This is a genomic window from Flavobacterium sp. (assembly GCF_052437795.1).
Classification (GTDB): domain Bacteria; phylum Bacteroidota; class Bacteroidia; order Flavobacteriales; family Flavobacteriaceae; genus Flavobacterium.
Window position 1 is genome coordinate 1 of the sequence record NZ_JBQVPA010000005.1, and the last position, 57,671, is coordinate 57,671.

The 57,671-nt window shown below is 45.3% G+C and carries 54 protein-coding genes (1 of these 54 running past the window's edge); 23 read left to right on the top strand and 31 right to left on the bottom strand.

Translation table 11 applies throughout. From position 1 onward, the window contains the following. From ACT6R0_RS15420 to ACT6R0_RS15455, 8 genes are all read right to left on the bottom strand, one after another. A partial coding sequence (locus tag ACT6R0_RS15420; protein WP_444658709.1) for a PKD domain-containing protein occupies nt 1-2,555 on the bottom strand: 2,555 nt, incomplete at its 3' end. Nucleotides 2,556-2,684: 129 nt separating this feature from the next. After that, on the bottom strand, nt 2,685-5,771 hold the full coding sequence (locus ACT6R0_RS15425; protein WP_444654525.1) for an Ig-like domain-containing protein: 3,087 nt from the start codon (nt 5,769-5,771) through the stop codon (nt 2,685-2,687). 316 nt (nt 5,772-6,087) lie between these two features. Continuing rightward, complete coding sequence (locus ACT6R0_RS15430; protein WP_444654527.1) at nt 6,088-7,542, bottom strand: tetratricopeptide repeat protein; 1,455 nt, start codon at nt 7,540-7,542, stop codon at nt 6,088-6,090. Between the two features lie 305 nt (nt 7,543-7,847). Next, entirely contained in the window at nt 7,848-8,165 is a 318-nt protein-coding gene (locus ACT6R0_RS15435; RefSeq protein ID WP_444654529.1) for a GNAT family N-acetyltransferase, read from the bottom strand. Between the two features lie 16 nt (nt 8,166-8,181). Next, on the bottom strand, nt 8,182-8,376 hold the full coding sequence (locus ACT6R0_RS15440; RefSeq protein ID WP_444654531.1) for a hypothetical protein: 195 nt from the start codon (nt 8,374-8,376) through the stop codon (nt 8,182-8,184). 17 nt (nt 8,377-8,393) lie between these two features. Next, nucleotides 8,394-8,606 (bottom strand): (4Fe-4S)-binding protein, encoded by a 213-nt coding sequence (locus ACT6R0_RS15445; RefSeq protein ID WP_444654533.1) that lies wholly within the window; start codon nt 8,604-8,606, stop codon nt 8,394-8,396. 11 nt (nt 8,607-8,617) lie between these two features. Continuing rightward, complete coding sequence (locus ACT6R0_RS15450) at nt 8,618-8,902, bottom strand: GNAT family N-acetyltransferase (protein WP_444654535.1); 285 nt, start codon at nt 8,900-8,902, stop codon at nt 8,618-8,620. 12 nt (nt 8,903-8,914) lie between these two features. After that, on the bottom strand, nt 8,915-9,946 hold the full coding sequence (locus ACT6R0_RS15455) for an LLM class flavin-dependent oxidoreductase (protein ID WP_444654537.1): 1,032 nt from the start codon (nt 9,944-9,946) through the stop codon (nt 8,915-8,917). Between the two features lie 233 nt (nt 9,947-10,179). On the opposite strand from ACT6R0_RS15455, the gene ACT6R0_RS15460 reads away from it, so the two are divergent. After that, nucleotides 10,180-10,764: a Crp/Fnr family transcriptional regulator gene (locus tag ACT6R0_RS15460; protein ID WP_444654538.1), complete on the top strand. Its 585-nt coding sequence runs from the start codon at nt 10,180-10,182 to the stop codon at nt 10,762-10,764. Between the two features lie 30 nt (nt 10,765-10,794). On the opposite strand, the gene ACT6R0_RS15465 is transcribed toward ACT6R0_RS15460, so the two are convergent. Then, nucleotides 10,795-12,651, bottom strand: a complete 1,857-nt coding sequence (locus ACT6R0_RS15465; RefSeq protein WP_444654540.1) for a PAS domain S-box protein — start codon at nt 12,649-12,651, stop codon at nt 10,795-10,797. A gap of 293 nt (nt 12,652-12,944) precedes the next feature. On the opposite strand from ACT6R0_RS15465, the gene ACT6R0_RS15470 reads away from it, so the two are divergent. Continuing rightward, entirely contained in the window at nt 12,945-14,300 is a 1,356-nt protein-coding gene (locus tag ACT6R0_RS15470; protein WP_444654541.1) for a sigma-54-dependent transcriptional regulator, read from the top strand. A 73-nt stretch (nt 14,301-14,373) separates the two neighbouring features. Here the strand turns inward: ACT6R0_RS15470 and ACT6R0_RS15475 are convergent, their stop codons facing one another. From ACT6R0_RS15475 to ACT6R0_RS15485, 3 genes are all read right to left on the bottom strand, one after another. Continuing rightward, nucleotides 14,374-14,916: a pyridoxamine 5'-phosphate oxidase family protein gene (locus ACT6R0_RS15475; RefSeq protein ID WP_444654542.1), complete on the bottom strand. Its 543-nt coding sequence runs from the start codon at nt 14,914-14,916 to the stop codon at nt 14,374-14,376. Between the two features lie 17 nt (nt 14,917-14,933). Then, nucleotides 14,934-15,320 (bottom strand): STAS/SEC14 domain-containing protein, encoded by a 387-nt coding sequence (locus ACT6R0_RS15480; protein WP_444654543.1) that lies wholly within the window; start codon nt 15,318-15,320, stop codon nt 14,934-14,936. Nucleotides 15,321-15,598: 278 nt separating this feature from the next. Then, entirely contained in the window at nt 15,599-16,096 is a 498-nt protein-coding gene (locus ACT6R0_RS15485; RefSeq protein WP_444654544.1) for a GNAT family N-acetyltransferase, read from the bottom strand. A gap of 135 nt (nt 16,097-16,231) precedes the next feature. Here ACT6R0_RS15485 and ACT6R0_RS15490 point away from each other — a divergent pair, with 135 nt between their 5' ends. Continuing rightward, nucleotides 16,232-17,527: a hypothetical protein gene (locus ACT6R0_RS15490; RefSeq protein WP_444654545.1), complete on the top strand. Its 1,296-nt coding sequence runs from the start codon at nt 16,232-16,234 to the stop codon at nt 17,525-17,527. A 53-nt stretch (nt 17,528-17,580) separates the two neighbouring features. Here the strand turns inward: ACT6R0_RS15490 and ACT6R0_RS15495 are convergent, their stop codons facing one another. After that, a complete protein-coding gene (locus tag ACT6R0_RS15495) occupies nt 17,581-18,273 on the bottom strand; it encodes a DUF421 domain-containing protein (RefSeq protein WP_444654546.1) in 693 nt (230 codons plus the stop codon). Nucleotides 18,274-18,431: 158 nt separating this feature from the next. On the opposite strand from ACT6R0_RS15495, the gene ACT6R0_RS15500 reads away from it, so the two are divergent. The 8 genes from ACT6R0_RS15500 (at nt 18,432) to ACT6R0_RS15535 (ending at nt 25,403) form a co-directional block, all read left to right on the top strand. Next, nucleotides 18,432-18,980, top strand: a complete 549-nt coding sequence (locus tag ACT6R0_RS15500) for a type 1 glutamine amidotransferase domain-containing protein (RefSeq protein WP_444654547.1) — start codon at nt 18,432-18,434, stop codon at nt 18,978-18,980. A gap of 109 nt (nt 18,981-19,089) precedes the next feature. Next, nucleotides 19,090-19,857, top strand: a complete 768-nt coding sequence (locus ACT6R0_RS15505) for a dienelactone hydrolase family protein (protein ID WP_444654548.1) — start codon at nt 19,090-19,092, stop codon at nt 19,855-19,857. 133 nt (nt 19,858-19,990) lie between these two features. Continuing rightward, nucleotides 19,991-21,019, top strand: coding sequence for a M28 family metallopeptidase (locus ACT6R0_RS15510; RefSeq protein WP_444654549.1), 1,029 nt, complete (start codon nt 19,991-19,993; stop codon nt 21,017-21,019). A gap of 136 nt (nt 21,020-21,155) precedes the next feature. After that, entirely contained in the window at nt 21,156-22,106 is a 951-nt protein-coding gene (locus ACT6R0_RS15515; RefSeq protein ID WP_444654551.1) for an isopenicillin N synthase family dioxygenase, read from the top strand. A gap of 179 nt (nt 22,107-22,285) precedes the next feature. Next, nucleotides 22,286-22,636 (top strand): translation initiation factor, encoded by a 351-nt coding sequence (locus ACT6R0_RS15520; protein ID WP_444654552.1) that lies wholly within the window; start codon nt 22,286-22,288, stop codon nt 22,634-22,636. A gap of 90 nt (nt 22,637-22,726) precedes the next feature. Further along, nucleotides 22,727-23,599: a nucleoside phosphorylase gene (locus ACT6R0_RS15525; RefSeq protein WP_444654553.1), complete on the top strand. Its 873-nt coding sequence runs from the start codon at nt 22,727-22,729 to the stop codon at nt 23,597-23,599. Next, nucleotides 23,599-24,444: a substrate-binding domain-containing protein gene (locus ACT6R0_RS15530; protein ID WP_444654555.1), complete on the top strand. Its 846-nt coding sequence runs from the start codon at nt 23,599-23,601 to the stop codon at nt 24,442-24,444. Before ACT6R0_RS15525 ends, ACT6R0_RS15530 begins: the two co-directional genes overlap by 1 nt. Nucleotides 24,445-24,470: 26 nt before the next feature. Next, nucleotides 24,471-25,403, top strand: coding sequence for a transglutaminase domain-containing protein (locus ACT6R0_RS15535; protein ID WP_444654557.1), 933 nt, complete (start codon nt 24,471-24,473; stop codon nt 25,401-25,403). A 9-nt stretch (nt 25,404-25,412) separates the two neighbouring features. Here ACT6R0_RS15535 and ACT6R0_RS15540 read toward each other — a convergent pair whose 3' ends face one another. From ACT6R0_RS15540 to ACT6R0_RS15550, 3 genes are all read right to left on the bottom strand, one after another. Next, complete coding sequence (locus tag ACT6R0_RS15540) at nt 25,413-27,752, bottom strand: hypothetical protein (protein WP_444654558.1); 2,340 nt, start codon at nt 27,750-27,752, stop codon at nt 25,413-25,415. Then, on the bottom strand, nt 27,706-28,818 hold the full coding sequence (locus ACT6R0_RS15545) for a hypothetical protein (RefSeq protein WP_444654559.1): 1,113 nt from the start codon (nt 28,816-28,818) through the stop codon (nt 27,706-27,708). The genes ACT6R0_RS15540 and ACT6R0_RS15545 overlap by 47 nt, the downstream gene beginning before the upstream one ends. 149 nt (nt 28,819-28,967) lie before the next feature. Further along, nucleotides 28,968-29,633 carry a uracil-DNA glycosylase gene (locus ACT6R0_RS15550; RefSeq protein WP_444654560.1) on the bottom strand — a complete coding sequence of 222 codons (666 nt, stop codon included), beginning with the start codon at nt 29,631-29,633 and terminating at the stop codon, nt 28,968-28,970. Nucleotides 29,634-29,767: 134 nt separating this feature from the next. On the opposite strand from ACT6R0_RS15550, the gene ACT6R0_RS15555 reads away from it, so the two are divergent. Next, nucleotides 29,768-31,936 carry an endonuclease MutS2 gene (locus ACT6R0_RS15555; RefSeq protein ID WP_444654561.1) on the top strand — a complete coding sequence of 723 codons (2,169 nt, stop codon included), beginning with the start codon at nt 29,768-29,770 and terminating at the stop codon, nt 31,934-31,936. A 1-nt stretch (nt 31,937) separates the two neighbouring features. After that, on the top strand, nt 31,938-32,351 hold the full coding sequence (locus tag ACT6R0_RS15560; RefSeq protein ID WP_444654562.1) for a thiol-disulfide oxidoreductase DCC family protein: 414 nt from the start codon (nt 31,938-31,940) through the stop codon (nt 32,349-32,351). 102 nt (nt 32,352-32,453) lie between these two features. On the opposite strand, the gene ACT6R0_RS15565 is transcribed toward ACT6R0_RS15560, so the two are convergent. The 3 genes from ACT6R0_RS15565 to aroC form a co-directional block, all read right to left on the bottom strand. After that, nucleotides 32,454-34,049, bottom strand: coding sequence for a T9SS type A sorting domain-containing protein (locus ACT6R0_RS15565; protein ID WP_444654564.1), 1,596 nt, complete (start codon nt 34,047-34,049; stop codon nt 32,454-32,456). A 122-nt stretch (nt 34,050-34,171) separates the two neighbouring features. Further along, nucleotides 34,172-35,116 (bottom strand): choice-of-anchor J domain-containing protein, encoded by a 945-nt coding sequence (locus ACT6R0_RS15570; protein ID WP_444654565.1) that lies wholly within the window; start codon nt 35,114-35,116, stop codon nt 34,172-34,174. 164 nt (nt 35,117-35,280) lie between these two features. Continuing rightward, nucleotides 35,281-36,327 (bottom strand): chorismate synthase, encoded by a 1,047-nt coding sequence (gene aroC / locus ACT6R0_RS15575; protein WP_444654566.1) that lies wholly within the window; start codon nt 36,325-36,327, stop codon nt 35,281-35,283. Between the two features lie 212 nt (nt 36,328-36,539). On the opposite strand from aroC, the gene ACT6R0_RS15580 reads away from it, so the two are divergent. The 3 genes from ACT6R0_RS15580 to ACT6R0_RS15590 all read left to right on the top strand — a co-directional run bounded on the left by ACT6R0_RS15580 (nt 36,540) and on the right by ACT6R0_RS15590 (nt 38,851). Continuing rightward, nucleotides 36,540-37,319 carry a hypothetical protein gene (locus ACT6R0_RS15580; protein ID WP_444654570.1) on the top strand — a complete coding sequence of 260 codons (780 nt, stop codon included), beginning with the start codon at nt 36,540-36,542 and terminating at the stop codon, nt 37,317-37,319. Nucleotides 37,320-37,495: 176 nt separating this feature from the next. Continuing rightward, nucleotides 37,496-37,990, top strand: coding sequence for a hypothetical protein (locus ACT6R0_RS15585; RefSeq protein ID WP_444654572.1), 495 nt, complete (start codon nt 37,496-37,498; stop codon nt 37,988-37,990). Nucleotides 37,991-38,110: 120 nt separating this feature from the next. Beyond that, nucleotides 38,111-38,851 (top strand): hypothetical protein, encoded by a 741-nt coding sequence (locus ACT6R0_RS15590; protein ID WP_444654573.1) that lies wholly within the window; start codon nt 38,111-38,113, stop codon nt 38,849-38,851. Nucleotides 38,852-38,887: 36 nt separating this feature from the next. On the opposite strand, the gene ettA is transcribed toward ACT6R0_RS15590, so the two are convergent. From ettA to holA, 3 genes are read right to left on the bottom strand one after another with little or no spacing between them, the layout of a single operon-like run. Next, nucleotides 38,888-40,579 (bottom strand): energy-dependent translational throttle protein EttA, encoded by a 1,692-nt coding sequence (gene ettA, locus ACT6R0_RS15595; protein ID WP_444654575.1) that lies wholly within the window; start codon nt 40,577-40,579, stop codon nt 38,888-38,890. Nucleotides 40,580-40,613: 34 nt separating this feature from the next. Further along, nucleotides 40,614-40,796: a CAL67264 family membrane protein gene (locus ACT6R0_RS15600; RefSeq protein WP_265175848.1), complete on the bottom strand. Its 183-nt coding sequence runs from the start codon at nt 40,794-40,796 to the stop codon at nt 40,614-40,616. Between the two features lie 42 nt (nt 40,797-40,838). Further along, nucleotides 40,839-41,843 carry a DNA polymerase III subunit delta gene (holA, locus tag ACT6R0_RS15605; RefSeq protein WP_444654577.1) on the bottom strand — a complete coding sequence of 335 codons (1,005 nt, stop codon included), beginning with the start codon at nt 41,841-41,843 and terminating at the stop codon, nt 40,839-40,841. 52 nt (nt 41,844-41,895) lie between these two features. Here holA and ACT6R0_RS15610 point away from each other — a divergent pair, with 52 nt between their 5' ends. The 3 genes from ACT6R0_RS15610 (at nt 41,896) to ACT6R0_RS15620 (ending at nt 44,246) form a co-directional block, all read left to right on the top strand. Continuing rightward, complete coding sequence (locus tag ACT6R0_RS15610; RefSeq protein WP_444654578.1) at nt 41,896-42,348, top strand: type I restriction enzyme HsdR N-terminal domain-containing protein; 453 nt, start codon at nt 41,896-41,898, stop codon at nt 42,346-42,348. Continuing rightward, the gene (locus ACT6R0_RS15615; RefSeq protein WP_444654580.1) at nt 42,345-43,352 is read left to right on the top strand and encodes a glycosyltransferase family 2 protein; all 1,008 of its coding nucleotides are present in this window, start codon (nt 42,345-42,347) and stop codon (nt 43,350-43,352) included. The genes ACT6R0_RS15610 and ACT6R0_RS15615 overlap by 4 nt, the downstream gene beginning before the upstream one ends. 63 nt (nt 43,353-43,415) lie before the next feature. Beyond that, nucleotides 43,416-44,246 carry an OmpA/MotB family protein gene (locus ACT6R0_RS15620; protein ID WP_444654582.1) on the top strand — a complete coding sequence of 277 codons (831 nt, stop codon included), beginning with the start codon at nt 43,416-43,418 and terminating at the stop codon, nt 44,244-44,246. A gap of 270 nt (nt 44,247-44,516) precedes the next feature. Here ACT6R0_RS15620 and ACT6R0_RS15625 read toward each other — a convergent pair whose 3' ends face one another. Both ACT6R0_RS15625 and ACT6R0_RS15630 read right to left on the bottom strand, forming a co-directional pair. Then, complete coding sequence (locus tag ACT6R0_RS15625; RefSeq protein ID WP_444654584.1) at nt 44,517-44,987, bottom strand: hypothetical protein; 471 nt, start codon at nt 44,985-44,987, stop codon at nt 44,517-44,519. Between the two features lie 567 nt (nt 44,988-45,554). Then, nucleotides 45,555-46,046 (bottom strand): DNA-deoxyinosine glycosylase, encoded by a 492-nt coding sequence (locus ACT6R0_RS15630; RefSeq protein WP_444654585.1) that lies wholly within the window; start codon nt 46,044-46,046, stop codon nt 45,555-45,557. A gap of 183 nt (nt 46,047-46,229) precedes the next feature. Here ACT6R0_RS15630 and ACT6R0_RS15635 point away from each other — a divergent pair, with 183 nt between their 5' ends. Continuing rightward, entirely contained in the window at nt 46,230-46,907 is a 678-nt protein-coding gene (locus ACT6R0_RS15635; RefSeq protein WP_444654587.1) for a YciE/YciF ferroxidase family protein, read from the top strand. A gap of 46 nt (nt 46,908-46,953) precedes the next feature. Here ACT6R0_RS15635 and ACT6R0_RS15640 read toward each other — a convergent pair whose 3' ends face one another. Next, the gene (locus ACT6R0_RS15640; protein WP_444656318.1) at nt 46,954-47,775 is read right to left on the bottom strand and encodes a hypothetical protein; all 822 of its coding nucleotides are present in this window, start codon (nt 47,773-47,775) and stop codon (nt 46,954-46,956) included. A gap of 278 nt (nt 47,776-48,053) precedes the next feature. Between ACT6R0_RS15640 and ku the strand changes: the two genes are divergently transcribed. From ku to ACT6R0_RS15655, 3 genes are all read left to right on the top strand, one after another. Beyond that, the gene (gene ku, locus ACT6R0_RS15645) at nt 48,054-48,839 is read left to right on the top strand and encodes a non-homologous end joining protein Ku (protein ID WP_444654589.1); all 786 of its coding nucleotides are present in this window, start codon (nt 48,054-48,056) and stop codon (nt 48,837-48,839) included. 47 nt (nt 48,840-48,886) lie between these two features. After that, nucleotides 48,887-51,514, top strand: coding sequence for a DNA ligase D (gene ligD, locus ACT6R0_RS15650; RefSeq protein ID WP_444654590.1), 2,628 nt, complete (start codon nt 48,887-48,889; stop codon nt 51,512-51,514). 85 nt (nt 51,515-51,599) lie between these two features. Next, nucleotides 51,600-52,793: a S41 family peptidase gene (locus ACT6R0_RS15655; protein ID WP_444654591.1), complete on the top strand. Its 1,194-nt coding sequence runs from the start codon at nt 51,600-51,602 to the stop codon at nt 52,791-52,793. Between the two features lie 240 nt (nt 52,794-53,033). Here the strand turns inward: ACT6R0_RS15655 and sucD are convergent, their stop codons facing one another. From sucD to ACT6R0_RS15685, 6 genes are all read right to left on the bottom strand, one after another. Beyond that, nucleotides 53,034-53,906, bottom strand: coding sequence for a succinate--CoA ligase subunit alpha (sucD, locus tag ACT6R0_RS15660; RefSeq protein WP_444654593.1), 873 nt, complete (start codon nt 53,904-53,906; stop codon nt 53,034-53,036). Between the two features lie 114 nt (nt 53,907-54,020). Then, nucleotides 54,021-54,383 carry a nuclear transport factor 2 family protein gene (locus ACT6R0_RS15665; RefSeq protein WP_444654594.1) on the bottom strand — a complete coding sequence of 121 codons (363 nt, stop codon included), beginning with the start codon at nt 54,381-54,383 and terminating at the stop codon, nt 54,021-54,023. 2 nt (nt 54,384-54,385) lie between these two features. After that, nucleotides 54,386-55,315: a UDP-3-O-(3-hydroxymyristoyl)glucosamine N-acyltransferase gene (locus tag ACT6R0_RS15670; RefSeq protein ID WP_444654595.1), complete on the bottom strand. Its 930-nt coding sequence runs from the start codon at nt 55,313-55,315 to the stop codon at nt 54,386-54,388. Between the two features lie 127 nt (nt 55,316-55,442). Then, entirely contained in the window at nt 55,443-56,009 is a 567-nt protein-coding gene (gene efp / locus ACT6R0_RS15675) for an elongation factor P (protein ID WP_444654597.1), read from the bottom strand. A 100-nt stretch (nt 56,010-56,109) separates the two neighbouring features. Beyond that, entirely contained in the window at nt 56,110-56,901 is a 792-nt protein-coding gene (lpxA, locus tag ACT6R0_RS15680) for an acyl-ACP--UDP-N-acetylglucosamine O-acyltransferase (RefSeq protein WP_444654599.1), read from the bottom strand. A gap of 11 nt (nt 56,902-56,912) precedes the next feature. Further along, on the bottom strand, nt 56,913-57,671 hold the 3' portion of the coding sequence (locus tag ACT6R0_RS15685) for a bifunctional UDP-3-O-[3-hydroxymyristoyl] N-acetylglucosamine deacetylase/3-hydroxyacyl-ACP dehydratase (protein ID WP_444654600.1). The gene runs 630 nt beyond the window's last position; 759 of the gene's 1,389 nt are visible here — the last part of the coding sequence; the start codon falls outside the window, past its right edge — the gene reads right to left on this strand; it ends in the stop codon at nt 56,913-56,915.

Sequence of the window (57,671 nt, forward strand, 5' to 3'; positions counted from 1 at the left end):
TTATTGAAGTCACACTCTTCTATCGGGGCAAGGTCAGGGGCTATCGGTGCAGGAAGCACTTCGAGATCGGCAGTAGTAATAACAACACACTCGGTGTTCACGTTCTCCACCCTGGCATAGATAGTAGTATTAGGAGAGAGGTATGGCGTAGGAAGATAGTTGTTATCTGTCGGGTTTTGTGCCGCATCAAGCGTTGCGAAATAAGCCACAGTATAACCTGAAGCACCATTAGTGACAACAGTATCTATCTGGTCAAGGTCAAAAAGACCCTGCCCCGGCTCTTCCTCACAGGCATAGAAAGGTTCCATGTCTGTATTCACCACAGGAAGTGGGTTTACAACAAGTTCAAATGACGTAATATTTTGGCAGCCAAAACCATTAGCTACCCGTACCCAGATCGTGGTGTTGCCGCTTTCGTATGCCGTTGGCGCATCAATGTCCTCTTCACCCTCTTCGGCATGGGATTGCGAGGTATAATAGGTTATAATTGCTCCAATAGATGTTGTTATCTCATCATTTTTTAAAGTAAGGTCGAAAACCTCAATGCCATCGCCTGCAGCATTGACATCGCACAGCAAATAATCTGTGATGGCATGGCTTACAATCAGCAACGGGCTTACCTCAAGGCCCAGCTCACCAGTGCTGATGCAGTCCGGCGCTGCAGCCTCATAGGCTTTAAAAATAATGGTGTCACTGTAGGGCGTTACATTGGCATAAGCCGTAGCGCCTACGATCGGAAAATTATTATTAAGGTCTGTAAAGTCTTTGTAAAAGGTCACCTGCATGTCTGTATTATCCCCGATGATCTGCGGAATGGCTTCGGTAAGGTCGAATTCGGCAATGCCTGTCCCCTCCTGCTCTTCACAAGCCAAAAGGTTATCAGGATCGCCTGTAACCGGTAAGGGATGCACGATCAGGTCGAACGACGTTGTGTCAAAACAACCTGTAGTATTATTTGTTACACGAACATAGATTGTTTGCGGGCTGGCCGTATTGGTAAGATCAAACGGCTGCGTACCTTCGTTATTGATTGCTTCTTCTTCTGTCAAGTGGTAGGTTACAGTATATTCATCAGGATCCTGTACACCTAAAATAGCTGCCTTCTGCAAATCGAGGTTAAACTCCGAAAAGCCGTCATTTGGCAGCACATCGCACACTACCATATTGGTAGGTTCGTTGGCTACAGGCAGCGGCAGTATGATAACGGTAGTGCTAACCGTGATAATATTCAACCCGATGGTTATTTCCAATGTCACGGTGTAGGTTCCGGCCTCAGCATAGGTGTGTACGGGCGCTTCGTCTGTAGAAATTGTGCCATCGCCAAAATCGTATTTTACCGTCCAGTCCGGGAGTACGCCACCATTAAAGCAATAGGTGAAATTTATCGGGTCTTCCGCACAAAACGTCTGTACATCCTTTGAGCCGTTTATAAAAAGGCTGGCATTATAAAATGGCTGGGGAAAAGCAGGTAATCCAATGGCGTGGCTTTGCCCGTTCAAAAACAGTCCGAACGCATTGAAGCCAGGCGCATCAAAATTATTGGGATCATTAATTACGGCAAGATAATAGGCACTGTTCAAGCGTGCGTAGTATATCTTTCCGTCGAGGCCGGTTTGCAATGCCCCGCTAACACCATTGCCGGTAGTATACATTATAACTTCTGAACCGGGTATCGATGCCGCCGTAAGGTCATAGCGGACCAATCCACTATATGTGGCATAAAGCACGTTGCTGTCAGGCGAAAATTCCACACCATAGTAAAGCCGCCCGCCAGGAGTGTCCGGAGCAGATAGCACCGCTCCACCCGAAATACTTCCGTCATTACTATTAAGATCGTATAAGATCAAACTGCCTGTATAATCTTTTTTAAATGCCGCTGCAAGCTTGTTTCCATCGGGGGATACTTTAATATATCCCTGGATGCCATCTTCATCTGAAAATGGCGCTGCTTCGCTTACTATAGGGTTATCAATATCCAGCCCGTCCGCGGTTAGTGAAAATGTATAAAATTTATTCTTGTAATATGTAATGATCCAATAGCCCGAACAGTCAGCTTTTGCAACTGCCGCTAATTTTTCAGAAACGCCCTGGAGTCCGCCCAGGGGCACAGGAATATTTTTTTGGGCCGGCAGTACCTCTCCTTCCGTACCCAATGCCATATCTACCACAGTGTACCTCAAGCCATATTTCGGACTCATTTCGACAGCGTCCGTTGTAAAAATATAAAACAGTTGCGAAGGCCCCGGACCGGGTACAATTAGGGCCGACTGGGAACTGGAACTTTTACCGTATAACCCTTCACCATTCGGCATGACACCATGGCTTTGAGTATAGACCGTAACACCATCAGTATAAAACTTAAGTTCGCCAAATTCGTCTGATATTGATGAACTGCCTTCCGCCGTAGATAATGCGCCGCCGGGTACAGGGACCGGGGAACCTGATGAAAAATCCACTCCCGCATTAGCACCAAAATACCAATGTGCGGTATTCATCTGGGCTTGTAAGCCCAAGACCGGAAAGATCAGTAGTACTATAAAAAATATTCTTTTCATTTAGTTTTTGGGATCATGTCATTCGCCATAATTATCTTACTGCCTTACGTATTGAAAACGTAATGTATCATCCAACGAAAGCGCTAAAAAATCTACCGGCCGAATTACCGGCCGGCAGGTCCCTGCTTTTTATTTACTTGCCCTGTTGATGTAGATCCAGCCTGTTAGCTGTTTTCCATCGGTCCTGCTTATTGAATAAAAATAAGTTCCGGTAGGCAGCTCATTTCCATTCCTGTCCTGGCCCTGCCATTCCTTTACATAGTTCGAGGCGCCATATACTTCCTGCCCGTAACGGTTGAAGATAGCAAGCTCCCTAACCCCCATTCCTGTCAGGTCGAAATACTGGTTGTACTCATCCCCGTTAGGAGATATTCCCCTTTGTATATCGGCACAGGGATCAATGGTGACCTGTGTTTCAAAGCGGCCGTACAGCAGGCACGAATCTTCATCGTTCACTTCATATACTACAACATAATTGCCCGGCTGGCTGGTGCGTATATTTATTTCTCCCGTTTCGCCATCCAGAGCCAAACCTGCCGCTGCGCTAAATGTTCCTCCCTGGGTGAACCCCGGAGCGAATACAGGTATTGGATCAGCAGCAGTAAAGCAATATGTCGCTTCACCATAACTAAATTCGACCACAGGGGTTGTATTATCATTTACTGTCACTGTGTAGGGTACTTTAGCGGACTCGCAATGCGTTTGCGGATTGTATGCCGCCACCCAGTAAGATGCCGATGCGGACAGTTCCTGTGTAGTATAGTCCGCACCGGTGGCAATTGGTTGCGTTGCCGTTTCACTATCAAACCAAACTACAAGGTTGCTGCCTGTCGCAGCAGCCGAAAGCACCGCCGTATTGCCCGCGCAAATGGTAACGCTTGTATCTCCGGCACTTATTACCGGAAGTGGTTCTACCGTAACGTTGGCCTGCACCCTTGCCGTACTACATCCCTGTGCCGACACTGCTTCCACCCAATAGCTTGTGGAGGCAGAAAGCGATGGGGTGGTAAAGTCGGTGCCTGTGAAAAGTATCGTTGTATCGTTCTGCGTGCTATACCAGTTTATAGTGTTGCCTGCCGAAGCTGCCGTGATAGTAGCTGCAGCGCCCTCACACACGTTAGCGCTTTGTACAGTTATTACCGGCACTGTGTTTACAGTTACCGTAACCTCTGTCCTGGCCGATGAGCATCCTTCAGCCGATAGGGCCTCTACCCAGTAGCTGGTCGTAGCAGCAAGCACCGGTGTTGTGAATGCCGCGCCTGTAAAAAGGGGTGTAGTATCTGTGGCAGCAGCATACCAATTGATGGTGTTGCCTGCCGAAGCCGCTGTGATCGCAGCTGCCGTGCTGCCGCATACAGCCGTATCCTGTACTGTTACCTCAGGCAAAGCATTCACGGTAACAGTGATCTCTGTCCGTGCAGAAACGCAACCTTCAGGCGTTATGGCCAATACCCAGTAAGAGGTGTCCGCGGTAAGCGCCGGGGTGGTAAATTCAGTGCCGGAGGCGATAGGGGTTGCAGCACTGGCGCTAATATACCACTCAATATCGTTACCTGCTGTTGTAGCTGCTGTAAGCGTTGCTGTCGCATTTTCACAAATGCTAAGGGCAGTAGCAGCAACCGTTAGTGCAGGTAATGGGTTTACCGTGACAGTGACCTCAGTCCTCCCGGCAGTACATCCTGTGGGAGAAACGGCTTCTACCCAATACGACCCTCCGGCGGTTACGGCAGGAAGGACAAACTCGGATCCCGTGAACAGTATCGTCGGGCTTGCCTGCGATGCATACCAGTTGATCGTATTGCCTGCTGAAGCCGCCGTTAACATAAGTTCGTTCCCTGCACAAACTGTATAAGCGGTATCAATGGCCATAACAGGAACTTCGCAATCAGGCCCTAATTTTACGACCCAGTAATCAAAACCTCCATTATTGCCTGTTATATCGCCATCAACAGACCTGCTGCTCCCAATGGTTATAAATCCACTGTCCGGCGTAAGCGTAAAGTTCCATAAATTATCATTGGAGGTCCCGCCCATCGTTTTTGTCCAGATGATGTTCCCTGTTGCCTGGTCTAATTTCATCAGGAACTCATCAGTGCTTCCCTGTGATGTTATAACATCTCCATTGTTCGATGAAAATATGGCTTGCACAAAACTGCCACCGATCGCATAATTACCATCAGGCATTACTTCAACTGCAACAGCATTTGATGCGCGCCCATACGTTTTCTCCCATAGTATCTCTCCGGCAGTATCCAATTTCAATATCCAGGGCGACATAACATTGTCCGGATCCGGATGTGATGATACATCCCCGTCGCCCGAATAGGTCATTCCTGTTACCACATAGTTGCCAGCGGCATCTTCTACGATACAATAGCCTTCTTCAATATTGCTCCCTCCGTACGTTCTCGCCCACTCAAAAGCCCCCGATGTACTAATTTTAAGTACCCAAAGCCTGCTGACATTATAAAATCCGGGGAAGATCTCATCTTCTGGCGTTACAGCAGAATTATCTGCATTGGTCCATCCCGTACTGATATAACCACCATCTGAAGTTTGTGTAATACTGTACAGGTTTGAGTATTTGTATTCACCCTCCCCATAAGCATTGGCCCATTCTATATTTCCAAGTACATCTATTTTAGCTATCGTGGTATTAAAGATCAGTGTATTATAATCCGAACTGGTGTAGGTCATTATAAAACCACCTTCATTCGTTTCCTTAATGTCAGAAAAATATTCATCTGCATCGGTCCCGTAATTTTGCTCCCATTCAATATCACCCGAATTGTCTATCTTTACGATCCAGACATCAGTTCCACCAGAATTTGCCGATACATCTGTGTCATAAGACATACTGACCCCTCCAAGTATGTAACCACCATCAGAAGTTTGATGTATCCGCGAAGTTTCGATCCTCAAGCCGCCTGCCGCGTCATAATCGGTGCCGCCATAAGTCCTTTCCCATTCCAGCGTACCGTCGGCGTCTAATTTTGCGACCCAGTAATCGGCAGAGCCATAGTGGGTGGTCACGTTCCCTGTACCGGCAAATACATTTCCGTACACTATGTAGCCTCCATCTGCTGTAGCGGCAACGCCTGCTGCAGTATCATTAGATTCGCTCCCTAAAGATCTTTCCCATTGTATTTGCGGGATCATTTGGGCATTGGCGCATAGTGCTGTACAAAATAGTAATAAAGTAAATATTTTTTTCATTGGCTTAATGGTTTAATAATGTTCATAGTTTTGATCAGGTCTAGCATTTGCCAAATCTAATATGAAATCACACGATCAGCCGAATATTTAGGGGTACAACAGGTGCATAACGAAGTAAATTTAACCTTCACAACACATACATAACGTAGGTTGAAAAACAGTTAAAAACTTATTAATTAATGTTTTATAAAGTTAACCTTGAAATGTGTTATATTTTTTTGACAGAAAAATGTAAAAATCACAAAAAAGGCAAAGGATCTAGATGTTAAAGAAGAAGGATGCACACTCATTATTCCGTCCTTAATTAAGATCGAAGCTACAGCTGGTTAAAAAAATAATACAGCTCAACATCGGCAGGAATAGTTAGCCTTTTCCTGATGCGGTTCTTTTTATTTTTTACGGTAGCAGGCTCAATGTTTTGCACCTGCGCGATCTCCTTGGTAGAAAGTTTAAGTTTAAGGAAAGCGCAAAACTTTATTTCAGACTCTACAAGCTTTGGGTTTATTTCAAGCAGCTTTTCATAAAACCCGGGGAACTGGTCATGGAAGGCTATGATAAATGCCTGGTCATCAGTGCGTGCCAGTTCGGCAAGGCGTTTGTAGGCATCGATATCCTGCACCTTCGCCGGCTGGTTTACCCGGAGATAAGCCTCATCTGCCCGTTCCTGTTTTTCCAGGAGCCTGTTCCTAAGATAGAGCCTCAGTATGATGCCAAGGCTTATGAGCAGCATTATGGCCGACGCTATGCCCACATATACAGTATAATTCTTTTCTTCCAGCAGCTTGTCATCTATTATTTTATGAAGGGACCTGTTTTTATTTTGCTCTTCCTCTAAAAGGCTGCTTTGCGACTTTTCGAGATAATGGTTCGCCTGCTCCAGGCTGTCGGTAGCTTTGTATATTTCGTAAAGATTGACATAGATCGAATTAATGCTCTCACGGCTCGGGTTGAAATAGGATATCTTGCTCTCAGCTGTTTTATAGTGGCTTATTGCTTCTGCATACTGCTTTTTCTCCTTGTTAATATAACCCAGGATCATGCTTGTATTAAAGTGTATAATATCTGTACTATCCTTCTCCTGGCTTAGCTTAATGGCCTGGTGTACAAAATTTTCGGCAGAATCAATATCGACCCTTGAATAGATCTCCCCGAGATTTGAGTAATTGATACGAAGCAAAAGTCTTTTATATTCAGAATCTTCGAGCTGTTTGATGTCCTCATTTGCCTTCAGGATCATTTTTGCAGCCTCACGCGGTTTATTTAGTTCCCTATAGGCACTGCCCGCCGCAGAATAGGCATTTGTCCGGAGGATGCAGTCATCATGCTTGCTTGCTTTGTATCCTGCTTTCCCCATGTCTTCCATAACAGCCTCAAATTCCTCCAATGCCTTTTTTGGGAGGCCACTGTTCAGGTATATATTGGAGAAATGGTTATGGGCGGTAGCTGTAAAATGCAGGTCTTTATATTCTTCGGCCTTTAGCTGGAGCTTTTTTGTCGCGTCAATGGCTTTTTTTAGGTCGTTATTGGTCAGGTACCAGCAACGGCGGGATAATAATAGTAACTCGCTTCGCTTATCACCTTCTTTTTTCGCCCTGTCGAGCAGATCATCAATATCATAAAAAGCTTTATCGGGATCTTTCATCAACAGGCCGTGGTTTTCAACTACAAGCTGCTCAAGGGTTTTAGCCCCAATGCCATTACTTTGTGAAAGCCCGAAAAAAGAAGTAAAAAATATATAGATGAATATGACGATCCTATGTGCCCTTATCATTGTAAACCTTGTAAAAACATTAGCTTTTGGCAAAGTTATACTATTTCCCGACATTTCAATATAAATTGATTTTTAACTATCATGTTGCTTATAACTAGTAGTTTTTTCAAGTTATATATTATGTGCTTTGATCGATAAGAACTTCCGACGATCAGGAGGCCAGCGTTGTTTCTGCACGGCGATGACAGATAGTATTGCAAACCTCAGTTCGCTCATCATCCCATCGGTAATGTCGTTCAAATAACTTTTGATGAATTGACGAGCGTCCCTTTCAGGTGTCGTATGACTTCGTGGCTATTTGAATTTTAGAGGTTGTCGTAGCCTTTAAATTTCCTGCTCACAATACGCTTCCAATCCGGGTGCTTTTTTATGTACGCAAATACGAACGGGCAAAACGGGAGCAGTTCCATCTCGTTGTCTTCAAGGTAGTGCAGCGTCTTTTCTACCACCGCACCCGCGGCTCCTGTCCCTTCCAGTTCCAGGTCGGCTTCAGTATGCACCAACGCTACCTGGTTGCCGAACTCCCCATAATTGATGAACGCATAACTGCCGTTCATCTCAATTTCAAAACGCTTCTTTTCTGCATTCTTTACCAAAGATATGCTTTCAAATATTGGCTTCATTTTTTCGCTTATAAGATCATAATTCTTTCATCAGGTCAATAAGGTCAAGCTTATTGCTATACATTTCTACTGAGCCGTCTGCGCTCCCTGGCCACTCCTCCATGGGCTTGTCCCAATACAGCTCCACCCCGTTATCGTCGGGATCATGAAGGTAAAGGGCTAACGAAACCCCGTGGCCGGCGAATCCTGTAAAAGGATATTCTTTATCCATTTGTGTCAATTAACAAATTATGATCCGCGATAACTCAAAGCTCCTGAAGGGCACGCGTCTATCTGGGCTTTTAGCTCGTCTACAGAGGCATTATTGCAATTGACCCATGGGGTTGCCTTTGGGTCGTATACTTTGGGAAGCGTCTTTACGCATATGCCCGCATGTATGCATTTTTTGGGCTCCCAAATTACGGTAAGGTTGTCCTTTTGGTATTCTTTAATAGTTGCCATTATCGCAGGGTTTATAATTTCAATACGTCTTTTATGTCTTCCGACCTTTTGAACATCGCTGCCGCGAACGGGCACAGGGGTATGATCTTCAAATTTTTATCCCTTGCCATATCAACTAGCTTATAGAGTAATTGCCTCCCTATGTCCTTGCCTTTATGTTCTGCGCCTACCTCGGTATGGTCAATTATTATCAGGTGCTCACCTGCGACAGAGTAGGTCATTGCCCCTGCCCTTTTATCATTCTCCAGCGCCAAGGCATAACCTTTGGCACCGCTTTCCTTCAATACTATGTCCATGATCTTTATCCTTTAAAGAGTACTTGATGACTTTTGTACAAGCGGGATCACTTTCGTGCCTATCAGTTCTATGGCCTGCAGCAGTTGGCTATGCGTTAACCCGGCATTATCCATCTGGAAGGCAAACCTGTCCACACCGCCCAAAGCCTCGCTGTGCCTCAGCAATTTTTCAGCTACCTCCTCCGGTCCGCCTACTACCAGCACGCCACGGGGTGCGATCAATGCATCGAATTTTGCACGGGTTACCGGCGGCCATCCGCGCTCTTTGCCCAGTTTTGTCCACAATTCGGCATACCCGGGGTAATAATAGGCAATTGCCTGTTGGGTGGTTTGTGCTACATAACCGGGCGAGTGCAGCCCTACTTTCAGCTGTTCCGGCGAAAAACCGGCCACACGCCCCGCTTCCCTGTACAGGTCAACAAGAGGTCGAAAACGTTCCGTTTCGCCACCTATTACAGCTACCATCAGCGGCAGCCCTAACGAGCCCGCGCGAACGAACGATTCAGGCGTACCGCCAACCCCCAGCCATACCGGCAGCTTTTCCTGCAATGCCCTGGGGTACACCGGCTGGTTGTCCATTGGCGGCCTGAACCGGCCTGACCATGTCGTATATTCGTTATCCCTTACCTGTAGCAGCAACTGCAGCTTTTCTGCGAACAGCGCGTCATAATCCTTGAGGTTAAACCCAAAAAGCGGGTAGGCTTCTACAGATGATCCACGGCCCACAGTGATTTCGGCACGCCCTTTCGATATCAGGTCGAGCGTGGCAAAGCTTTGGTACACGCGCACGGGGTCATCGGTACTCAGCACTTTTACCGCGCTTCCCAGGCGTATCCGTTTGGTGCGTGCGGCCGCGGCGGCCAATATCACGTGGGGTGCCGAGTCCAGGAACTCTTTTTTATGGTGCTCCCCGATGCCAAAAAAATCAAGCCCCGCACCATCGGCGGCGGCCATCCGGTCCAAAAGCTGCTCCATTGCTTCTACACTGCTCAAACTGTCGCTCCCGTACATGGCCGACGCAAAACTGTCTATCCCTATTTCCATATATATTTCTTAGATCATCATAAATTTAAGCATAAATCGCCATACTCCGGTTAACCCTGTGTAAGCAATGATAAGCCGGATGCATACACAAAGTTCCTTTTTTCGGTAAAAAGCAACGATGACTTTTGACGAAAAAAGGGGTATACAAATGTCTACGCGATACTGAATAGCCTGCATGTGGAACAGTTCATGGCTACCAAAAAAAATGCTAAATTTGTTGTCAGGAGAAAATAATGAAACAACTATTCGACTACATCAACAGTTACTTGCCCAACGGCATCTCAGAAAGCGACTTTGAGGTCGTAAAAGGCTACTTTACCTATAAGCGCCTACGCAAAAGACACTATTTTTTGCAGGAAGGTGAAATATGCAGGCAGTACGGCTTCATCCTTAGCGGCGCTATGCGGCAATATACCGTAGATGATAAAGGCACCGAATATATAGTGCACCTGTATATTGAGAACTGGTGGGTAGGCGACCGCGAAAGCTATACTACAGGAACACCGTCGGTTTACAATATAGATGCATGGGAGGATACCGAACTCTTACTTATATCGCGTCCCGATGTGCTGGAACTGATACAGCGCTGCCCTGCTTTTGCAGAAATGATAAGGATGATGGATGACCGCAACAGCATTGCCAACCTGAAAAGGCTCACCTCCTCCATTAGCGGCGGGGCCGAAAAGCGGTACATCGATTTTGTTGCCGCGCATCCCAGCCTGTTGGAGCGTTTCCCGCAGCACATGATAGCCTCCTACCTGGGCATTACAAAAGATACCCTAAGCCGCATTAAGCGCCAGCTGCTACTGAAAGAGTAATGTTCCGAACAGTTTATATTTCAGCAGATCCTACCCATTCGATACAAGTGGAAGGGTAATTTCGGTTTTGCTTCCTTCACCAATTTTACTCTGCATGCTTATTTTGCCGTTAAAGGCTTCTACCCTGTGCAGTATGTTTGAAATACCAAGGCCTTTCCGCTTCTGTTTTACATCAAAGCCTTTCCCGTCATCCTCTACAGAAATATATGCCCACTTATCCTTTGCTTCCAATATTATGGACACATTCGATGCCCAGGCATGCTTCCTGATATTGTGGAGGTGTTCCTGGACGATCCTGTAAATGGTCAATTTAAGATCGTCGGGGATATCAAAAGGAATGTCATAAGAAAAATTTATGTTCAAAGGGGTTTCCGTATCGACATTCAGCTTGTGGATCATTTCGTTTATGATATCCTGCAGGTCTGCATCGCTTAGAGGCGCTACCAGGTTATGGGAAAGCAACTGGATCTCGCGCATAGCCTTACTGACCCCTTCTAACGGAATGCTGACCAGTTCCTTTACTTCGTCGCAGTTTCTTGCGGCAATGCCAAGGTGGAACCTGACCCCGAACAGTATTTGGTTTATATTGTCGTGCAATTCCTGTCCAATATAATTCTTGTGCTTTTCCTGTGTTTTGATAATGGCCTTCGAAATTTTTTTCTGTGCCTGTACTTTCTGTTCCTTGATCTTGGATTCAAGCAGCTTGGAATTTTCTTCGGCAACCTTGCGCTCGGTAATATCCTGCAAGGTCCCAAAAAGCCTTATCGGAATATTGTCAGAATTTCGATAAAAGCGCCATTGAATGCTTCCATACCTTTTTTTGCCCAATGATGTATAAAACCGGAAGTCAATGCCGGATTCAGTATAGCTGTTAAGCGCCTGGCTGATGATCGCTTCTGCCACGACCTGGTCCTCAGGATGGATAAATGAAAGAAAAAGTGCTTTGGAGGGGCCCGTTTCCGGCACTTCGGTGCCGAATATACTATATAATTCGTCAGACCATGAGTGCGTTCCTGTAGTAAGGTCAACATCCCAATACCCCATACGCCCGATCGCCTGGGCCTCCTTTAGCCTGGCCTGATTCTCCATCAGCTTTTGTTCCATGATGGTTTTTTGGGTGATGTCGTTAACGATCACCAAACGTACCGGACGGCCATCGTGGGCAAAAGAATGAGCCGTTGCCTCCACAATTATTATATCGCCGTCCTTTTTGCGGTGCCTCCAGCTGCCGTGGCTGGAACCGGGATGTATCTTTACCCTGGCAATGTCTTCAAGAAGCGCCGCTATTTCCTCCTCCGGCCTTATGTCCTTTATGGTCATTGCCAAAAATTCTTCACGAGTATATCCGTAGTGATCCACCGCCGCATCATTCACTTCTATGAAGCCGAGGCTTTCAAAGTCATATAACCATGCAGGAAGCGGGCTTTTATGGAACAACGCTCGGTACTTCTCTTCGCTTTTACTAAGTTCCTTGCCGATCGCTTTACTTTGCGTAATATTTTGGTAAAAGATCGTAAGCCCCGTATCCGATGGATATATTTTGACCGAGAACCATTGGCTTATCGAAGCATAGTGACTGTCGAACTCCACCATTTCGCCCGTTTTCATTGCTTTATAATAGGCTTCCCAAAAAGGTGTACCTACTGCTTCAGGATGTACATCCCAGATCACCTTGCCCAGCGTTTTTTCACGACCGAGCGGATGTGTTGCCAGCGCGGCATCATTTAAAAATGTATATCTTCCCTTTCTGTCAATTGATATTACCGCATCATTAATACGGTTGATGGTCAGGTCAGCTTTCCGCTTCTTCCTTTTATATTTCATTATGTACCAGCCTGCTGTAAAAGAAATAAAGATCAGGTAAGTTATATGTATAAAGATGGTCATGCCTTTTGTTCAGTTTTTCATAATATCTTGCGAGTATACCATTAAAATCCCAACATCTTATTGATAATATCATATTTTACACAAAAAAAATAAAAACATTATTATTACCCTATTCATACTGCATTATTATATAAATATCTTATAGCGTCTATTTTCAAAGCTTGCTGATATTAATAATTTTAAGAGCTCCGATATATGCCATGATAGCAAAGAATGTAATAGCAGCGGAAAGACTGAACAATATCCGTCACTGGCTCTCCAAAATAAACTAATTTTGCTTAAAATCTCTTTCCGTGAAAACCATACTTGTTATTGATGATGAGGAAAAACTAAGAGGCCTGCTGGTACGCATACTGAAGCTGGAGGGCTTTGAGCTTTACGAAGCCGGGGATTGCAGATCGGGATCAAAGCTCCTGTCACGCCAGCATGTAGATATAGTATTGTGCGATGTAAAGCTGCCCGACGGCAGCGGCGTAGAACTTGTACTTGAAATAAAGAAAGCCTACCCCCACATAGAGGTCATACTCCTAACAGCTTACGGGAACATACCCGATGGCGTTCAGGCCATTAAGAACGGCGCATTTGACTATATTACCAAAGGCGATGACAACAACAAGATCATACCACTGATACACCGTGCAATAGAAAAAAGCAGTCTCAACGAACGCATTTCAAAACTGGAGCAGCAGCTTGATGCCAAATTCTCGTTCGAGGCGATCATCGGCCATTCCAATAAGGTTCGGGAGGCTGTAGAGCTTGCCCAAAAAGTCGCCATTACCGATACTACCGTACTGCTTACCGGTGAAACGGGTACGGGCAAGGAAGTTTTTTCTAACGCCATACACCAAAACAGCTCCCGCAGGGAAAAAAACTTTGTAGCCATCAACTGCTCTGCCTTTAGTCACGACCTGCTGGAGAGCGAAATGTTCGGGCACAAAGCCGGTGCATTTACCGGTGCCAATAAAGATCGTAAAGGACTATTTGAGGAAGCGCATAACGGAACTATATTCCTTGACGAAATAGGCGAAATGCCTGTTGACCTGCAGGCGAAGCTGTTGCGTGTGCTGGAGTTGGGCGAGTTCATAAAACCTGGCGAAAGCAAAGTAAGCAGGGTAAATGTACGCATTATCGCCGCCACCAACCGCGACCTGATGAAGGAGATCACCGCCGGGCATTTCAGGCAGGACCTCTACTACCGCCTGTCCATTTTCACGATCGAATTACCTTCGCTTCGCGAAAGGGTTAACGATATTGAATTGCTGGCAGCGCACTTCCTGAGATCATTCGCCCTGAAGACCAATAAAAAGATCATGCGGCTTTCGCCGGATTACTTACAGGCGCTCAAACTGCACAACTGGCCCGGTAACATCCGCGAACTGAAGAACGTACTGGAACGCAGCGTGATCCTGGAGAGCAGCGATACATTGTCCTGCGGCAGCCTGCCCCATGAACTGAAGCAAAACGCATCTGCGGGCACCACCGACGGGGAACCTAAAGTACTTTCAGCTTTTTCGCTGGCATCTGCCGAAAAGCTGCACATACAAAAAGTGCTCAATTATACTAATGGTAACAAGACCGAAACGGCAAGGTTGCTGAATATCGCCCTAACAACACTTTACAGGAAGATAGAGGAATACAAGATCAGCTGATCACGTAAGTGCTTAACAAAAAACTCCCCGGAATGCTATTCCGGGGAGTTTCGTATGATCTATGACCATTTTTTTAAAGGCTTCCATCTACATTGAGCCTTCCTTCTACGCCGCCATCATTATCCATATCACCGGTAACGGCACCATAGGCCCATTTGATCATCGAGATCATTTTGCCATACTTCGTGTCCCAGTAGTAAGCATCTACCGGCTCTACTTTGATCACCGTAACATCCGGGTCGTCCTTACCTTCCTCGAACCAGGCTTTGGCAATGGGTGTCCAAACCTCATCAATATGTGCCTTGTCCTTGTAAATGATCGCCTTTCCAAATACCGAAAGAAAGTGCGCATCGGAATTCTTGGCGAATATAAGCTGCACTTCGTCATCGTGCTTTATCTCGAAATTCTTATTGCTTTTTTTAGAAGAGATGAACCACAGTGAGCCGTCATCATCTACATCTACCACGCTCATGGGGCGGGTAGGTATCGGCCTTACTGATAGTTCTGTGCAAAACATGCACATCCCGATATCGTTGGCCATTTCTTTGATCTTCTGTCTTGCCTCCTGGCTGAAGAGATCCTTAAAATTGTCTTTCGACGTGCTTGATCCTGACATAGCTTTTTATATTTTAGTTAATTGTTGTATGATTCGTCTTCGCTTCGTTCCGAAACCCAGTCCACAGCATTATCATATTGTGCGTGCTTGTAAGCCCTGAATTCGCCCGGCATCACTTTACTGAATACGTCGGTAAAAGTTTTCAGCGTATCACTGTCGGATAGGATGGCGGCCCGGTTCCATTTCGTGATATTTTGCAGGCCGAGGAGTGCATCCTGTAACCACGCCCCAAGAGTGAAGTCGGCGGGAGAGTTATCCAGTACCAGCATGTAGTTGAGTTTTCCGGTCTTCTCGACAAGATGGCTTACCTGCAATTTTATGATCTCAAAATCCTCAGCTGTAACTTCTCCGTCTGCACGGAATCCTACCATGTTGTGGGGAAGGTCTGGTATCTGTATGATCATGGCAATTTGATTTAAATTAGCTTTAAACCAAAGTTACCGCCAATACCTTTAAACGTATGTTATTGGCATCATAATAATTACAGAAGATTTTGGTAAAATATAGCCGCAGGACCTATTAGCATGCAAATAACTAAGTAAATTCATTCAAAAGTTGAAATACGTGAAGTAAAGCGGCTTCAAACAGCAATGCCCTGCGGTTTTAAAGATATTGATCGGCTTGGACAGTGATGTCCTGATGCCCTTGTGAAATGTAAAATATGAATGACCCCTGTCTTAAATTACCTGATCGCTTTCCTCATTATAAAATCCTCCATCAGGTAGCCGTTACCGATGTTGATATCCTCCTGCCCAGCCTTCTCAAAACCCGCCTTTTGGTAAAAGTTGACGGCTTTATTAAAACGGTTCACGTTGAGCACGATCTTGTCATTGCTGTTCTTAAGCGCTTCATTCTCTATGTGCGAAAGCAGCTTTTGGCCCACGCCCTTGCCCTGTGATTCGGGAACGACATACAATTTATGTATCTTGGCGGTTTCGGAATGGTAATTAAGCTCATAAGAGGCAAAGCCAAAGAACAGGCCGTCCTCCGAAGCAAGCAGGAAATGATGGTTCTTTACAGATATCTGTTCGGTAAATGCCGCCGGGCTGTACATCATCTCCATCATATAGTCCAGTTGCTCCTGCCCGAGTATGGAATGATAGGTGTGGTACCAGATACGGTCGGCAAGCCCACGGATGATCTCATAGTCTTCAGATGCCGCTTTTCTTATTTCGATCATTTTTATTATTGAAAAAAAGCCGTAATTGCTGGCTTTTAATATTACGTAAATGTACAAAAAAATTATTGGCACAGTAATTGGATAATCCTGATTAAGTAACAATTTTTATTTTATCAGGCATTAATCATACGCATCATGAAAACTAAAATATTCCATACAGTCCTTTTCGCTCTTGCCGGCATCGGCGGGATATTTGCCCAGGACATGACCACAGTAAGGGCCAAGTCCGACATTAGCGATAACCTGGACCTTAAAGCCGTGGCTTCGATATTTGGTGATTCACGCGACCTGGAAGATTTTGAGCGCAGGCTCAATGATCCGGACATACAGATATCTAACCTTGACCTTAACGGCGATAATCGTGTGGACTACCTTAGGGTGATAGAGGCGTCCGAAGGCAATACTCACGTTATAATACTTCAGGCGGTGCTGGGCGTGGATACTTTCCAGGACGTAGCTACTATTGAAGTGGAAAGGGACCGCAACAATAATGTACAGGTACAGGTAGTGGGTGACGTTTACATGTATGGCAGCAACTATATCTATGAGCCGGTATATGTAACAAGGCCGGTGTTGTTAGATGTGTTTTGGGTTAGCAGCTACCGTCCATATTACTCACCATGGTATTGGGGGTACTACCCGCGCTACTACAGCTACTGGGCACCATACCCAGTATACCGATACAGGAATAATTGCCATGTTCATATCAATACCAGGAATACCTATACTTACGTGAACACAGGCAGAAGTAACCGCGCCGTATCAATATACAACGGCAGGAGGTCTAACGATTACGAAAGGCAGAACCCCGGGCGTGGTTTCAGCACAAGGAACAATGGCATTGCCAACAGGCGCGTACTTGAGCAAAGCCGTGGCGGCTCAAGATCGCAAAGCACTGTGGGCGGAACAAGGAGCTCGTACAATAACACATCAACACGTTCATCATCTTCGAGCGCTGTGAGGAACACGAATATTAACACAGTAAGAGGCAATAGCAGCAATGCTGTGAGGGCCAATAGTACCAACGCTACGAGGAGCAATGACAACAATATGGTGAGGAACAGTTCCCCTACAAGAGCAATGTCAACGCCATCAAGGTCAAATGAAACCGTAAGATCTGCTGGCAGCACACCATCAAGAAGTAGCACTACTGTAAGGAGCACTGGATCAACAAGGAGCGATATGCCTACACCTGCCCGGAGCAATTCATCTTTCGAGAGGAACAATGCTCCTGCTGCAAGGGCACAAAGCACGCCATCGAGAAGCAGCTCATCAATGAGTTCACCTTCAAGGAGCAGCAGCCCGTCTATGTCGCCATCAAGGAGCAGTGGCAGCTCGGTAAGGAGCACACCGTCGGCTCCATCAAGGCAAAGTTCTCCCGCGCCATCACGCTCAGGCGGAGGTAATTCGGGGGGAAGATCAAGAGGTTAAGTTACGTTATATATTGAGAAAGAGGTCGCCATGGTTAAGGCGGCCTTTTTTGTTTACACTGTCCGCTTTGTCCTGATCGCCTCTACCCATTCATTTTTTGCACATACAGAACAAGTACCCGTTGTTGGCTCCAAACGTTGGGTATTGGCACAAAACGTACAGGCGTATATACCTGCTTTGGGTATGTTGGTGCTCTTAAGGTTGAAGAGCTGCGGACGTAAGGGAAGGCCGTATTTTACATTTTCATCATCATAATAGAATACGCTTATGGCGCCGTTGGTCTCTACGTAGGCATTACGTACCTGCCCGAGATGTTCGATAGATTTGAGTCGGAGTTCGGCAAAAAATTCATCCTGCGCGAGATCTTCCCGCTCAAAGCTTGATATGGAGAACTGTCCATCTTCGATCAGGCAGTGTACTTTGCCTTCCATAAAATTCTCGAACTTTTTACTTTTACCCAGCAGCCAGGTTACCGAGCGGTACATGAAAAGGATGATGACGAAAACTAATATGGCCGGGATAAGGCCTACATCCTCATAGAACATAGGGTCGCCTGCCGCAGAGCCCAGTGATATGATAATGACAACCTCAAAAACAGATAATTGCTTTACCCCTCTTTTGCCTGCAAATTTTAGCGTGAGCAGTACGACCGTAAACATGATCACGGTACGGAATGCTACCTCAATAAGGAATTTAAAAGGCAGGTCATTGAACAGCAGGCGTTTCCATTCGAATATATCTTCCATGGTTATAAGAATAATCATCCTAAATTAGATCATTTTCCCGACGTCCTGATTCGACTTAACAAACTTTGGCACAACTTTAATATCGCATTGTATGTAGGCGCACGGTATGGGTCGTAATTTTATAGTATTCAACTAAAACATAATAAAAACAATACATTATGAGCAAGAAAGTAGCCATACTGGCAACCAACGGTTTTGAGGAAAGTGAATTGAGATCACCAAAAGAATACCTGGAGCAACAAGGCTGGACAGCCGAGATCGTGAGCCTGAAGAGCGGCACCATCAAGGCATGGGCTGACGGTAACTGGGGTGGCGACTACAAAGTAGACAAAACACTTGACGAGGTATCGTCAGGAGATTACCACGCACTGGTGCTTCCCGGAGGCGTGATTAACCCCGACCAGTTGAGGAGAAGCGATGATGCGGTGGCCTTTGTGAAAAGCTTTTTTGACGAAAAGAAGCCCGTAGCCGCGATATGCCACGGCCCGCAAATACTGATCGACGCCGAGGTGGTGGATGGCCGTGAGCTGACATCATTCTCTTCGGTCAAAAAAGACCTTATGAACGCAGGTGCCAACTGGAAAGACGCCGAAGTGGTGGTAGATAACGGCCTGGTAACGAGCCGCACCCCGGATGACCTGCCTGCCTTTAACAAAAAGATGGTAGAGGAAATTAAGGAGGGGAAGCATGAATTGCAGCATTCTTAATTTTTACTTCCCATAAAGTATGACTAAGGTCTGTGCCTGAACCACCAAAAGCCTTCATGCCATTGCGCATGAAGGCTTCTTTTTTTAACTTTATAAAAAATATCCGATAATGAAGATCAAACTTTTAGTGCTTGCCATGATCATGGCAGCGAACGCGAACGCGCAACTGAAGGCTGTCGCCTACAAAGAGGGTACCCAAAAGCTCAACGGATTTGCAGGTGTGCCTAAAAAGCCGCTCAGGCAAAAGCCGGGCATCCTCATTCTCCCTGCATGGATGGGTATTAACGTCCATACAAAGGAGGTTGCCGCAAAACTAAATGCTCTGGGTTACTACACGTTCGTGGCCGATATTTACGGAGAAGGAAACGCCCCATCCTCACCGCAGCAGGCAGGTGAAAAGTCAGGATATTTTAAAAGTGATCCTGAACTTTACCAAAAGCGTATCAAGGCCGCGCTTGATGCCCTGATAGCCTCAGGGGCAGATAAAAATAACATTGTGGTAATAGGGTACTGCTTTGGCGGTACTGGCGCATTGGAAGCGGCACGCGGCGGGCTGAATGTAAAAGGTGTTGTTTCCTTCCATGGCGGTTTGGGAAAGGATGCCTCAAGAGTGAACGGATCAATAGCGACTAAAGTACTGGTACTGCATGGTGCCGACGACCCTTATGTACCGCAAAAGGACATTGAAGCTTTTCAAAAAGAGATGAAAGACGCCAAAGCCGACTGGCAGATGGTGTATTATGCCAATGCCGTTCATGCCTTTACTGAAAAAGAAGCGGGAAATGATAATTCAAAAGGCGCGGCATACAACGAAAAGGCCGACAAGCGCTCGTGGGAACACTTTATAGTATTTTTAGAGGAGATCTTTAGTAAGTAGACCAGTTATTTTAGCCACGAATTTTACTAACTACGCTAATTCAATTGGTGAATTTTTGTAATTAGCAGCTAAATTTTATTTCCTGTAACAAAACACTATATTTACACTACTAATACCGAAAACAAACCATCTGATGAGAAAAACACTTTTATTAGCTTCACTGTCGCTGTTCGTGCTCTCGTGCAGCACCGGCAAAAATACCAAAAAGGACTACGCCAAGGCCGATGTAGCTAAATATATGAACACCATTACGCCTGCAGATCTAAAAAAGCACCTGTACATTGTAGCCGGTGACGAAATGCAGGGACGCAACACGGGTGAGCCCGGCCAAAAAAAAGCAGGTGAATACCTAATAAAGCAATACGAAGCAGATAAGATCTCTTTCCCGAAGGGTGCGGAGAACTTTTACCAGAAAGTACCCGCCGCATATATGTCGAAGTCTTTCAGTCCCAAACTGGGCGACTCAGAAAACATTTGGGCTTACATAGAAGGAAGTGAGAAACCTGAGGAGGTGCTTGTCATTTCTGCGCATTATGACCACGTGGGCATGAAGAACGGTGAAGTGTACAATGGTGCCGACGACGATGGTTCAGGTACGGTCGCGCTTTTGGAGATCGCACAGGCATTCATGAAAGCCAAAGCCGATGGTTATGGTCCGAAACGCTCTATACTATTCCTGCATGTTACCGGCGAAGAGCACGGTCTGCATGGTTCGCGTTACTATTCGGAAAATCCGCTGTTCCCGATCGCCAGTACGATCGCCGACCTTAACATCGACATGATAGGCCGCAGGGACGATGAGCATAAGGATAATGGCAATTATGTATATGTGATCGGCTCGGACCGCCTTAGTACCGACCTGCATAACATCAACGAAGAAGCCAATAAAAAATACACCAGGTTGAACCTTGATTATAAATACAACGACAGGAAAGACCCTAACAGGTATTACTTCAGGTCAGACCATTACAACTTTGCAAAAAAGGGCATCCCGATCATTTTCTACTTTAACGGTGTGCACGAAGATTACCACATGCCGGGCGACGAACCGCAGAAGATCGAATACGACCTGCTGGCGAAACGGGCACAGCTGGCATTTGTTACCGCATGGGAGCTGGCCAATCGCGATAACCGCCCCGTTGTAGATAAGGATGGCAAATAAAAAGATCAAACTCCGGTACCTCCGGAGTTTTTTTATGCTAATTGCTAAAGCTGGTAACTTTTCCTTAACCATTGCTGAAAATTAATTTTTAACTTTGTGGTTGGCCTGTGCCACAGGCCGTCTTAAAACCATTTTTATGCAAAACATCCCAAGTGTGGACCTGCGTGATTTCCTTTCGGGTGACCCGGAACGCAAACAAAAATTTGTAAATGAGATCGGTAAAGCCTATGAAGACATAGGATTTGTAGCATTAAAAGGGCATTTCCTCGACGATGAGCTCGTTGGCGACCTGTATGCAGAAGTCAGGAATTTCTTTAACCTCCCTGTAGAGACCAAAGAGAAGTATGAAATTCCCGGGATAGGCGGCCAGCGTGGCTACGTGTCTTTCGGTAAGGAGCATGCCAAAGGACGAAAGGCGGGCGACCTCAAGGAATTCTGGCATTTTGGCCAATACCTTGATGAAAGTTCAAAACGCCAGGGAGAATACCCGGACAACGTAGAGGTGAACGAACTGCCTAAATTCAACAGTGTGGGCAAGGAAGCTTACCAAATGCTTGAAAAGACCGGCGTGTATGTGCTTCGTGCACTGGCAATATACCTTGGCCTTGATGAGTTTTATTTTGACAAGTATGTATTGGAGGGCAACAGCATACTGCGCCCCATACACTACCCTCCCATTACCGAAGAACCTAAAGATGCGGTACGCGCAGCAGCGCATGGCGACATCAACCTGATCACACTGCTTATGGGGGCACAGGGCAAAGGCCTGCAGGTGCAAAACCATAACGGCGAATGGATCGATGCCATTGCCGAGCCGGACGAGCTCGTGATCAACGTAGGCGACATGCTTAGCCGCCATACCAATAACAGGCTTAAAAGCACTATCCACCAGGTGGTGAACCCGCCAAAGGAACTGTGGGGAACATCGCGCTATTCTATCCCGTTCTTCATGCACCCGGTAAGCGAAATGAAGCTGGACTGCCTGGAGAATTGCATTGATGCTAACCATCCAAAATTATATGATGACATCACTGCCGGCGATTTCCTTCACGAACGTTTGGTAGATTTGGGATTAATCAAAAAATAATCATTATTTTTATACCTTTTAAAGGCATTGGGTGTAAAAGCCTGATGCTTTTTTTATTGATGGGATATTCCTGCTGACTGTCATTGCGAAGAGGCACGACGAAGCGATCTTACCTGAGATCGCCACGCTCCGTTTCTCTCCGCTCGCAATGACAGTCCGCATAATACATAACGGATATTATGGCAAAAAGATCAAACAGTCTTGAAGACCTTGGAGGGTTCGTCTTCTCCACCAATAAAGATTTTGAGTACGACAATAACGACGAAGGAACAGAGACCCCCGCCAACGGCGAACAGCGCCTCGAAGCACACCTGGATAAGAAGAACCGTGGCGGCAAGGTCGCGACCGTTATCAAAGGCTTTGAAGGTACCGATGACGACCTGAAAGCATTGGCAAAACAGCTGAAGACACTGTGTGGCGTAGGCGGTTCAGCCAAGGATGGTGAGATCATCATACAGGGAAATTTCAGAGATAAGGTAATGGATCATCTTACGAAACAAGGATATAAAGTAAAAAGGGTGGGCGGGTAAAATTCCCAAACTTTAATATCCAAATAACAAAACCAATAACAAACTTCGGATAGCAAAGAAACTTCGGACATCCGACATAGAGCATTAACCATGAAAATAAAAGAATCAGAACTCATACTCAACCCCGACGGGAGCATTTACCATCTTAACCTTAAGCCGGAAGACATTGCACGCGACATCATTTTTGTTGGCGACCAGGACAGGGTAGAAAAGATCACCAAACATTTTGACAGCATTGAATTCACCAAGCAGAAAAGGGAGTTCAAGACCCAGACAGGTATCTATAAAGGCCGCCGTATAACGGTGATGTCTACCGGGATCGGGCCGGATAACATCGATATCGTTATTAACGAACTCGATGCATTGGTCAACATAGACCTTGGAACAAGGCAGATCAAAGAGCAGCATACATCACTCAACATTATACGCATCGGAACTTCCGGAGCATTGCAGCCGGACATTCCTGTAAACAGCTTTGTTCTCTCAGAATATGGCCTGAGCCTCGATAACATGCTCCGTTCCTACCCTATAGACACCATTAGCGACAAGGAAGCAGAGCAGGCTTTCATCGGCCATACTAACTGGGACCTTCGTAAAGGCCACCCGTGCCTTGTACGTTGCAGTAAAAAGCTAGAGCAAATGATATTCAGCGACAGCATGCATAAAGGGATAACCGCGACCTCAGGAGGTTTTTACGGTCCGCAGGGACGTGTATTGAGGATCGCATTACAGGATGCGGAACTCAACGCGAAAATGGACAGCTTTAACTATAAAGGCGACAGGATAACCAATCTCGAGATGGAAACCGCAGCTATTTACGGTCTTTCGGCTTTGCTGGGCCACGAAGCACTTTCGCTGAACGCGATCATTGCCAACCGTGCCAATGGGACTTTTAGTGAAGATCCGTATGCCGCCGTGAACAACCTGATAGAATATACTTTAAATAAGATCGCAAACAGCTAATGACAGCATTAAAGATAGCAGGGGTACCGGAACATTTTAACCTGCCGTGGCACTTGTGCATTGAGCAAGGAAAATTTGCTGGCGTAGGGCTGGATGTGGAATGGACGGATGTGCCCGAAGGTACCGGAAAACTCTGCCAGATGCTGCGTGACGGCAGTACCGACATTGCCGTGATATTGACAGAAGGCATCATAAAAGATATTGCCGCCGGGAACGAAAGTAAAATAGTACAAGTATATGTGGGATCGCCTTTAATATGGGGTATCCATGTTGCGGCCGGACCTAATCACCGATCACTGCAAGATCTGCAAGATGGCAAAGTAGCTATAAGCCGTTATGGCTCAGGTTCGCACCTGATGGCTATCGTGAACGCGAAGCAGCAGGGATGGGACACCACCGCCCTGCGATTTGAAGTTATCAATACACTTGACGGCGCCGTGGAAGCGCTGAGTACCGGGAAAGCCGACTACTTTATGTGGGAAAGGTTCATGACCAAACCGATAGTTGATGCAGGGGTATTCCGCAGGGTTGGCGACTGCCCTACTCCTTGGCCATGCTTTGTGATCGCTGTGCGGAATGAAGTACTGGAAACGCATGCGGATGAAATCGGTACGCTTTTGGATAGTATTAATCAAATGACCACAGGGTTTAAAGACTTACCGGATATTGATCATATTCTCGCAGAGCGTTATAACCAGCAGACCGAAGACATCAGGGAATGGCTTAAATTAACCGAATGGTCACAAAAGACACTGGACAGTAATACGTTTGAAAAAGTACAGGACCAATTGTTCGAACTGAAAATCATAGAAAAAAAGGCTGCATTTGAAACTGCAGCGGGATAAAACAATTTGTTTTATTTTTATGCACGATGATAAAGCCGTACCTCGCAAAAATAGAAACGATAAAAACGAAGCTCCAGGTTAAGAAGCCATGGGATTCCGTTATCATTTTTGCGCTGAACATACTGATCGCGATACCGCTTTTCATTATCATCCACCAAAACCTTACAGATCCGGAATGGCCTTACCAACTTGACCGTATCCTGATATTCATCACGTTGGTGACAGCCATCCAATTGATACTGCGATTGCTTAAAACCATACTGATCGTTTGTATCGCTTTATACCTGCTGGCGCTGCTGTATGGTACGCTTTTCGGCAATTATGGCTTTAACGCGGTGTATGAGGACTACAGGTCGATGGTCTACAGCATGGCGGAGGACCCCAACCCGCAGGACATTATCATCTCAAAGCTGTTGCCGTTCCCTAACAAATCGAAGATCATCGATGCGGTAAATTACACAAATCCCGATGTGCGCAACTTTGCCGTAATGGCGACCACCAAATATTTCAGGAACGTACCGGGGTACAAGAAACACCGCAGGATGATACAATGTTTTGCAGTATTCAAGGAAGTGCGCGACCGTTGGAATTATGTAGACGATCCAAAGCACAGCGAATACATTGCGCATGCCAGTGAGTCGGTACAGCATTTTTCGGGCGACTGCGATGACCATGCGATCCTGATGTCGGCGTGTATACGTGCTGTGGGCGGCACACCCCGTATCATCCACACAGGGGGGCATTTGTACCCTGAAGTGCTCATAGGAAGCAAGACCGACCTCGAAACGGCCAACTACCTCATTAAAGAACTTCTGTTCGTAGAAGAAAGCCGCGGAAAGGAGATCCATTACCACATCGACGAACGAGGACAGGTGTGGCTCAACCTCGACTATACTGCTAAATTTCCCGGCGGGCCTTTCATGAGCGAGGAGATACTGGGCGCATTGACGTTCAATTGATAAATATTCCTATTGCAGGTACATCTCCAGTTCCGGGCAGCTGAATTTTTTAAATGTTTTAGTATTTTTAAAGTCCTTATAAAAAACCCTTACCCATTTATCGGCCTGTAATTTACGCGGCCCGTCCCATGAATAGTACGGTGAAAAGTCAGTATGTCTTTCGCAAACGTGCAGCATGAGCGCAGCCATGGCTTTTTGCTCCTTATTTACTGCTACCTTATAAGCTTTGTTATACCAGTATTTAGCTTGGGTTAATTCGGTATAGTTACCCCCCGAAAAAGTTTTCTTTGCTTTTTCCATATCGCCATACACCGCATCGTAGTAAAGGTTTCCCTGAAAATAGCTAACCATAAGCCAGTGGCTGCCGCGATAGCTCAGGTTATAATAAGCATGCCCCAGCTTTAGGTAGCTTTCAGGGTCGTTATTTTTTCTTAGGGTGAGGATCTCCTTTATGAACGCTGCCTTACTGAAATCATGATCTGCTTTCTTTTCGGCATCGGTCTTTGCATAGTATAGCACATCGGGGTAGAACGGATCGCTGTCGAGTTCGGCATAGTAAGGATAATCCTTTTTATAGTAGCGATCTGGGATCTTTTTAAATATATCGTATGCCAATTGAAGGTTGTCCTGCCTCAAAGCGATGGCACCTTTCAGGTCGAGATAAAAATTGACATCCGTTGTGGTACCTTCGCAAATGAACTTGTGGAACGCGCTTTTATTTTTTGCCCCAACGATCTTCACCACATTGTCCATATCTTTCAGCGTAGCCAAACGGTCAAAATATGCTATCTTTTCGTAATCCGGCGACTCGGCATCTTCACCCCATCCATAACCGTCTGTGGAATATTTAAAATTCTCAGCCTTGAGGAACAGCAGCCCGGCAGTGGCCATATCGCCGGCCTTATTATATTCGGCGCTCAAAATTTTAAGCAGGCTGTAGAGGCTCTTGCCATACGACTCATCTTGCCCCGCAAGCACATATAATTGCTGGATGGCATCGTAAAACTGCTGCTTCACAATGCTATCTGAAAGGTTCCGCTGTTTTGAAGCTACAAGTGCCAGCTCGATCGCCTTTTGTGCCCTGACCGATGCAGGCGCATCATTGCTTATAGCATTCGCATATTTGTAGCCGCCTTCCAGGTCATCATCCATAAAGCACAGGTGCGCCAGGCACGACATAAGGTAATCGTTGTCCTGCGACCCTTTGGTACTTATGTCTTTAATGTAAGATTTTAACTCCCTAAGGTAGGCCATATCCTTTTGCAGGTTCTCCGTGCGGGCTTTGATATATTCCTGGCTCCAGGCATACTCCGAACCCGCTTCAGGCCCCGCCGACATCATTTCGGGGGTGAATATCCAGTTCTCCAGCTTATTGATCTCGCGGCCAAGCAGCATGTTCACATAATTGCTGCCCGGAGAAAGATCGTTGATCCTAATTATCTCCTGTAATGCAGGGCCCGGGCTGCGCATTGCTTTTATTGCCAGTATCACAGCCTTTTCGTGGTCATTTTTTGCGAAAGCCAGTGTGCGCTCCACTTCGTCATGGTTGAACCGCTGCATCACGGCAATTACCTTTTCATCGCACAGGTCGAACACGCGGCTCAGGTAGTAATTTTGCTCAGCCTTGTCTTCAGTAACATATGCCCTTAAAAGCAATGCCCAGGGCTGCAGCACTGTACAGTTGCCATCGTTGGCAAAATAGCGGTCATACAGCTTTATGATATTTGACCAATTACCATAGCGTATTAACATGAAGGCATAGCGCTGCTGCAGGAAATGGTCTTTTTGCTGCTCAAGTTTTTTCTCGATATGCACCAGCGAAACCGACTGTGGCTCATTCTGTTCCCAATTATCGCGACGGCCTGTATCGTCCCACGATTCCCACTTTGAATTTTGCGGATTCTGGTAGTATTCCATTTCCTTGGCAAAGGCAAAATACTCAAGTAATGGCTTATTTTTGGCAAGCAGCAGGCTTTTTATAAAAGAATTCTGCGGAAATGCAGTCCCAAGTGTACGGGTTTCATAAGCCAGCTGGAACTTTTCGGGATCGGTTTTATACTGCAGCTCATAGATGTGGTCGAGGCTAACAGATGCTCCCAGCTTTTGCTGCCATTCGCGGCAATTACGCCAACGGTCCTGCGTGCTGTGTATTTCGTATTGGTTAAAATAATGCTCGGAATAATAAAATGGGCTGAATTTGGCCATGCCGCGTGCTTCGGCCCTGAAAAAAGCAAGACGCAGGGTTTCGGCATCATCGCCCCAACCACAGGCACTTGCTGTTGAACTGTATAGAAAAATGATGCTAAGAGCCAAACAGGCTGTAATATCTTGAAATGTTTTTGATGCCATAGTCTTTTATAAAATTTTCATCCCATGAAAAAAAGGTAACCTTCGAGTTTTCCAGATCGATGTGATCTTTGAGTATCGATATCATTTCACGCATTTCAGCATCGCTCACCTTTTCAATCCTCACTTCATCGCCATTGCGGTAAAAGGTTTCGCCTATAACCTCATCACGCGTAAATACATAACGATTTTCATCGATCTTTTTAAATCGTTTACCATTCATGTCGATCATATCGCTATTGGCAAGGATGCCTAAAAACTGTCCGCCCCGGAATACGAGCGACCAGTTGAAGATCGGCAATGCCGCATTGAGCTTAAGCGGGTAATCATCATGGTTCACATATTGCCTTAATATCTTTGGAGAGCCTATTGAGTTCTTATTCTTATGATCGGTGGGGCTTTCCATATTGTAGCACATCAACAGGCCGTTATCTACAGGTGGCACACCGGCCTTTTCGTGATCCCTGTACTGCCAGAGGCGTATGGTCGCGGCAACTTTATAGGCCGGTATCTCTTTTTTAAGTTCGGATAAAAAATAGAAATAATTATCACGGCTTCCCTGGGTCCAGTCGCAATCGATAAGTATCTCTTTTATCCGGTTATCGAACATAGTCGTTTCATACCGTTCAAGGGAGTCCATATCGCCTTTGTAAACGCTGTCATTCACTTTTTTATAGGCCGTATACCGTGCAGTCTTGCTCCGGGTTTCGTTGAGTATGGTGTTCATTCGTTCACGCACATCTTCCGCAAGCTTTTTAAGTTGGGGGCGGGTGCTTTGCTGTATGGCATCGTTCGTAATGTAGATACACGGAGTCACCTGCATTTGGTTGACATCGTCTGAAAAATCCCAAAGCGTAGCCATGGGCGCGGCGCTTTTTGCATAGGGGTTCCAGCCCACGTCGAACAGCCTGAGATAAATATGCTTTACCCCAAGCGAATCGGCGGTCCTCTGATCGATGCTATCGTTCCAGTATGTGGTTTTCCAGTAGCAGAATGACCGCTCCACGGTATATTCTTTTTTGCAGGATAATAAGCTGCAACATATCAGGAGGAGCAGTATTTTTTTCATGCCTCTAAGGTGGTTTTTGCTTTAACGAAAGTACTATTATTCTTGTTGCGCCGGCACAAAAATATTTTCGTTCAAGCAAAAAATATAAGTGCCCATCACAGCATCTTTCCTATCAAAACATTAGGCAAAAACCGGTGGTCCCGAAGTCATTACCACTCGATCAGCTTCTTGCCTTTTGATGCCAGGAACTCATTTGTCCTGCTGAAATGCCTGTTACCGAACCAATGCCCTTTATTGGCACTCAGCGGCGAAGGGTGGCCCGACTCGAGTACCAAATGCCTGCTCCTGTCTGCACGTGCGCCTTTCTTTTTGGCTGGCCCTCCCCATAGCAGGAACACCACATCCTTTTTTTCATCAGAGATCTTTTGGATCACGGCATCCGTAAAAACTTCCCAGCCTCTGCCCTGGTGGCTGTTAGCCTCGCCCCTTCTCACGGTCAGTACTGAGTTAAGGAGCAGCACTCCCTGCCCTGCCCAACGCTCAAGATCTCCCGTCGGCGGAAAAGGCTTACCGAGGTCGGTCTGGATCTCGCGGAAGATATTCTGTAATGACGGAGGCATGGGAATGTTGTCATTGACCGAAAAACATAAGCCGTTCGCCTGCCCCGGACCATGGTACGGATCTTGCCCAAGGATCACTACCTCCAACTTATCGAAAGGGCAATGGTCGAATGCCGAAAATATCTGCTTACCGGGTGGATAACATTCCGATGCGGCATATTCACTTTTTACGAATTGTATGAGGCTTTCAAAATAAGGCTTTTCAAATTCGGGGGCAAGGACTTCCTTCCAGGAATCGTGTATGGCTACGTTCATTATTCTTCAATTATATGCAAATATAAAGAACGTGGCGTATTGCCCGTATATAAAGCCATCTTAAACTTTACTGCCAAATGTACAGTCCTGCTCAATATGTAGTATTTTTGCATGGAATTTGCTTTACGAAAAGAATGATCACAATTACAGATAAAACACTTAAAGACTTAGAATTCCATACCGTGCTTGAAGCAGTGGCATCGGGCTGCACGACAGAACCCGGCCATGAGAAGGCGATGCTCATAACTCCTTTCAAAAACAAGGAGGAACTGATGGAGGCGCTTAAGCAGACATCGGAATATGTATCCTCTTTTGACAATAACAATGCGCTGCCAAACCATGGCTTTGAGCCCATAACCAACGAGATAAAGTTCCTTGCCATTGAGGACAGCTACCTCGATGCCACGGCGTTCAGGAAGATCGCCAGCCTCTCGGACACGGCCAATACGCTCATTAAATTCCTTGAGAAGTTCAATGACTACTATCCCAACCTCAACGCAAGGGCATTGCAGGTAGAATACACTAAGGAGATCCTGAAAAGCATTGATAAGGTGGTAGACAAGTATGGCGAAGTAAAGGACGATGCGTCTCCCGACCTTGCCAACATCCGCCGCGAAATGGGCATGGTAAAGGGCCGCATCAACCAAAGCTTCGCATCGGCACTCAGCCAATATAACGGCATGGGGTACCTGGACGATATTAAGGAAAGCGTTGTAGAGAACCGCCGTGTGCTTGCAGTCCTGGCCATGTACCGCCGAAAAGTGAAAGGCTCCATACTTGGCAGCTCCAAGACCGGAAGCATTACCTACATTGAGCCTGAGGCGACGCTTAAACTATCGCGTGAGCTCGCCAATTTTGAATATGAAGAGAAAGAAGAGGTCAAGCGCATACTCAAACAGTTGAGTATCGTGATAAGGCCATTCGTCCCGTTATTGTACGACTACCAGGAATTCCTGACCGATATTGACGTAGTGTCCGGCAAGGCCAAATATGCCCGAAGGATCAACGCGCTGCTGCCGGCCATAACTAATGACAAGCGATTGTATTTCAGGGAAGCTTTCCACCCTATCCTATTGTCGAACAACAACAGGAAAGGCGAAATAACGTACCCTCAAACCATTGAGCTCACACAGGATAACAGGATCATTGTCATATCCGGTCCCAATGCCGGCGGTAAGAGTATCACGCTGAAGACAATTGGCCTGCTGCAGCTTATGCTGCAAAGCGGCCTGCTGATACCGGTGCATGAACGTAGCGAGACTTTTTTATTCGACCGCATCATGACCGATATTGGCGATAACCAGTCGATCGAGAACCACCTGAGCACCTACAGTTACCGATTGAAGAACATGAACTACTTCCTGAAGAAGTGCAACGATAAGACGTTATTCCTGATCGATGAGTTCGGTACAGGTTCGGACCCGGAACTCGGCGGCGCTTTGGCAGAGACCTTCCTTGAGGAATTTTACCACAGGGAGGCTTTTGGCATCATCACGACGCACTACACCAACCTGAAGATACTGGCCGACGAGTTGCCATATGCCACTAACGCCAACATGCTTTTTGACGAAAGATCGCTGGAACCGATGTACAAGCTGATACTGGGCCAGGCCGGAAGTTCCTTTACTTTTGAGGTGGCGCAGAAGAACGGGATACCGTATGGGCTGATCAACCGCGCAAAGAAGAAGATAGAAGGCAGCAAGGTGCGTTTTGACAAGACCATAGCCAACCTGCAAAAGGAGCGTTCCAAGCTGGAAAAAACTTCGCAGACACTTAAGGAAGAAGAAATAAAGGCACGCGAGGAAGGAAAAAAGATGGAGAACATCAATACCAAGATACAGCAAAAACTGGAAAGCTACCAAGAATTGTACGATGCCAATCAGCGCCTTATTTACATGGGCCAAAAGATCGAGGACATCAGCGAGAAGTACTTCAACAACAAAAATAAAAAAGACCTTATAGGCGAATTCCTGAAAATGGTTGAGATAGAGAACTCCAAGCGTAAAAAGGCTACACCGAAAGAAATAAAGCAAAAGGAAATAGTGCAAAAGCAGGTAATTGCCGAAGTGCAGGTAAAGGTGGAAGAGATACGCCAGGAAAAAAAAGAAAAGAAGATAAAAGAGAAGGCTGTGGAGAAGCCTAAAGCGATACTTAAGGTAGGCGACCGTGTGCGGATGCTGGATGGCAGATCGGTCGGGACGATCGATGTGATCGAGAAGAAAAAGGCAACGGTAAACTATGGTATCTTTACTTCAAAAGTCGACCTTGAATCATTAGAACTGGTAGAAGCCGCAAAGAAATAACATGGAGAACCTGCCTAAAGATAAAAAGATCATATTGTTCGATGGCATTTGCAACCTGTGCGATGCCACGGTACAGTTCATTATAAAAAGGGATAAAAAGGACATATTCCGCTTTGTAGCATTGCAGTCGGATCTTGGACTGCAGATCATTAAACACATTGGCATCGATACTTCCAAAACCGATTCCATAATACTCTATGAGCCCGGCCATGCTTACTATTACAAAGCGGAAGCCGCCATAAAGATAGCAAAGCAGCTGGGAGGCATTTTCCCTATGATGGGTACATTTTCCATACTGCCTTCATGGCTATCCAATAAGGTATATGACTATATAGCTAAGAACCGTTATAAATGGTATGGCAAAAAAGACGAATGTATGATACCTACGTATGAGATGAAAGCGAAGTTTTTGTAACTGCTTATCCATATTTATTCAAACTATTTTTCCTGACATATATAAAAATAAAAATCCCCCCGCTAAAGCGGGGGGATTTCTTATTTTTATGGAAAACTGTAATTAGTTTTTCACGATCTTTTGTGTCATTGTTCCTTTGTCTGAAGATACAGTCATAAGGTACATACCGCTTGCAAGGTCAGAGATGTTAACCTGAGCCTCTGTAACACCTGCGAATTTCACAGTTTTTACAGTACGGCCGTTAAGGTCAGTGATCTGGATACCGTTAACAAGGATACCATTGTTGTTAGCTACGTTGATAACGTTAGTAGCAGGGTTAGGGAATACAGATAGTTGCGAAGCAAAATCTTTTGTTCCTGCAGTTTCTCCTGTTACGCTTACAGCATCAAGCAATATACCACCTGCAGTAGCGGCTGTCTGGATACCTGTTGTAGCGTGGAAGCCAAGGTAGTAGATACCAGATGTAGGCACGTTGTAAGTGAAAGTCTGCTGAGTGTACTCAGTTTCTTCGATACCATTGTGCGTAGCGATAATAGCTGTTTGCGCAGCAGCAGTTTTATCTGTACCGATAGTAACTGTCATGTTGTTGTTGATGCTTTCGCCTGTACCAAGATCAGCTTTCCTCAACCAGTAAGAAACTGTGATCTGGCTTCCGCCTACAAGGTTAAGGCCCCTTGAGAACAACCATGAGTTAGTAACAGCGCCAGCACCTATAGCACCTGCAAAGTTACCACCATCATATTGGAATGCTTCAGGTCCGTTGTAAACACCCCATACACCACCGGTAGTTCCGTTAAGTGTAGCCCATCCTGCAGTAGCATTGTTGAAAGCTTCGAAATCGTAGCTGTAAGGAAGTGTAGCAGGCGTAGTGATAGGCACACCTATTGTGTAAGGGCCATCCCATGCTCCTGTTGCGCCAAAGTTACAGTCAGAACGGAAGTAGAAAGAGTAAGCCTGACCAGCTGTAAGGTTTGTGAACTCGTAAGCTTCAGTATCTGTAGTTACAGTTCCTGTACCGTTACCTTGTGTAAATCCAGCCGGGCCGTATTCGATCGAGTAGCCTGCAGCTGAACCTTCCCAAGTAAATGAAGGGCCTCCTGAAGTAAGTGCTGCAAGTGTAAGTCCTGAGATAGGCGCACATGCTGTAACGCTTACGTCATCAAGAACAACAACATCAGAATCAAGAGCAGAATAATTGAATTTCACCTTTACGTTAGTCTGGCCGGCAGCGATAGCGCTAATGTCGATCCTCTTGTAGATAATACCTTCGTCGAAAGTAGCCTCATCTTCATCTTCCTCGTTCCAAACCTCTTGCCATGCACCGTTGTTAACTGAAACGGATACAGTAAAATCACCATTATCGTTAGGTGCTACCATATACGTATAACTTCCATAAAAGCTGAAGTTCAGGTAAGCTGACGAATACCCAAGCAGGCTAAAGCCAGGTGTGATCAGGCTTTCGTCTGAAGCGATAGGTGTGTCCCACATAACATAAGCAGATCCCGTACCTGTAAGAGGAGGGAAATCTGTAAGTGTAGTTTCACCCATCCTTGCCCAGTTCTTTGTAGGGTGTGTATTTTCTACTGTCCATCCTGTAGGAGGGAAAGTCTCACTCTCGAAACTTTCAGTTAAGGCAACCTGTGCCATAGAAATTTGGGAAAAGGCAACCATCCCCAAACAAAGTAATAGTTTTTTCATGATGATAATTTTAATTTTTCCCAAAAATAGGAAAAAATAATTCACGTCCAACTTATCAAATGAAAATTTAGCAAAAAAAATGGGCTATTACAGCGCGTTTCTTCTATAATATTGAGAACTAATTAGTTTTTTACTATTTTTTTTGTCATACTTCCCTCATTTGACAAAATCGTCACTATGTACACGCCAGGCTCAAGGCCGGACAAACTGATCTGTGTTACATCAACATTCCCCGAATTCACCTGTTTTACCAAACGGCCGTTAACATCGGTAACACTAACATTACTAATAAGGACGTCATTTTTACCGGAAATGTTCACCACATTGGTAGCGGGATTTGGATATACTGAAACCAGCGATGAAAGACTATTGTTAACACCCGCAGTTGTAGCTGTGGTGACCTTAAAGTCGTCAACCATGAAAAAATACACGTTCTCAGATATGCAATGGATGCCTATCCTTATGGTCTGGTTGGCATAGTCATCCAGTGAAAACGTTTTTAATTCCCATTCTGGATAAGGTGCGTTAAGGTCGCCTGCTCCCGGCAATAACGTGAAGTCAGAAGACCCAACAGGCACTCCATCACCCGAATATATACCTACCTGATAATTTTCAAGCCCATAACTGTTCGAAAGTGATTTGACCCAAAAAGTAACCTCATTCCCGGAAGCCCCAAGCTCCAGCGGCGGGCTTATAAGCCAGTCGTCATTCGGGCCTGCACCGCCTTCATCATCACCCGGCATTACAGCCGCCCAGGACCCGGCATATTTTTGCCCTCCATGAGGATCAAAATTCCTCACCTCGTCACCTGTTTCAACATTTTCTGACATGGCAGCCACGGGATTGAAAATTATGAATGCCTGCGGGTCATTGCCATTCTCCCACGGTATTCCCCCGCCACCGGTATAGGTTGTTGAACCATCAAGATCAAGGGTGATCCATCCACCAAAACCAGAAATAGCAAAATCCTCGTAATCCTCAAAACCATCTTCGATCAAAACAGTTTGGGCCTCTGCCGTAAAAATGGAAAATAGCAGTATTATTGCCAATAGTAGTTGTTTGTTCATGATGCTAGCTTTGTTTCCTTCAAAGATAGATTTTTTTCGATCGAAAGTCAATAAACACTATATATTACAGGTAAACGAGACACAAAGATCAAACAATAAATCAAAAATTAACTAAATAAACTTAAAACACTAATTGATAAAATATTACAAAAATTAATACTATACTACATTAGTGAAAAGTCAGTCAATACGAGCGCGGCCATGGCCTCTACGATAGGTACTGCACGAGGCACTACACATGGATCATGTCTTCCCCTGCCCTGCATTTGTACAATGTTCCCTAAATTATCAATGGTTTCCTGCTCTTTCATGATAGTTGCAACCGGCTTAAATGCCACCCTGAAATAAATGTCCATACCATTGCTTATACCGCCCTGTATGCCTCCTGAAAGGTTTGACCGGGTATTACCATCAGGATTGAACAGATCGTTGTGCTCACTGCCCTTCATCCTTGCGCCGCAAAAGCCGCTTCCATACTCAAACCCTTTTACCGCATTAATGGATAGCATCGCCTTGCCCAACTCGGCATGCAGTTTATCGAATACAGGCTCTCCCAAACCGGCAGGCACGTTCTGCAATACGCAGGTTATGGTCCCGCCCACTGTATCGGCTTCTTTGCGTACCTCCTTAATATATGCCTCCATTTTTTCTGCCGTTGCCGGGTCCGGGCAGCGTACTGCGTTATTATCTGTTAGCGAAAGGTCCAGCGCCTGGTACGGCTTGTCTATGAATATATCGCCTACCGACGACACGAACGCATTGATCTTAATATCGGGAATGATCTGTCGCGCAATTGCGCCCCCCACTACCCTGCTGATGGTTTCGCGCGCGGAACTCCTGCCGCCGCCACGATGATCCCTAATGCCATACTTTTTGTCGTAGGTATAATCAGCGTGAGATGGTCGGTATACATCCTTAATATGGGAATAGTCATCCGGCTTGTGGTTAGTATTATTCACAGCGAACGCTATGGGCGCACCTGTAGTTTTACCTTCGAAAATACCCGACAGGAATTGCACTGTATCATCTTCCTTCCTCTGTGTTACGATCGACGACTGTCCTGGCTTCCTCCTGTTGAGTTCATGCTGTATCGCATCGAAGTCCAGTTCGATGCCCGGGGGGCAGCCATCAATAATGCCACCTATTGCCGGTCCGTGCGATTCGCCAAAAGTCGTAAGCCTGAATAAGGTGCCAAAAGTATTTCCTGCCATTGTAGTGAAGTGTTTCCACAAAAATAAGGGTTTCTTCACTATTAATACCATAATCTTTTGGGCGTGCCGCTTCCGCAAGCTACAGCGTCAGGCTGTCCGCTGTATCCACCGCCGAAAAAAGCGGTGGGATGCCGCTCCCATCCTTCACGCAATTCGTTCCGCATCATACAAAAAAATAAGTATATTCGCAGAAACTTATACTTAACTGACCTATGAAAAAAATCGGATCATTACTTATTTTACTCGGCTTCTTTGTCGTATCCTGCTCCAGCGACGACAGCAATGGCAACAACAATAATGGCAATGCTACCAATTTCCTCCCTGTTGCCACAGGCAATTACTGGGTGTACGATGTACAGGGATCACTGCAGAATGGCAGAGATTCGTTATATGTAGCCAACGATACCGTGATCGGCAACAATACGTACAAAAAATTAAAAACCAAATTCCTTGCTTCAGGTTTCTTTTCAGGAGCTTTGAGCAATAACGGCACCCGTATATCCGGCGACGAACTTTTAGTATCAGGTTCGGCGACCATTCCTTTTTCTGAAGAATTTCCGGTGAGCATTGCCATTTCCGACTTTAAAATATTTAAAGAGGGTGCAGCCAATAATACACAGCTTGACAATGTTAGCGGTACCATCAACCAAACATATGAAGGCGTACCACTTACCATTGATTATACACTTACGACCACAGCCAAAGAAAACCTGGCCACCTATAGCGTGGATGATCAAACTTATACCAATGTTAAACGCATTGAGACAAAACTTTCACTGGCGATCTCTGCCAACTTTCAGGGATTGCCTATACCACTCATGAGCGACCAGGATGTATTAATTTCAAGCCAATATTATGCGGAAGGGATTGGGGTTGTATATGTAGACACCCGTTTCCAGTATGAACTGGGACCATTTGGCGCGCAATTGCCAATACCGCAAAGCGGATCAGAAACCCAGGAGGAGATCTTGATAGACTACGAGGTAGAATAGAAATATAATAACATTCAATAAGTGCCCCAAAGGTTTTAAAACCTTTGGGGCACTGCCTTTTAGAATTAGTAAGATTAAGTTTAACAAAATGATAACTGTTAAAACATTAACAATAGCATATTCTTACAAAAATGACCTTTTTAAATTTGCCTCAAGTAAACAACTAATGGATCATTATGAAAAAACTATTGTTATCTGCTTTCATGCTAATCGGATTAGCATTTAGCTCAAACGCACAGGACAGGAACGCACTTGGTTTACGCCTTGGTGACAACGACGGATTTGGGGGTGAATTATCCTACCAGCGCCTATTGGGCGACAACAACAGGCTGGAGCTCGACCTTGGATGGCGCGACTCAAAAAATTATGATGCTATTAAACTGGCTGCCCTATACCAATGGGTATGGAACATCGAAGGTGGCTTTAACTGGTACGCCGGTGTAGGTGGTGGTGTAGGTTCATGGGAGTTTGACAACGTGCCTGCCTATTATGATGGCGATGATGACAGTGGTACCTTCCTTTTTGCGGCAGGTGACATTGGTATCGAATACAACTTTGACATACCATTGATGCTATCCCTTGATTTCAGGCCTGAACTTTATTTTGGTGATGATTTCCGCGAAGATAATTTCGGCCCGGACATCGCTCTTGGTATCAGGTTCAAATTCTAACCTAAGAACAGACAAAGAAAAAAACAAGCCCACGCATTGCGTGGGTTTTTGCATTCCCATACATTCTTGCTCATCATAAGCTACTGCAAAATTTAATACATTTGGCAGGAAATAAAGACGATGAAAATAGTAAAGGCATTAGCAATAGGATGTGGAGGGTTTATTTTACTCAGTGTGATCATCCTGATCGTGTGGTTCCGGTTCATCAATTCGACAATGGACCAAATGGAAGAAGCAGCTAATGATAAGTTGACAGAAACCATACGGCTGGAAGAACTCCCGTTACTGAAAGGTACAATAACATCCAACAAGATCTATACTGCCCCATTTTCGGGTGATAGTGCGGCCCTGTGCGTACTTAAAGTTGGTGTGCGGGTAACTCATTACGGCAGGGTGCGTGGCGGCAACAGGAAGCGAAGGCCAAAATGGGCTTTTGACCATGTGAATACCGTGATCCCCAACCCTTCCGCTATTATAAAAATTGGGAACGATGTTTATCCTGTAGATTTTAAGGATGCTATCTTCAAAGGTATCGCTGTGGAGAATGATCATCGCTATGACGATGCTACATTTGCTACCAACAGCCATCCCGACTATTACGATATTTTGCGCGAAACTACAGATATCGAATCAGAAGTGCGAAAGCCCGGCCCTGTCGAGAAAAAACAATTTTTAAAGAACATTAAGATGCTCAAAAGCCTTTATGGACTTAATCGCCACATTGACAAATATATTGATTCAGCGCTTAAACAAAAACCCATATACGACCCTGTAAATATTGAGGAAATAATCTACCGGAATGGCGACTCCATCAAGCTTAAAGGAAAAATAGAGAATGGCAGGATAGTGCCGCTGTTTTAAAAAAAAAGCCCACGCATTGCGTGGGCTTCCATCTTATCATCGTATAAGCTTTTTATACTTGATCCTCTTTGGTGTAAGGTCACCGCCAAGGCGCTTTCTCTTATTCTCTTCATACTCCGAGAAGCTGCCTTCAAAGAAATATACTTCAGAGTTGCCCTCAAATGCAAGTATATGTGTACATACCCTGTCCAGGAACCACCTGTCGTGGGAAATAACCACCGCACAGCCGGCAAAGTTCTCCAAACCTTCCTCGAGCGCACGAAGCGTGTTGATATCAAGGTCGTTGGTAGGCTCATCCAGCAGCAGCACGTTGCCTTCTTCCTTTAGGGTTATGGCAAGGTGCAGCCTGTTGCGCTCACCGCCCGACAATGCTGCCACCTTTTTATTCTGGTCGCTTCCGCTAAAGTTAAAGCGGCTAAGGTAGGCGCGCGAGTTCACCTGGCGGCCACCCATCATGATAAGCTCCTGCCCGTCGCAGAAATTCTCCCAAATGGTCTTCTCAGGGTTAATGTTGGAGTGCGACTGGTCTACATAAGCGATCTTCACGGTCTCACCTACGGTAAATTCCCCATTGTCAGGAGTCTCCTCACCCATGATCATACGGAAGATCGTGGTCTTACCTGCGCCGTTCGGCCCGATGATGCCCACAATTCCCGCTTGTGGCAGGGTAAAGTTCAGGTTGTCATAAAGAAGTTTATCCCCATAGCCTTTGGCTACACCATGCGCTTCGATAACGTTGGTACCCAACCTGGGCCCGTTCGGGATGTATATTTCCAGTTTCTCGTCGAGTTCCTTCTGGTCCTCATTCAATAGTCGGTCATAATTTTGGAGACGCGCCTTCTGCTTGGTCTGGCGGCCTTTGGCTCCCTGGCGTACCCAGTCAAGCTCTCGCTCAAGGGTTTTGCGGCGCTTGGAGGCGGTTTTCTCCTCCTGCTCCAGGCGTTTGGCTTTTTGGTCAAGCCAAGACGAGTAGTTGCCTTTCCACGGAATGCCTTCGCCCCTGTCAAGTTCCAGTATCCATCCTGCTACATTATCAAGGAAATAGCGGTCGTGCGTTACGGCAATAACAGTTCCTGCATAATGTTGAAGGTGTTGCTCCAGCCACAGTACGCTCTCGGCATCAAGGTGGTTGGTAGGTTCATCAAGCAAAAGTACGTCCGGCTGCTGCAATAATAGTCGGCAAAGTGCCACACGCCTTTTCTCACCACCCGAAAGCACCTTAATGGGAGTATCCGGATCCGGTGTGCGAAGGGCATCCATCGCGATCTCCAACTTGGTATCCAGTTCCCACGCGCCTGATGCATCGATCTTATCCTGAAGGTCGGCCTGGCGGTCCATCAGTTTTTGCATCTTGTCGGCATCCTCATATACTTCCGGGTCACCAAAGCTGTCGTTGATCTTATTGAACTCATCCAAAAGTGCTACGGTTTCGGCAACGCCTTCGCGCACGATCTCGATCACCGTTTTGGTCTCATCCAGTATCGGCTCCTGTTCAAGGTAACCTACGGTGTAACCAGGTGCGAATACCACATCGCCCTGGTAACTCTTGTCTATCCCGGCAATGATCTTCAGCAATGAAGATTTACCCGACCCGTTAAGCCCCAGGATACCGATCTTAGCGCCATAGAAGAAACTCAGGTAAATATCCTTCAGTACCGGTTTTTGAGCCCCCGGGTAGGTCTTCCCTACGCGGGACATCGAAAATATTACTTTCTTATCGTCTGCCATTTTTATTTATTTGTTGATTCGTTTATCAGTTTTGTTACACCCTTCCTTTTAGCGAGCTAAACACCCACGCTATCGCAAAAAAGCCCAATCCCACTGCGCTAAATCCCCATCCGGCCACATCGGCGTAGCGGTACACACCCAATCCTATGAGCAACAGCCCCATCAATATCATTATAAAAGTTGCCCACCCAAGGATAGTATTCTTATTCATTCCCATAATTATCTTTTCATTTAGCCTGCAAATATCGGGATTATATCTCTAATTAAAAATCTTCACCAGCATCTCTTTCAGCAGGTCAGCTTGTGGGATGTTGCCTGCCCCAACACCCTTGCTTTTTACGTCGATGTCCCGAAGTGTGGCTACGATCGCACTCACTTTGCGCATGGGGTAATTGCGGAGGGCAATATCGTAATCCTTCAAAAAATAGGGATTCACCTTTAATATCTTAGCAGCGTTGAAAGGGCTTTTATCCTTCAACCCGTGGTATTGCAGCAATTGCGAAAAGAAACCGAATACCAGCCCCACGGTCATTACCAGCGGATTATCCTTAGGGTTTTGAGAAAAATATTCTGCTATCTTATAGGCTTTCAGTTCATCGCGTTCGCCAATGGCCTTACGAAGCTCGAAAACATTATAATCCTTACTGATGCCGATGTTGTCCTCGATGAGCTTTGGCGTAATGGCATTGCCTGCCGGCAGGATGATCATGAGCTTGTCTAGCTCATTGCTGATACGGCTCAGGTCGTTGCCTAAAAACTCGACCAGCATGGCCGCGGCTTTAGGCTCAATGGTATAGTTCTTTCCTGAAAGCACACGCTTTATCCAGTCGGCCACCTGGTTTTCGTACAGCTTTTTGCTTTCGAAAACCACGCCGTTCTTTTCGATGAGCTTGGTTACTTTCTTGCGCTTATCGAGGGTTTTGTATTTGTACGCAATGACCAAAACCGTTGTAGGCTGTGGGTTGTTGGCATAGCTCTCCAGCTTTTCGATGGTGCGGGACAGTTCCTGGGCCTCTTTTACGATCACCACCTGCCTGTCAGCCATCATTGGATAGCGTTTGGCATGAGAAACAACTTCGTCCACACTTACATCCTTCCCGTACAGCACCATCTGGTTAAAGCCTTTTTCATCTTCCGAAAGTATATTGCCTTCAATAAAATCGGTTATCTTGTCAATATAGTATGGCTCTTCGCCCATCAAAAAATAAATAGGCTTAATGTTGCCCTGTTTTATATCATTTACAATTTTAACAACTTCGTCCATTGGCTTTTAAAAACATTTATGGTGGTATGTCTAAAAATCTTACTTTTGCGCGATGCAAAAACTGAATTTTCCCGACTATAGTTTCCGTTTCAAAAATAGTGAAAATAAGCCCGCTATTTTTGACTGCATACGCAAAAAGTTTATCGTCCTCACACCCGAGGAATGGGTACGCCAGCATGTAGTCTGCTTTTTGCTGGAACAAAAAAAATACCCTAAGTCGCACATCAACGCAGAGAAGATCATTAAAATAAACGGCCTTACCAAAAGGTATGATGTGGTCGTTTTCAGGCCCGACGGAAAGATACTGATACTCGTGGAATGCAAAGCACCAGAAGTACCGATATCACAAAACACTTTCGACCAGATAGCACGCTACAACCTTACTGTGGATGCTGAATACATGATGGTGACCAACGGGCTAGATCATTACTTTTGCCAAATGGACCATGAGGCGGAGAAATACATTTTCCTGCGTGACCTGCCCGAATATAACCCTGCCCTATGAAAAGCATTGCTGTCGTAATACTGAACTGGAACGGAAAAGGACTGCTGGAACAATTCCTGCCATCTGTAACGCAATACTCGCCCGAAGCAACGGTATATGTGGCCGATAATGCTTCAACAGATGATTCTGTGGCATTTGTCAGGGTGAATTATCCGGAAGTAAGGATCATCCAAAACACCGGGAATTTTGGTTATGCAAAGGGATATAATCTAGCTTTGGAAAATGTTGAAGAGGAAATATATGCACTGGTCAATTCGGATGTGGAAGTGACCGAAGGCTGGCTGGCACCGATCATTGAACTATTTGAGACCGATACTGATACCGCCATCATACAGCCAAAAATACTGGACTATAAGAATAAAAGTTACTTTGAATATGCCGGTGCTGCAGGGGGATTTATCGACAAGTATGGCTTTCCGTTCTGCCGTGGCAGGATATTCGAGACCATTGAAGAAGACAAAGGCCAGTATGATGATGCTACCGAAATATTCTGGGCATCCGGGGCATGTTTTTTCATAAGGAAAGAAGCTTACCGTACACTTGGAGGTTTTGACGAAGACTTTTTTGCCCACCAGGAAGAGATCGACCTATGCTGGAGGGCTTTCAACCATAACTACAGAACGCGCTATTGCCACAGTTCGGTCATTTATCATGTGGGCGGGGCAACGCTTAGCAGCAACAACCCACGCAAAACGTTCCTCAACTTCAGGAACTCCCTTTGGATGATGGTAAAGAACTTACCTGCCGGAAAATTGTTCCCGATACTGTTTGTTCGACTGTTTTTGGACGGCGTAGCGGGTATGCGCTTCATTATGTTGGGGAGATTTCCCCACTTTTTTGCAATTTTAAAAGCGCACTTTTATTTTTATTTAAAATTATTTTACTTCTTAAACAAAAGAGAACCAAAACAGTACAAAAATTACTACAAGTCCAATAGTATCGTTTGGGACTATTTTACTAAAGGCGGCAAGGTTTTTGACAAAAATTTTAACAATAGTTTATAGACAAATTCGTTATTATTTAGTCTTTTAATCCCTAATTTTGTTAAAATTTAAAACTTTGAACGTATGAAAAGAGCCATTTTATTATTGACTTTAGCCAGTTTGACGCTGACTTCATGCGGCGCGAAAAAGAAGATCGCCGAGCTTGAAGCCAAGAACAAAGAATGCCAGGACCTGCTAAATTCAGCAACCGTAAAGCTAAACACTTGCCTTGCTGAGAAAGATGTTATGGCTGCCCGAATTGAGGACCTTAAATCAAGCAACAACCAGCTGATCACTACGAAAGACCAAATTACCACGCTTTCATCAAAAGGTGCAGAGAACCTTGAAAAAACTCTTGAAAGCCTTAAAGAAAAAGACATCAAGATCACGCGTTTGCAGGATGCCCTTACACGTAAGGACTCTGTAACTATCGCGCTTGTATCAAGCATTAAAAGGGCTGTTGGTGTTAACGACCCGGACATCGAGGTTAACGTAGAAAAAGGTGTTGTCTATATTTCTATCGCTGACAAGCTTTTGTTTAAAAGTGGAAGCTATGAAGTTACAGACAGAGCTAAAGAAATACTTGGCAAAGTGGCTGCTATCGTGAAAGATAAGCCAAACTTTGAGTGTATGGTAGAAGGCCACACTGATAATGTGCCGATCAAAAACCCTGTGCTTCAGGACAACTGGGACCTTAGCGTTAAGCGTGCTACGTCAATCGTAAGGGTTCTGCAGAAAGATTTCGGTATAGAACCGCAACGACTTGTAGCATCAGGCCGTGGGGAATACGTTCCGCTTGAAGCCAATACAACTGCCGAAGGAAGGGCCCGTAACAGGAGGACAAGGATCCTTGTACTGCCTAAGATCGACCAGTTCTACGATATGATCGAAAAAGAAATGAAAGGCCAGAAATAGTAGTAAAGCATTGAATAATTATAAAAGATCCGGTTCCCTTCAGAGCCGGATCTTTTTTTATACGACTAAAAGCATTAAACGACAACGCAATACCTCATATCATCTATGCCCGCAATAATGATAAATTGTTAAACATCAAGCAATACATGGAGTTACATGAATGGCAAGCTATTTCATGAGATGAAAGATTTGGTAAAACCCTAAGTAGACCGATAAAGGATATATATAAAGAGTTAAGGAATAGCAGAGGAAAATAAACTTAGGAACAGCTTACATTTTATTTTTATATACCTGGGTCATGGTAAATATCCTGTTAAGGTAAGCATCCATACAAAGCAGGTCTTTATTTGCTATCTCATCATGCTTTAACAGGCCCTTATCGAGAAAATACTTTTCAGCAGCTGTCTTTTTATCTTTTGAGGTATGATATACGATATTATAGACCGTTATCCTGTATTTTCCTTCGCCTGATTCTATCTCAAAATCAAAACTGAATTCAAAGTCCATGAATGCTGAAGCGCCAGGACAGGTATTCTTGAACATTGTACCTGATCCTTTATGCAGGGTTTTATGAGAAGATGTAATAGCAAGGCGCGGATGCCGAGCTATAAGGGCTGGGATATTTGTTTCATTGGTAATAACAACACTCTCCCAAACAAGGTCTTTATGGCGTGCCACAAATCCGGTTGTCTGTGACCAACAGGATACCGAAAGAAATAGGAAAAGCATCAGTTTTTTCATAGAAACCCAAATTTTTATACGACGCATAAACGTCACAAAGATATATATTTTAAGTATTACACTATTAGGCCTGCCTACATTTACATTCATTTTAATTACAAAATTTATGGAACTTTTATAACGGTAGAAATTACCTGTTTTTACAAAACAGGTAATTTCTACCTACCGTGCATAACTATAATAAATTATTTTTGACCTGTAAATGTTAATCAACCCTTAAAACAACAAATAAGAAAAATATCACAAATTTATTTAGTTAAGAAATAAATATGCATTTTATAAATAAAATAGTTAAAAAATTATTACATTTACACAAATTATAACCCTAACGAAATTTTAATATTTAATTAATTAAAACTCCTTATAATTTTCTGAAACTTGTATCACGTTAAACAAGGATTAAAAACAATGCCATGACCTGGATCAACCTAAAAAACCGAGTAAGGCAATTCATACACGCTGGTATGAAAAGCTACAGACAACGAAGGCTAAGGAGGTACTTTACTTCCTAATTGACAAACCACATTTTGTTCTCCATTAACCAAACCCCCTGAAAGATCCTGTCGCTCATTCAACCAATGCCGACAGGATCTTTTGTTTCCACTCGGCAAGTTTTTCTGCAAAAGACTTGGTGGCATTTGCACCGCTTGGCGATGGAAGTGTTCCATAAGCGATCCCCTGCTTTCTCCCAACGTATTTATCATAGTAGGCAGCAGCATTTTTACTTGAAAAGAATACATGTCTTATATTAGCATGGCGCTCGTAAAATCCTTCAAGATCATTAGGTATTTCCTTTTTTATATTGCTGTCAAGGCTTCCCTCCCGTTCGCACCCTGCAAGCACATCCCAGACAGCGATCCTGTGCCTTTTCAGCAGATCAAGTTTCAGGTCGTAATCCTGCGTCAGCTCTTCATTAAATAAGGTAAAGAGCAGCTTCCAGAACTGGTTGCCGCGGTTGCCGTAATATTCCTGTAGTTCCAGCGACTTCTCACCCGGCATAGTACCGAGGATCAGGATCTTGGAATCATCATTTACCACAGGATCAAAAGACATTATCATCAGGATGTAATTTTTTTGTTTAAATATATAACGTTCCGATATTATTTTAATATCACTGTAACACAGATGGTTAAAGTATTGTTACAAGATGATCATTTAAGTTTTCATTAATACCTCACGGTTATTCATTACCTAATTTTGTTAAGAGCAATAAGCCAATTTATCAAAAATACTAATAACATCATGAAAACTGTAACTAAAACAACTGCCAAAGGATCAACTGCCGCTTCAAAGGCAAAGGCTACCGGCACAGCATCCAGATCGGCAACCCAAAAAACAGCCGCAGCCGCTTCTAAAGCCAGTGCTGCAAAAAGCACAACCGCAAAAGCACAGGTAAAAGCAAAACGCACAGCTGCCGAAGGCCTTCGCGAACTTTACATTGATAGCCTGAAAGATATTTACTGGGCAGAAAAAGCGCTTACTAAAGCATTGCCTAAAATGGCTAAGAATGCTACAACGCCTGCCCTGAAAGCCGCTCTTGAAGAACACCTGACCGTAACCGAAGAGCAGATCGCACGGCTTGAAAAAGTATTTGAGCTTGCGGGCAAAAAAGCTGTAGCCAAAAAATGCGAAGCAATGGACGGCCTGATAAAGGAGGGACAGGATATCATGGAAAGCACAGAGCCGGGGCCTGTGCGTGATGCCGGTATCATTGCTGCCTCACAAAAGATCGAGCATTACGAGATCGCTACTTATGGTACCATTTGCGCCTTTGCCAAAACCCTTGGAGAGGAAGAGGCCGGAGCACTTTTACATACAACTCTCGAAGAGGAGAAACAAGCTGATCTGACACTTACGGAAGCCGCCTATAACACCATAAACTTTGATGCTGCTGATGCAGATGACAGTATGATGGAATAATGCAGCAGCATTCTTGCAAGATGGGGCCCGAAAGAGCCCCATTTTTTTATAGCCTGAAGATCCCTCCTACAGAGAGCATCTTTTGAAAATAACCGAAATGCTGGGATGCCCTGTCGGCTCCCTGATGAGTGGTACGGATATCGGGCATATTGATATATCCTGACCTGAACTCACCCAATATGAAAAAGTGCCTGAACAAGGTTATATTAATGCCTGCTTCTACCGAGATGCCATAACCGGATACATGGAAGTCATCGTGGCGGGTCTTGCTCATCACTTTTGCATTCGTCTTAGGGTATAAAAAGCCTCCATAAACACCTTCAGTGAGGTTGAGCTGGACAATATCGGTATTGTTTATGCCGAGATACTTTGAAAGATCATCTATCCGTGATATGCCAACATTAACAAAGTTCAGCCCGTCGGTGTGCTCAAAAGTCAGGAAATCCTCGGTCAGTACTCTGGGCACATTATTGTATGTACCGTTGAACTGCGAACCGGCCTCATCTTCCGGCAGGTCGATATAGCCATTCATCCTCACGGTCTTGTTCTGTGTCATTACATATTTCATATGGTCTACACCAAGGCCGATACTGTAATGATCGGAAATGTAATAGCCGATACGCGCATTGGTTTGCGGGATGGTCATGCGGCATGGATTAATATAATCAATACTCCATCCTTTCGGCTTATCATGAGCTTCAACATTGTAAAGCGTATAATTGTAGCCATTACCGGTAAAATTGATATCGGACTTTGTATAGCTCTCCCGGTTACCGCCCCAGTAAATGAAGAATTTACCTTTATTATGTGCTGTATAAAGTTCGTCGGGATCTTCTTTAGTACCCTGCGCTAATGCAGGGATCGTCATTGTAATTAAAAGCAAAAGTGCTTTTAGAATTCGGAAGTACATCTCTAAGCGGTAAAATTATATAATAATATAGGTAAATGATGTAACATCTTACCTTTTAATTTTCAGTATGCAAATGTCGATAATAATTCTGTATTAACAAGATATTAATATTAATAAACTGACAATTAACATTTCATGAAGAATTTATGGCGATCGGTGTGAAAGGAGTATTAAAAGCCTTGCAATATGCATCATTACTATATAACTTTAAGAGTCATAAACTTAAATAAAAGACTATGAAAGCATTATGGAAAGGCAGCATCTCCTTTGGGTTGGTGCACATACCCATCAAATTATACAGCGGTACACAGACCCACCGCATCGCGCTGGACATGGTGCGCGAAAAAGATAAGTGTGCCATCCAGTACGTACGCGTTTGCAAAAAGGACGGCAAGGAAGTCCCTTGGGAAGATATCGCCAAAGGCTACCGCAAGGAAAACGGTGACTATGTAGTATTGGATAAAAATGATTTTGCCAAAGTACTGCCTGAAAAAACGCAATCGCTTGACATATTCGAGTTCATCAATGAAGATGAGATACCATCAAAATACCTTGAAAAGCCATATATCACAGAACCTGCTAAGGAAGCAAAGAAAGTGTATGCATTGCTGAGGGAGGCACTGCGCAAATCCGGAAAGGTCGGCTTATGTAAATTCGTGATGCGTACCACCGAGCATTTAGGGATATTGAAAGTGGAGGACGATGCCATATTGCTGATACAGATACGCTTCCAGGATGAACTGCGTAATCCGGATGAAGCTGAACTGATCCCTAAGGACATTAAGATCACCAAGAAAGAACTGGACATGGCGATGAGCATTATCGACCAGCTGACGGATAAATTTGATCCGTCCAAATATAAAGACACCTACAAGGCTGAGCTGATCAAGATGATAAAGAAAAAAGCATCAGAAAAGCCGGGTAAAAAAGAGCCCGCGCCAACCAAACGCAGAAAAACGCCGGCCGCCAAGGACGACCTGCTGGAGCAGCTGAAAGCCAGCCTTGCCGCGATTAAAAATTAAAACATACTTTCACTGCGAGCGCAGTCGAGAAGCATAAATAACAAAACATGAAACTAACCGAATACAACCGCAAGCGCGACTTTAAAAAAACGAAAGAACCCAAAGGTGAGGTTAAAAGTTCGGGAAAAGAATTACGCTTTGTGGTGCAAAAGCACAATGCCTCCCGCCTGCATTACGACTGGCGCCTGGAGATCGATGGTGTTTTAGTAAGCTGGGCCGTACCTAAGGGGCCTATTGCAGACACCTCGGTAAAACGCCTTGCGATGCACGTAGAGGACCACCCTATGGATTACATTGACTTTGAAGGCACGATACCGAAAGGCCAGTACGGCGGTGGTACGGTAATGGTATGGGATACGGGCACCTATCTCGCTGAAGGGTCAGATAATGTGGCAGAAAGCGAAAAGCTGCTTAAAAAGATGCACAAGAACGGCAACATCAAAGTGGTGATGCAAGGTAAAAAGCTTAAAGGCTCTTATCATTTGGTACGGATGGGCGGTAAGCAGGACGAATGGCTCTTGCTGAAAGGTAAGGATGAATACGCCGATGAAAAAGAATTCGATCAGCATTCTGTCCTGACAGGAAGAACGTTGGAAGAGATAGAAATTGATAAGAAGTCGGATATCTGGCAAAGCGATAAAGAAGAAAAGAAAAGCTTTCACGGTGACTCAGACCATATTTTGGATGAAGTACCTACGGACAATTCAAATTTGAAGTCTCACGCACCGGCTTTTACTGCCGAAGACGTAGCTGATGCCAAGGTGCGAAAAACATTCCCAAAGGATTGGAAGCCACAGTTGGCTACGCTTGCAAATGAAATTTTTGACAGTGAGGACTGGGTTTTCGAGAACAAATATGACGGCTATCGTGCCCTTATACAAGTACATAAGGGGAAAGTAGCGCTTGTTTCGCGCAATGGGCTTTCCTTCAATGCAAAATACAAAGGATTGGTCGAAGCTTTCGGCATCATTAAAGATGATATCATACTGGATGGTGAGATCGTAGTAGAAGATGAAAAAGGCCTCAGTCATTTCCAGTGGCTGCAGTACTTTGCAGAAAACCCCGACCGTGGCAAATTAAAATGCTATGTGTTCGATATCCTTTACTACAATGGCTACGACCTTACGTCCCTTGAACTCCTGCAGCGCAAGCGGATATTGGAAGCCGTGCTGCCGCAAACGGATGAGATCATATACTCCGGGCATATTGCAGGCAACGGCACAAATGCGCTTAAGGAAGCCAAAAAAAGAGGTGGCGAAGGGCTTATTGCCAAAAAGATCACATCACGTTACCATGTAGATAAACGAAGCAAAGACTGGCTTAAGATAAAGGTGACCAAGGAGCAGGAAATGGTCATAGGCGGCTTTACAGAGCCGAAGGGTTCGCGCAGCGGGTTTGGATCACTACTGTTGGGATATTATGAAGATGGCAAGTTGCAATATTCAGGGAAGGTCGGTACAGGGTTTAACGAGGATTCTCTAAAAGATATGTACAATAAGCTGGTAAAGCTGGAGCAGAAAACCTGCCCATTTGCCGTGAAGCCTAAAGAACCGAAAGTCCATTGGATAAAGCCGGAACTCGTAGCACAGATAAAGTACTCCGAATGGACAGAGACCAACAGCCTGAGACATCCTGTGTTCATTGCCTTGCGTAATGACAAAAAGCCAACAGAGGTTACCCGGGAAATTCCGAAACAGACAGAAGCCATTGTCCCTGAAAAGGATATGATCCCTAAAAAGGCAACTTCGGCGAAGGCCAAAACAAAAAAAAAGATGCAAAGCAAAACAGGCTGGGACACGGACAAGGTAGAGATCACAAACCCTGACAAGATCTTTTGGCCGAAGGAAGGCTATACCAAGGGTGATGTTATTGCGTACTATGATGCAATGGCCGACTGTGTACTGAAATACATACAGGACAGGCCACAATCATTGCGCCGTACGCCTGACGGTATCAAAAGCGAGGGTTTTTTCCAAAAGGACATGGCAGGGAAAGCGCCATCCTGGGCTAAGACTCGCAAGATAAGATCCTCTTCTAAAGGAGAGTCGATAGAATACCTGATCTGTAACGATAAGGAAACCTTAATGTACATGGCCAACCTGGGCTGTATCGAGATCAACCCCTGGAGCAGCCACGTGGGCACCATAAACAACCCTGATTATATCATCTTCGACCTCGACCCGAACAAGGCAACGCTAAAAGACCTCATCACGACAGCCAACAAAGTAAAGGAAGTATTGGACAGCCTTGGCATAAAAGGTTACCTGAAGACATCAGGCGGCAAAGGGCTGCACGTATTTATACCGATCATGCCGAAATATACCTACGACCAGACACGTGATTTCTCACATTTGATCAGTCAGGCCGTAAATAAGGCATTACCTAAGATCACCAGCCTGGAGCGCATGCCAAAGGATCGTGAAGGCAAAGTGTACCTCGACTTCCTCCAAAACGGAAAAGGCAAGACCATGGCTTGCGCATACTCCCTACGGCCACGTGAAGGCGCTACCGCAAGCGCGCCATTAGAATGGGAGGAACTCAATGAAAAAGGTTTTGACCTGAAGAACTATAATATCAAAACGCTGCCGGAACGCGTGAAGGAAAAAGGTGACTTATGGGCAGATCTATTTGATAATGCAGTTGATCTGAAAACGGTACTGGAGAAGCTAGGGTAATTTGTGAACCCGACCAAACTGATCATAGTGTATGTAAATACCAGTACATTATCTTTTGTATTTTCTTACATTTGCTAAAAAAGCAATGCGCCCTGATAAGCTACTCATCTTTGTCATACTCCTGTTAGCCCAAACACTTTTTGCCCAAAGCAAATACCATGAGGATTTCCTGGAGTTTTGGAACGACTACGATAAACACTATGCCTATTTTGAAAAACAGGGCATCGACTGGGATAAGGTAAAGGAGATCTACCTCCCTCAAGCCGATACGATAACGCACGACTGGTATTTTGTACAGTTTCTGGAAAGTGTGGTGAATGAGCTCCACAACGGCCATGTATCCCTAAATCTTAGCCTGCCAATATCCAACAAGATCATTCCCAGTGGTGCTGATATTTTTGCTGAAAAGAAAGGTAATAGCTTTTTCATTGCTGATGTAAAAACTGGTTCCAATGCAGGGTCCTCAGGGATAAGACCCGGTATGGAGGTGGTAAGATTTAACGGTCGGCCCATACTTCCACAATTGCAGAAATTCCTGCCTAAGTTTACCAACGAACATAACGAAGCGATGTATTCTTATGCGCTTAATATGCTGCTGGCGGGAAAGCACGATACCAAAAGGGTATTTACCGTTATTGCTAACGGTAAAGAAAAAGAATTCCAACCCGATAGCGAAACGATACGGCCAAGCACAAGTTTATTGCAATACGAGATACTGGATGGCAACATCGGCTACATAAAGATCAATAACTCCCTTGGCAACAATGATCTTATAAAAGAATTCGATATCGCCCTAAAAGCATTAATGGGAACAAAAAGCCTTATCCTTGACCTGACCGACACACCGGGCGGCGGCAATACAACCGTGGCGCGCGGCATCATGGGGCGCTTTACCGATAGGGAACTACCCTACCAAAAGCACGTCATTGATGAAAAAGAATTTGGCACAGTACGTTCGTGGGTAGAGTATGTAACCCCGCGAGGCAGCACCTACAAAGGCAAATTAATTGTAATGGCCGGCCATTGGACGGGCAGCATGGGCGAAGGCATGGTGATAGGTTTTGACGCCATGGAACGCTCGCAGACCGTAGGGACAAGGATGGCAGGGCTGCTTGGCGCGATCTATACATTTAAAATGAAGAATACCGGCTATGGCTACCAGATCCCTTATGAAAGAATGTACCATGTGAACGGTACGCCAAGAGAGGATTTCGTACCAGCCTACCTGACCAAAAATAGCATCGAAACGAAGGATAAAGCTTTGAAACTGGCAAAGTGATACTGGCATAATATACATTTTCACTCTTTAGGTGCTGGCCTCTGCAAAAAGTATAATTCTTATGGTTTAAGGGAATGCAGCTACGCTAAAGCAACCCCTCAAGGATTACCTTTTAGCCCGGAGCATCGCTTCCTGACTAAGGGGCATCTTGATTAGCGTAGTCCTTTTAGGGTATTACCTAAGCCTCAATAAAAAAGGCCATCCTTACGGACAGCCTTTAGTTATCTTGGACCGGGAAAATTATCCCAATACTTCTTTTACTTTTTTGCCTATTTCTGCAGGAGAGTCAACAACGTGGATGCCGTTTTCCCTCATGATGCGTTTTTTGGCTTCAGCTGTATCGTCAGCACCGCCCACGATAGCACCCGCGTGGCCCATTGTACGGCCTTTAGGAGCAGTTTCACCGGCGATGAAGCCAATTACAGGCTTGCGGTTACCGTCAGCTTTTACCCACTTGGCAGCATCAGCCTCAAGCTGTCCACCGATCTCACCGATCATGATGATAGCTTCAGTTTCAGGATCGTTCATCAAAAGCTCAACAGCTTCTTTAGTCGTAGTCCCGATGATAGGATCGCCACCGATACCTATAGCCGTTGTGATGCCAAGGCCCTGCTTCACCACCTGGTCGGCCGCCTCGTATGTAAGCGTACCTGATTTTGAAACGATGCCTACTTTGCCTTTTTTGAAAACAAAGCCCGGCATGATGCCAACCTTAGCTTCTCCCGGAGTGATAACGCCCGGGCAGTTAGGGCCTATAAGTCGGCAGTCTTTTCCTTGTATGTAATCATAAGCTTTGATCATGTCCGCAACAGGGATACCTTCAGTGATGGTTATGATCACTTTGATGCCTGCTTCGGCAGCTTCCATAATTGCATCGGCAGCAAAGGCCGGCGGAACGAAAATGATGGTAGTATCAGCGCCAGCGATCTCAACAGCGTCCCTTACGGTGTTGAACACCGGACGGTCAAGGTGCGTAGTCCCGCCTTTACCAGGGGTAACGCCGCCAACAACATTAGTACCGTATTCTATCATTTGGGTAGCGTGGAATGTACCTTCGCTTCCTGTAAATCCCTGTACAATTATTTTGGAATCTTTATTTACCAGAACACTCATGATATGTTTTTTAAATTATTTTTAAATGGTGACGCAAAAATAGGACTTTTGCAATATATAATATAGCTTTTAAGTCGATTTTTATAAAGATATTTTTACGAAAATGGTATTTCGCTAACCTAGCTGGCTCATCAGGTAGCCGTTGTACAGCTTACCGTCCTTTACCTCCCATATAGCTATAAAATGTGCCAGCACCATCTCCTCGTGGGGGTTTTCGAAAGCGTTCACATAATGCGTATAGCGCACCGATACCGCATCGCCATCAGCAATGATGTGGGTGATGTCCAGCCTGGAAGCACAATAAGATTTTTCAAGCTCTGCCGTAAGCGCCAGTATGTCGCTCTTTTCAAGCTGCAGGTAGCCCTTGGAGCTGTGCCACTTCAGTGTCATTTCATCATGAAGGAAACGCGCAATGCCTTCCCTCGTCCTGGAGGCACCGGACTCATAGTATTCGGTTACAAGCTCTTTTGCGGTCATGCTTATTTCAGTTTTTCGAATAGTTCGGGAATTCGTTTTACGTTGGCCATTTGCTTCAGGGTCTCGCGCGATTCCTGTGCCGGTGTGCCCCAGTAGGTCTTGCCACCTTCGATCGACTTGCTAACACCTGCCTGGGCATGTACAATGGCTTTGGTACCAATGGTAATGCCGCTGGCACTTCCTACCTGCCCCCAGATGGTCACTTCATCTTCTATCACCACACAGCCCGCAATGCCGGTCTGTGCCGCGATAAGGCACTTTTTGCCAACTACGGTATCATGGCCAAGGTGTACCTGGTTATCAAGCTTTGTCCCTTCGCCAATAATGGTATCGCCTGTAACACCCTTATCGATCGTACACAGTGCACCAATGCCTACATTATCGTGGATCACCACACGCCCGCCGGAAAGCAGCTGATCGAAGCCTTCAGGGCGTTTTTTGTAATAAAAGGCATCTGCGCCAAGCACAGTGCCAGCATGGATCATGCAATTGTCGCCAATAATGGTGTTATCGTAAATGGCTACATTGGAATGGATAAGGCAATTCTTGCCGATCTTTACATTGTTGCCAATGAAAGCATTGGGCTGTATGATCGTCCCCTCTCCTATCTCAGCTGATGGCGAAATGGAGGCATTGGACGACATGAATGGCCTGAAATGCCTGGTCAGCTTGTTGAAGTCCCTGAATGGGTCGTCCGAAATGAGCAGCGCCTTTCCTTCGGGGCAGTCAACCTCTTTATTGATAAGCACGATGGTCGCTGCCGACCGCAGTGCTTTATCGTAATATTTAGGATGGTCTACGAACACGATGTCACCTGGCTCCACCACGTGGATCTCGTTCATGCCGTGTACCGGAAAGTTATCATCGCCTACATATGCTGTACCAATGATAGCCGCGATCTCTTTTAAAGGATAGACTTTTGGAAACTTCATTTTTCTTTTTGTGGATTTGGTTATGTGTGGATGCGGTAATTCGTTTATTCGTGGATCCGGTAATTCGATCATCTGTGAACAGACATCCTCAAAGCCAAATAACCAGATCCATAAATAACAAAATAAACTATTCCTTAACGCGCTCCATATAGTGGCCGGTAGCCGTATCGATCTTGATCTTGTCGCCTTCGTTGATGAAAAGCGGTACGTTGACCGAAGCGCCTGTCTCTACCTTTGCCGGTTTTGTAGCATTGGTCGCAGTATTGCCTTTCACGCCCGGCTCTGCATAGGTAACTACAAGTACTACAGAAGCAGGCATATCTACTGATAGCGGCGCATCTGTTTCAGTATTCCATATTACCATTACGTTCTCGCCTTCTTTCAAAAGGTCCGGAGCGTCAAGAATATCTTTATGCAGCGATATCTGCTCATAGGTCTCAACATGCATGAAGTGATATTGGTCGCCTTCAGGATAAAGGAACTGGAACTTATGTGTCTCAACCCTTACATCGTCAATTTTATGGCCTGCAGAGAAAGTATTGTCAAGTACTTTACCATTAGTAAGGCTCTTTAGTTTTGTCCTTACGAACGCCGGACCCTTACCCGGTTTTACGTGTAGGAATTCGATGATCTTATAAATATCATGGTTAAATTTGATACATAACCCGTTCCTGATATCTGATGTACTTGCCATTTTTCTTAGTTTATTTGTTTTTTCTGTTAATTCGGTTATTTGATAATTCGGTTATTTGGATTCGAATCAACAAATCAACAAATAACCAAATCAACTCTTTTTATTCTTTATTTCCGCCTGTATAGCCTTTCATTACACCGCGGGGAGAGTTGCGTACCGACATGATTATCTCGTCACGCTCAGGTGTTGCCTCCATCTCGGCCTCGATGATCTCAAGCGCCTGCGATACGTTGTAATTTTTTTGATACAAGATGCGGTATATGTTCTGTATCTCGGTAATTTTCTCAGGTGAGAAACCACGTCGGCGAAGCCCTACGGAGTTAATACCCACATAGCTCAACGGCTCGCGCGCGGCCTTTACATACGGCGGCACGTCTTTACGTACAAGCGAACCGCCTGTCACGAAAGCATGATTGCCAATGGTAGAGAACTGGTGTACGGCCACCATTCCTGCAAGTACCACATAGTCGCCAACGGTGATGTGGCCTGCCAGATTGGTATTGTTGGAGAAGATGCAGTAGTTGCCCACAAAACAGTCGTGTGCCACGTGCGAGTAAGCCATGATGAGGCAGTTCTTGCCAATAATGGTCTTCATCCTGTCGGATGTTCCCCTGTTGATCGTAACGCACTCCCTGATGGTAGTGTTGTCACCTATTTCGGCAGTTGTGTCCTCTCCCTGGTATTTAAGGTCCTGTGGTGGCGCGCTTATTACGGCACCCGGAAATATGTTGCAGTTCTTACCTATCCTTGCGCCTTCCATGATGGTAACGTTGGATCCTATCCAGGTACCTTCTCCGATCTCCACATTATTGTGTATGGTCGTAAAAGGCTCGATCACCACATTTTTGGCGATCTTAGCGCCCGGATGTACATATGCTAGCGGTTGGTTCATTTACTTTGCTTTTAGTTTGTTCTGGCAATTTGTGCCATTAGTTCTGCTTCGGCAACGAGTTTGCCATTGGCGTAGGCATGGGCCTGCATGTGGCAGATGCCCCTGCGTATCGGCGATATAAGGTCGCACTTAAATATGAGCGTATCGCCCGGAAGCACTTTATGCTTAAATTTCACATTATCGATCTTCATAAAATAAGTCAGGTAATTCTCCGGATCCGGCACAGAGCTCAGGATAAGGATACCTCCCGTTTGGGCCATAGCCTCGACGATAAGAACTCCTGGCATTACCGGTGCACCCGGAAAGTGGCCCACGAAAAAGCTTTCGTTCATGGTCACGTTCTTAAGGCCTACCACATGGCTCTCGTTCATTTCAAGGATCTTGTCTATCAAAAGGAAAGGCGGTCGGTGCGGCAGGATGCTCATGATCTTGTTTATATCCATCAACGGCTCCTTATTCAGGTCATATGTGGGCACGTAATTACGCTGCTCGATCTTGATGAGTTTGGACATTTTCTTAGCAAATTGCGTGTTCACAAAATGGCCCGGCTTGTTGGCTATCACCTTTCCGCGGATGCGGGTCCCTATCAGGGCAAGGTCGCCAATTACGTCAAGCAGCTTGTGGCGTGCGGCCTCGTTAGGGTAATGCAGCGTCAGGTTATCAAGGATGCCGTTAGGTTTTACCGTGATGCTTTCCTTTCCGAAAGCTTTCTTGAGGTTCTCCATCGTATGTTCAGAGATCTCCTTATCAACATACACAATGGCATTGTT

What these genes read in the sequence shown, in the direction of transcription:
- ACT6R0_RS15425 (WP_444654525.1), bottom strand. Translation starts at nt 5,771, where the DNA reads ATGAAAAAAATATTTACTTTATTACTATTTTGTACAGCACTATGCGCC.
- ACT6R0_RS15430 (WP_444654527.1), bottom strand. Translation starts at nt 7,542, where the DNA reads ATGATAAGGGCACATAGGATCGTCATATTCATCTATATATTTTTTACT.
- ACT6R0_RS15435 (WP_444654529.1), bottom strand. Translation starts at nt 8,165, where the DNA reads ATGAAGCCAATATTTGAAAGCATATCTTTGGTAAAGAATGCAGAAAAG.
- ACT6R0_RS15440 (WP_444654531.1), bottom strand. Translation starts at nt 8,376, where the DNA reads ATGGATAAAGAATATCCTTTTACAGGATTCGCCGGCCACGGGGTTTCG.
- ACT6R0_RS15445 (WP_444654533.1), bottom strand. Translation starts at nt 8,606, where the DNA reads ATGGCAACTATTAAAGAATACCAAAAGGACAACCTTACCGTAATTTGG.
- ACT6R0_RS15450 (WP_444654535.1), bottom strand. Translation starts at nt 8,902, where the DNA reads ATGGACATAGTATTGAAGGAAAGCGGTGCCAAAGGTTATGCCTTGGCG.
- ACT6R0_RS15455 (WP_444654537.1), bottom strand. Translation starts at nt 9,946, where the DNA reads ATGGAAATAGGGATAGACAGTTTTGCGTCGGCCATGTACGGGAGCGAC.
- ACT6R0_RS15460 (WP_444654538.1), top strand. Translation starts at nt 10,180, where the DNA reads ATGAAACAACTATTCGACTACATCAACAGTTACTTGCCCAACGGCATC.
- ACT6R0_RS15465 (WP_444654540.1), bottom strand. Translation starts at nt 12,651, where the DNA reads ATGACCATCTTTATACATATAACTTACCTGATCTTTATTTCTTTTACA.
- ACT6R0_RS15475 (WP_444654542.1), bottom strand. Translation starts at nt 14,916, where the DNA reads ATGTCAGGATCAAGCACGTCGAAAGACAATTTTAAGGATCTCTTCAGC.
- ACT6R0_RS15480 (WP_444654543.1), bottom strand. Translation starts at nt 15,320, where the DNA reads ATGATCATACAGATACCAGACCTTCCCCACAACATGGTAGGATTCCGT.
- ACT6R0_RS15485 (WP_444654544.1), bottom strand. Translation starts at nt 16,096, where the DNA reads ATGATCGAAATAAGAAAAGCGGCATCTGAAGACTATGAGATCATCCGT.
- ACT6R0_RS15490 (WP_444654545.1), top strand. Translation starts at nt 16,232, where the DNA reads ATGAAAACTAAAATATTCCATACAGTCCTTTTCGCTCTTGCCGGCATC.
- ACT6R0_RS15495 (WP_444654546.1), bottom strand. Translation starts at nt 18,273, where the DNA reads ATGGAAGATATATTCGAATGGAAACGCCTGCTGTTCAATGACCTGCCT.
- ACT6R0_RS15500 (WP_444654547.1), top strand. Translation starts at nt 18,432, where the DNA reads ATGAGCAAGAAAGTAGCCATACTGGCAACCAACGGTTTTGAGGAAAGT.
- ACT6R0_RS15505 (WP_444654548.1), top strand. Translation starts at nt 19,090, where the DNA reads ATGAAGATCAAACTTTTAGTGCTTGCCATGATCATGGCAGCGAACGCG.
- ACT6R0_RS15510 (WP_444654549.1), top strand. Translation starts at nt 19,991, where the DNA reads ATGAGAAAAACACTTTTATTAGCTTCACTGTCGCTGTTCGTGCTCTCG.
- ACT6R0_RS15515 (WP_444654551.1), top strand. Translation starts at nt 21,156, where the DNA reads ATGCAAAACATCCCAAGTGTGGACCTGCGTGATTTCCTTTCGGGTGAC.
- ACT6R0_RS15520 (WP_444654552.1), top strand. Translation starts at nt 22,286, where the DNA reads ATGGCAAAAAGATCAAACAGTCTTGAAGACCTTGGAGGGTTCGTCTTC.
- ACT6R0_RS15525 (WP_444654553.1), top strand. Translation starts at nt 22,727, where the DNA reads ATGAAAATAAAAGAATCAGAACTCATACTCAACCCCGACGGGAGCATT.
- ACT6R0_RS15530 (WP_444654555.1), top strand. Translation starts at nt 23,599, where the DNA reads ATGACAGCATTAAAGATAGCAGGGGTACCGGAACATTTTAACCTGCCG.
- ACT6R0_RS15535 (WP_444654557.1), top strand. Translation starts at nt 24,471, where the DNA reads ATGATAAAGCCGTACCTCGCAAAAATAGAAACGATAAAAACGAAGCTC.
- ACT6R0_RS15540 (WP_444654558.1), bottom strand. Translation starts at nt 27,752, where the DNA reads ATGGCATCAAAAACATTTCAAGATATTACAGCCTGTTTGGCTCTTAGC.
- ACT6R0_RS15545 (WP_444654559.1), bottom strand. Translation starts at nt 28,818, where the DNA reads ATGAAAAAAATACTGCTCCTCCTGATATGTTGCAGCTTATTATCCTGC.
- ACT6R0_RS15550 (WP_444654560.1), bottom strand. Translation starts at nt 29,633, where the DNA reads ATGAACGTAGCCATACACGATTCCTGGAAGGAAGTCCTTGCCCCCGAA.
- ACT6R0_RS15555 (WP_444654561.1), top strand. Translation starts at nt 29,768, where the DNA reads ATGATCACAATTACAGATAAAACACTTAAAGACTTAGAATTCCATACC.
- ACT6R0_RS15560 (WP_444654562.1), top strand. Translation starts at nt 31,938, where the DNA reads ATGGAGAACCTGCCTAAAGATAAAAAGATCATATTGTTCGATGGCATT.
- ACT6R0_RS15565 (WP_444654564.1), bottom strand. Translation starts at nt 34,049, where the DNA reads ATGAAAAAACTATTACTTTGTTTGGGGATGGTTGCCTTTTCCCAAATT.
- ACT6R0_RS15570 (WP_444654565.1), bottom strand. Translation starts at nt 35,116, where the DNA reads ATGAACAAACAACTACTATTGGCAATAATACTGCTATTTTCCATTTTT.
- aroC (WP_444654566.1), bottom strand. Translation starts at nt 36,327, where the DNA reads ATGGCAGGAAATACTTTTGGCACCTTATTCAGGCTTACGACTTTTGGC.
- ACT6R0_RS15580 (WP_444654570.1), top strand. Translation starts at nt 36,540, where the DNA reads ATGAAAAAAATCGGATCATTACTTATTTTACTCGGCTTCTTTGTCGTA.
- ACT6R0_RS15585 (WP_444654572.1), top strand. Translation starts at nt 37,496, where the DNA reads ATGAAAAAACTATTGTTATCTGCTTTCATGCTAATCGGATTAGCATTT.
- ACT6R0_RS15590 (WP_444654573.1), top strand. Translation starts at nt 38,111, where the DNA reads ATGAAAATAGTAAAGGCATTAGCAATAGGATGTGGAGGGTTTATTTTA.
- ettA (WP_444654575.1), bottom strand. Translation starts at nt 40,579, where the DNA reads ATGGCAGACGATAAGAAAGTAATATTTTCGATGTCCCGCGTAGGGAAG.
- ACT6R0_RS15600 (WP_265175848.1), bottom strand. Translation starts at nt 40,796, where the DNA reads ATGGGAATGAATAAGAATACTATCCTTGGGTGGGCAACTTTTATAATG.
- holA (WP_444654577.1), bottom strand. Translation starts at nt 41,843, where the DNA reads ATGGACGAAGTTGTTAAAATTGTAAATGATATAAAACAGGGCAACATT.
- ACT6R0_RS15610 (WP_444654578.1), top strand. Translation starts at nt 41,896, where the DNA reads ATGCAAAAACTGAATTTTCCCGACTATAGTTTCCGTTTCAAAAATAGT.
- ACT6R0_RS15615 (WP_444654580.1), top strand. Translation starts at nt 42,345, where the DNA reads ATGAAAAGCATTGCTGTCGTAATACTGAACTGGAACGGAAAAGGACTG.
- ACT6R0_RS15620 (WP_444654582.1), top strand. Translation starts at nt 43,416, where the DNA reads ATGAAAAGAGCCATTTTATTATTGACTTTAGCCAGTTTGACGCTGACT.
- ACT6R0_RS15625 (WP_444654584.1), bottom strand. Translation starts at nt 44,987, where the DNA reads ATGAAAAAACTGATGCTTTTCCTATTTCTTTCGGTATCCTGTTGGTCA.
- ACT6R0_RS15630 (WP_444654585.1), bottom strand. Translation starts at nt 46,046, where the DNA reads ATGATAATGTCTTTTGATCCTGTGGTAAATGATGATTCCAAGATCCTG.
- ACT6R0_RS15635 (WP_444654587.1), top strand. Translation starts at nt 46,230, where the DNA reads ATGAAAACTGTAACTAAAACAACTGCCAAAGGATCAACTGCCGCTTCA.
- ACT6R0_RS15640 (WP_444656318.1), bottom strand. Translation starts at nt 47,775, where the DNA reads ATGACGATCCCTGCATTAGCGCAGGGTACTAAAGAAGATCCCGACGAA.
- ku (WP_444654589.1), top strand. Translation starts at nt 48,054, where the DNA reads ATGAAAGCATTATGGAAAGGCAGCATCTCCTTTGGGTTGGTGCACATA.
- ligD (WP_444654590.1), top strand. Translation starts at nt 48,887, where the DNA reads ATGAAACTAACCGAATACAACCGCAAGCGCGACTTTAAAAAAACGAAA.
- ACT6R0_RS15655 (WP_444654591.1), top strand. Translation starts at nt 51,600, where the DNA reads ATGCGCCCTGATAAGCTACTCATCTTTGTCATACTCCTGTTAGCCCAA.
- sucD (WP_444654593.1), bottom strand. Translation starts at nt 53,906, where the DNA reads ATGAGTGTTCTGGTAAATAAAGATTCCAAAATAATTGTACAGGGATTT.
- ACT6R0_RS15665 (WP_444654594.1), bottom strand. Translation starts at nt 54,383, where the DNA reads ATGACCGCAAAAGAGCTTGTAACCGAATACTATGAGTCCGGTGCCTCC.
- ACT6R0_RS15670 (WP_444654595.1), bottom strand. Translation starts at nt 55,315, where the DNA reads ATGAAGTTTCCAAAAGTCTATCCTTTAAAAGAGATCGCGGCTATCATT.
- efp (WP_444654597.1), bottom strand. Translation starts at nt 56,009, where the DNA reads ATGGCAAGTACATCAGATATCAGGAACGGGTTATGTATCAAATTTAAC.
- lpxA (WP_444654599.1), bottom strand. Translation starts at nt 56,901, where the DNA reads ATGAACCAACCGCTAGCATATGTACATCCGGGCGCTAAGATCGCCAAA.